The sequence below is a fragment of the Aeromonas sp. R7-4 genome, from assembly GCF_040908055.1.
GTDB classification, from domain to species: Bacteria; Pseudomonadota; Gammaproteobacteria; order Enterobacterales; family Aeromonadaceae; genus Aeromonas; species Aeromonas sanarellii.
In genome coordinates, this window is the sequence record NZ_JBFODA010000052.1 from 1 (window position 1) to 54,712 (window position 54,712).

51 protein-coding genes and 1 pseudogene are annotated in these 54,712 nt (G+C 63.6%); 27 read left to right on the forward strand and 25 right to left on the reverse strand.

Features of this window, described 5'->3' with window-relative positions; genetic code table 11:
- The 6 genes and pseudogenes from AB5Y72_RS13860 to AB5Y72_RS13885 form a co-directional block, all read right to left on the reverse strand.
- A partial coding sequence (locus AB5Y72_RS13860; RefSeq protein WP_176235144.1) for a transposase occupies positions 1–278 on the reverse strand: 278 nt, incomplete at its 3' end.
- A gap of 68 nt (positions 279–346) precedes the next feature.
- Positions 347–781 (reverse strand): protease, encoded by a 435-nt coding sequence (locus AB5Y72_RS13865; protein WP_219142183.1) that lies wholly within the window; start codon positions 779–781, stop codon positions 347–349.
- A gap of 47 nt (positions 782–828) precedes the next feature.
- Positions 829–1,853: pseudogene (locus AB5Y72_RS13870) on the reverse strand (M35 family metallo-endopeptidase).
- Between the two features lie 265 nt (positions 1,854–2,118).
- Positions 2,119–2,757, reverse strand: coding sequence for a DUF2913 family protein (locus AB5Y72_RS13875; RefSeq protein WP_209792866.1), 639 nt, complete (start codon positions 2,755–2,757; stop codon positions 2,119–2,121).
- 77 nt (positions 2,758–2,834) lie between these two features.
- Complete coding sequence (locus AB5Y72_RS13880; protein ID WP_209792868.1) at positions 2,835–4,130, reverse strand: DEAD/DEAH box helicase; 1,296 nt, start codon at positions 4,128–4,130, stop codon at positions 2,835–2,837.
- A 242-nt stretch (positions 4,131–4,372) separates the two neighbouring features.
- A complete protein-coding gene (locus tag AB5Y72_RS13885; RefSeq protein ID WP_368199092.1) occupies positions 4,373–5,023 on the reverse strand; it encodes a DedA family protein in 651 nt (216 codons plus the stop codon).
- Positions 5,024–5,387: 364 nt separating this feature from the next.
- Between AB5Y72_RS13885 and AB5Y72_RS13890 the strand changes: the two genes are divergently transcribed.
- The 3 genes from AB5Y72_RS13890 to AB5Y72_RS13900 all read left to right on the forward strand — a co-directional run bounded on the left by AB5Y72_RS13890 (position 5,388) and on the right by AB5Y72_RS13900 (position 7,957).
- On the forward strand, positions 5,388–6,308 hold the full coding sequence (locus tag AB5Y72_RS13890) for an autotransporter domain-containing protein (RefSeq protein ID WP_245195937.1): 921 nt from the start codon (positions 5,388–5,390) through the stop codon (positions 6,306–6,308).
- Positions 6,309–6,410: 102 nt separating this feature from the next.
- The gene (locus AB5Y72_RS13895; protein ID WP_368199093.1) at positions 6,411–6,965 is read left to right on the forward strand and encodes a DUF4256 domain-containing protein; all 555 of its coding nucleotides are present in this window, start codon (positions 6,411–6,413) and stop codon (positions 6,963–6,965) included.
- 125 nt (positions 6,966–7,090) lie between these two features.
- A complete protein-coding gene (locus tag AB5Y72_RS13900) occupies positions 7,091–7,957 on the forward strand; it encodes an NERD domain-containing protein (RefSeq protein WP_368199094.1) in 867 nt (288 codons plus the stop codon).
- Between the two features lie 51 nt (positions 7,958–8,008).
- On the opposite strand, the gene AB5Y72_RS13905 is transcribed toward AB5Y72_RS13900, so the two are convergent.
- The gene (locus AB5Y72_RS13905; RefSeq protein ID WP_325783113.1) at positions 8,009–9,121 is read right to left on the reverse strand and encodes a DUF1615 domain-containing protein; all 1,113 of its coding nucleotides are present in this window, start codon (positions 9,119–9,121) and stop codon (positions 8,009–8,011) included.
- 368 nt (positions 9,122–9,489) lie between these two features.
- Between AB5Y72_RS13905 and AB5Y72_RS13910 the strand changes: the two genes are divergently transcribed.
- A complete protein-coding gene (locus tag AB5Y72_RS13910) occupies positions 9,490–10,539 on the forward strand; it encodes a sterol desaturase family protein (RefSeq protein WP_368199095.1) in 1,050 nt (349 codons plus the stop codon).
- Positions 10,540–10,571: 32 nt separating this feature from the next.
- Here AB5Y72_RS13910 and leuA read toward each other — a convergent pair whose 3' ends face one another.
- The 4 genes from leuA to dapB form a co-directional block, all read right to left on the reverse strand.
- Positions 10,572–12,230 (reverse strand): 2-isopropylmalate synthase, encoded by a 1,659-nt coding sequence (gene leuA, locus AB5Y72_RS13915; RefSeq protein ID WP_368199096.1) that lies wholly within the window; start codon positions 12,228–12,230, stop codon positions 10,572–10,574.
- 503 nt (positions 12,231–12,733) lie between these two features.
- On the reverse strand, positions 12,734–15,958 hold the full coding sequence (gene carB / locus AB5Y72_RS13920) for a carbamoyl-phosphate synthase large subunit (protein WP_042078155.1): 3,225 nt from the start codon (positions 15,956–15,958) through the stop codon (positions 12,734–12,736).
- Between the two features lie 16 nt (positions 15,959–15,974).
- Complete coding sequence (gene carA, locus AB5Y72_RS13925) at positions 15,975–17,111, reverse strand: glutamine-hydrolyzing carbamoyl-phosphate synthase small subunit (protein ID WP_042078154.1); 1,137 nt, start codon at positions 17,109–17,111, stop codon at positions 15,975–15,977.
- 657 nt (positions 17,112–17,768) lie between these two features.
- Positions 17,769–18,581 carry a 4-hydroxy-tetrahydrodipicolinate reductase gene (gene dapB, locus AB5Y72_RS13930; RefSeq protein ID WP_216990533.1) on the reverse strand — a complete coding sequence of 271 codons (813 nt, stop codon included), beginning with the start codon at positions 18,579–18,581 and terminating at the stop codon, positions 17,769–17,771.
- A gap of 320 nt (positions 18,582–18,901) precedes the next feature.
- Between dapB and AB5Y72_RS13935 the strand changes: the two genes are divergently transcribed.
- The 4 genes from AB5Y72_RS13935 to serA all read left to right on the forward strand — a co-directional run bounded on the left by AB5Y72_RS13935 (position 18,902) and on the right by serA (position 23,300).
- Positions 18,902–20,248: a Na+/H+ antiporter NhaC family protein gene (locus AB5Y72_RS13935; protein WP_325783030.1), complete on the forward strand. Its 1,347-nt coding sequence runs from the start codon at positions 18,902–18,904 to the stop codon at positions 20,246–20,248.
- Between the two features lie 149 nt (positions 20,249–20,397).
- Positions 20,398–21,006, forward strand: a complete 609-nt coding sequence (locus tag AB5Y72_RS13940; RefSeq protein ID WP_042078151.1) for a 5-formyltetrahydrofolate cyclo-ligase — start codon at positions 20,398–20,400, stop codon at positions 21,004–21,006.
- Positions 21,007–21,158: 152 nt separating this feature from the next.
- Positions 21,159–21,818 carry a ribose-5-phosphate isomerase RpiA gene (gene rpiA, locus AB5Y72_RS13945; protein WP_325783031.1) on the forward strand — a complete coding sequence of 220 codons (660 nt, stop codon included), beginning with the start codon at positions 21,159–21,161 and terminating at the stop codon, positions 21,816–21,818.
- Between the two features lie 249 nt (positions 21,819–22,067).
- Positions 22,068–23,300: a phosphoglycerate dehydrogenase gene (serA, locus tag AB5Y72_RS13950; RefSeq protein WP_042078149.1), complete on the forward strand. Its 1,233-nt coding sequence runs from the start codon at positions 22,068–22,070 to the stop codon at positions 23,298–23,300.
- Between the two features lie 78 nt (positions 23,301–23,378).
- On the opposite strand, the gene AB5Y72_RS13955 is transcribed toward serA, so the two are convergent.
- A complete protein-coding gene (locus AB5Y72_RS13955; protein WP_325783032.1) occupies positions 23,379–23,759 on the reverse strand; it encodes a diacylglycerol kinase in 381 nt (126 codons plus the stop codon).
- Between the two features lie 141 nt (positions 23,760–23,900).
- Here AB5Y72_RS13955 and AB5Y72_RS13960 point away from each other — a divergent pair, with 141 nt between their 5' ends.
- Positions 23,901–24,968, forward strand: coding sequence for a 3-deoxy-7-phosphoheptulonate synthase (locus AB5Y72_RS13960; RefSeq protein WP_325783033.1), 1,068 nt, complete (start codon positions 23,901–23,903; stop codon positions 24,966–24,968).
- 11 nt (positions 24,969–24,979) lie between these two features.
- Here AB5Y72_RS13960 and AB5Y72_RS13965 read toward each other — a convergent pair whose 3' ends face one another.
- The 4 genes from AB5Y72_RS13965 to AB5Y72_RS13980 form a co-directional block, all read right to left on the reverse strand.
- Positions 24,980–25,108, reverse strand: a complete 129-nt coding sequence (locus AB5Y72_RS13965; protein ID WP_325783034.1) for a hypothetical protein — start codon at positions 25,106–25,108, stop codon at positions 24,980–24,982.
- A gap of 228 nt (positions 25,109–25,336) precedes the next feature.
- Complete coding sequence (locus tag AB5Y72_RS13970; protein WP_325783035.1) at positions 25,337–26,122, reverse strand: ATP-binding cassette domain-containing protein; 786 nt, start codon at positions 26,120–26,122, stop codon at positions 25,337–25,339.
- The gene (gene btuC, locus AB5Y72_RS13975) at positions 26,109–27,116 is read right to left on the reverse strand and encodes a vitamin B12 ABC transporter permease BtuC (RefSeq protein ID WP_219142206.1); all 1,008 of its coding nucleotides are present in this window, start codon (positions 27,114–27,116) and stop codon (positions 26,109–26,111) included. The genes AB5Y72_RS13970 and btuC overlap by 14 nt, the downstream gene beginning before the upstream one ends.
- Positions 27,117–27,200: 84 nt before the next feature.
- Positions 27,201–27,950 (reverse strand): ABC transporter substrate-binding protein, encoded by a 750-nt coding sequence (locus AB5Y72_RS13980; RefSeq protein ID WP_134696467.1) that lies wholly within the window; start codon positions 27,948–27,950, stop codon positions 27,201–27,203.
- Positions 27,951–28,058: 108 nt separating this feature from the next.
- Here AB5Y72_RS13980 and AB5Y72_RS13985 point away from each other — a divergent pair, with 108 nt between their 5' ends.
- The 3 genes from AB5Y72_RS13985 (at position 28,059) to glgC (ending at position 31,116) form a co-directional block, all read left to right on the forward strand.
- On the forward strand, positions 28,059–28,415 hold the full coding sequence (locus AB5Y72_RS13985) for a DMT family protein (RefSeq protein WP_025327402.1): 357 nt from the start codon (positions 28,059–28,061) through the stop codon (positions 28,413–28,415).
- 54 nt (positions 28,416–28,469) lie between these two features.
- Entirely contained in the window at positions 28,470–29,606 is a 1,137-nt protein-coding gene (gene tapW, locus AB5Y72_RS13990) for a type IVa pilus ATPase TapW (RefSeq protein ID WP_219142208.1), read from the forward strand.
- Positions 29,607–29,841: 235 nt separating this feature from the next.
- Positions 29,842–31,116 carry a glucose-1-phosphate adenylyltransferase gene (gene glgC / locus AB5Y72_RS13995; RefSeq protein ID WP_209792898.1) on the forward strand — a complete coding sequence of 425 codons (1,275 nt, stop codon included), beginning with the start codon at positions 29,842–29,844 and terminating at the stop codon, positions 31,114–31,116.
- Positions 31,117–31,227: 111 nt separating this feature from the next.
- Here glgC and AB5Y72_RS14000 read toward each other — a convergent pair whose 3' ends face one another.
- The 3 genes from AB5Y72_RS14000 to AB5Y72_RS14010 form a co-directional block, all read right to left on the reverse strand.
- Positions 31,228–31,470 (reverse strand): FeoC-like transcriptional regulator, encoded by a 243-nt coding sequence (locus tag AB5Y72_RS14000; protein WP_042078141.1) that lies wholly within the window; start codon positions 31,468–31,470, stop codon positions 31,228–31,230.
- Positions 31,467–33,737 (reverse strand): Fe(2+) transporter permease subunit FeoB, encoded by a 2,271-nt coding sequence (gene feoB, locus AB5Y72_RS14005; RefSeq protein ID WP_325783036.1) that lies wholly within the window; start codon positions 33,735–33,737, stop codon positions 31,467–31,469. The genes AB5Y72_RS14000 and feoB overlap by 4 nt, the downstream gene beginning before the upstream one ends.
- Before the next feature lie 103 nt (positions 33,738–33,840).
- Positions 33,841–34,068 carry a FeoA family protein gene (locus AB5Y72_RS14010; RefSeq protein WP_041213109.1) on the reverse strand — a complete coding sequence of 76 codons (228 nt, stop codon included), beginning with the start codon at positions 34,066–34,068 and terminating at the stop codon, positions 33,841–33,843.
- Between the two features lie 119 nt (positions 34,069–34,187).
- Here AB5Y72_RS14010 and AB5Y72_RS14015 point away from each other — a divergent pair, with 119 nt between their 5' ends.
- The 6 genes from AB5Y72_RS14015 (at position 34,188) to AB5Y72_RS14040 (ending at position 38,954) form a co-directional block, all read left to right on the forward strand.
- The gene (locus tag AB5Y72_RS14015) at positions 34,188–34,517 is read left to right on the forward strand and encodes a stress response translation initiation inhibitor YciH (RefSeq protein WP_325783037.1); all 330 of its coding nucleotides are present in this window, start codon (positions 34,188–34,190) and stop codon (positions 34,515–34,517) included.
- Between the two features lie 244 nt (positions 34,518–34,761).
- Positions 34,762–35,319 (forward strand): TMEM165/GDT1 family protein, encoded by a 558-nt coding sequence (locus tag AB5Y72_RS14020; RefSeq protein ID WP_041213111.1) that lies wholly within the window; start codon positions 34,762–34,764, stop codon positions 35,317–35,319.
- 202 nt (positions 35,320–35,521) lie between these two features.
- Positions 35,522–36,460 carry a DUF2157 domain-containing protein gene (locus AB5Y72_RS14025; RefSeq protein WP_325783038.1) on the forward strand — a complete coding sequence of 313 codons (939 nt, stop codon included), beginning with the start codon at positions 35,522–35,524 and terminating at the stop codon, positions 36,458–36,460.
- Positions 36,453–37,460 carry a DUF4401 domain-containing protein gene (locus tag AB5Y72_RS14030; RefSeq protein WP_325783039.1) on the forward strand — a complete coding sequence of 336 codons (1,008 nt, stop codon included), beginning with the start codon at positions 36,453–36,455 and terminating at the stop codon, positions 37,458–37,460. The genes AB5Y72_RS14025 and AB5Y72_RS14030 overlap by 8 nt, the downstream gene beginning before the upstream one ends.
- A 106-nt stretch (positions 37,461–37,566) precedes the next feature.
- A complete protein-coding gene (locus tag AB5Y72_RS14035; RefSeq protein ID WP_325783040.1) occupies positions 37,567–38,061 on the forward strand; it encodes a GDYXXLXY domain-containing protein in 495 nt (164 codons plus the stop codon).
- Between the two features lie 167 nt (positions 38,062–38,228).
- Positions 38,229–38,954, forward strand: a complete 726-nt coding sequence (locus AB5Y72_RS14040) for a transporter substrate-binding domain-containing protein (RefSeq protein ID WP_325783114.1) — start codon at positions 38,229–38,231, stop codon at positions 38,952–38,954.
- A 14-nt stretch (positions 38,955–38,968) separates the two neighbouring features.
- On the opposite strand, the gene AB5Y72_RS14045 is transcribed toward AB5Y72_RS14040, so the two are convergent.
- The 3 genes from AB5Y72_RS14045 to cysS all read right to left on the reverse strand — a co-directional run bounded on the left by AB5Y72_RS14045 (position 38,969) and on the right by cysS (position 42,561).
- Positions 38,969–39,256, reverse strand: a complete 288-nt coding sequence (locus AB5Y72_RS14045; RefSeq protein ID WP_325783041.1) for a hypothetical protein — start codon at positions 39,254–39,256, stop codon at positions 38,969–38,971.
- A 104-nt stretch (positions 39,257–39,360) separates the two neighbouring features.
- Positions 39,361–40,401, reverse strand: coding sequence for a sensor domain-containing diguanylate cyclase (locus AB5Y72_RS14050; protein ID WP_325783042.1), 1,041 nt, complete (start codon positions 40,399–40,401; stop codon positions 39,361–39,363).
- 783 nt (positions 40,402–41,184) lie between these two features.
- Positions 41,185–42,561: a cysteine--tRNA ligase gene (cysS, locus tag AB5Y72_RS14055; RefSeq protein ID WP_325783043.1), complete on the reverse strand. Its 1,377-nt coding sequence runs from the start codon at positions 42,559–42,561 to the stop codon at positions 41,185–41,187.
- A 190-nt stretch (positions 42,562–42,751) separates the two neighbouring features.
- Here cysS and AB5Y72_RS14060 point away from each other — a divergent pair, with 190 nt between their 5' ends.
- From AB5Y72_RS14060 to AB5Y72_RS14085, 6 genes are all read left to right on the forward strand, one after another.
- Positions 42,752–43,249, forward strand: a complete 498-nt coding sequence (locus AB5Y72_RS14060) for a peptidylprolyl isomerase (protein ID WP_010675220.1) — start codon at positions 42,752–42,754, stop codon at positions 43,247–43,249.
- Positions 43,239–43,931 carry a DUF4269 domain-containing protein gene (locus tag AB5Y72_RS14065; protein WP_275873160.1) on the forward strand — a complete coding sequence of 231 codons (693 nt, stop codon included), beginning with the start codon at positions 43,239–43,241 and terminating at the stop codon, positions 43,929–43,931. Before AB5Y72_RS14060 ends, AB5Y72_RS14065 begins: the two co-directional genes overlap by 11 nt.
- A complete protein-coding gene (gene lpxH, locus AB5Y72_RS14070; RefSeq protein ID WP_325783044.1) occupies positions 43,928–44,653 on the forward strand; it encodes a UDP-2,3-diacylglucosamine diphosphatase in 726 nt (241 codons plus the stop codon). The genes AB5Y72_RS14065 and lpxH overlap by 4 nt, the downstream gene beginning before the upstream one ends.
- A gap of 128 nt (positions 44,654–44,781) precedes the next feature.
- The gene (locus AB5Y72_RS14075; protein ID WP_010675223.1) at positions 44,782–45,030 is read left to right on the forward strand and encodes a GlsB/YeaQ/YmgE family stress response membrane protein; all 249 of its coding nucleotides are present in this window, start codon (positions 44,782–44,784) and stop codon (positions 45,028–45,030) included.
- 156 nt (positions 45,031–45,186) lie between these two features.
- Positions 45,187–45,822: a TetR/AcrR family transcriptional regulator gene (locus tag AB5Y72_RS14080; protein ID WP_318161613.1), complete on the forward strand. Its 636-nt coding sequence runs from the start codon at positions 45,187–45,189 to the stop codon at positions 45,820–45,822.
- A 52-nt stretch (positions 45,823–45,874) separates the two neighbouring features.
- Positions 45,875–46,858 (forward strand): MDR family oxidoreductase, encoded by a 984-nt coding sequence (locus AB5Y72_RS14085; protein ID WP_368199097.1) that lies wholly within the window; start codon positions 45,875–45,877, stop codon positions 46,856–46,858.
- A gap of 101 nt (positions 46,859–46,959) precedes the next feature.
- Here AB5Y72_RS14085 and AB5Y72_RS14090 read toward each other — a convergent pair whose 3' ends face one another.
- The 3 genes from AB5Y72_RS14090 to AB5Y72_RS14100 all read right to left on the reverse strand — a co-directional run bounded on the left by AB5Y72_RS14090 (position 46,960) and on the right by AB5Y72_RS14100 (position 49,947).
- Positions 46,960–47,370 (reverse strand): DMT family transporter, encoded by a 411-nt coding sequence (locus tag AB5Y72_RS14090; RefSeq protein ID WP_325783115.1) that lies wholly within the window; start codon positions 47,368–47,370, stop codon positions 46,960–46,962.
- Between the two features lie 113 nt (positions 47,371–47,483).
- Positions 47,484–48,374, reverse strand: a complete 891-nt coding sequence (locus tag AB5Y72_RS14095) for a hypothetical protein (RefSeq protein WP_052447040.1) — start codon at positions 48,372–48,374, stop codon at positions 47,484–47,486.
- 79 nt (positions 48,375–48,453) lie between these two features.
- Positions 48,454–49,947, reverse strand: a complete 1,494-nt coding sequence (locus AB5Y72_RS14100) for a hypothetical protein (protein ID WP_325783046.1) — start codon at positions 49,945–49,947, stop codon at positions 48,454–48,456.
- Positions 49,948–50,552: 605 nt separating this feature from the next.
- Between AB5Y72_RS14100 and AB5Y72_RS14105 the strand changes: the two genes are divergently transcribed.
- From AB5Y72_RS14105 to istB, 3 genes are all read left to right on the forward strand, one after another.
- Positions 50,553–51,572: a Fic family protein gene (locus AB5Y72_RS14105; RefSeq protein ID WP_368199098.1), complete on the forward strand. Its 1,020-nt coding sequence runs from the start codon at positions 50,553–50,555 to the stop codon at positions 51,570–51,572.
- A gap of 747 nt (positions 51,573–52,319) precedes the next feature.
- The gene (gene istA / locus AB5Y72_RS14110; RefSeq protein ID WP_113069990.1) at positions 52,320–53,861 is read left to right on the forward strand and encodes an IS21-like element ISAs29 family transposase; all 1,542 of its coding nucleotides are present in this window, start codon (positions 52,320–52,322) and stop codon (positions 53,859–53,861) included.
- A 14-nt stretch (positions 53,862–53,875) separates the two neighbouring features.
- Entirely contained in the window at positions 53,876–54,631 is a 756-nt protein-coding gene (gene istB / locus AB5Y72_RS14115) for an IS21-like element ISAs29 family helper ATPase IstB (RefSeq protein WP_113069991.1), read from the forward strand.
- Positions 54,632–54,712 lie beyond the last annotated feature (81 nt).

The window sequence follows — 54,712 nt, forward strand, 5'->3', positions numbered from 1 at the left end:
AACCGGGCAAACAGACGCATGGAGGCGATTTCGTACAGAGCATCTTCCATCGCGCCATCGCTCAGGTTGTACCAATGCTGCATGCAGTGAATGCGTAACATGGTTTCCAGCGGATAAGGTCGCCGGCCATTACCAGCCTTGGGGTAAAACGGCTCGATGACTTCCACCATGTTTTGCCATGGCAGAATCTGCTCCATGCGGGACAAGAAAATCTCTTTTCTGGTCTGACGGCGCTTACTGCTGAATTCACTGTCGGCGAAGGTAAGTTGATGACTCATGATGAACCCTGTTCCATGGCTCCAGATGACAAACATGATCTCATATCAGGGACTTGTTCGCACCTTCCCTAGGGCGCCGCCACCCGGGTAAAGTCGATGGCGGGGCAGCTTGGCACCACGCCCCGGGTCAGTGCCAGGGGCTGGGCACGATAGCTGAGCCGGTAGCTGCCCGGCTGCGACAGATCGTAGGCCTGCGCCAGATCCGCATCGGCCTGGCTCTGCTCTCCCGGCGCCAGCAGGAGGAAGTCGCCATCTCCGGGTTCGCCACGCTTGGCCAGCGGCCCCCGGTAGACCAGCGGCCGGCCGTCGCGGGTGAGGTCGATGGCATCGGCAAACCACCCCTCGAAGGGGGTGAACCAGGTCAATACCTCAAGGGGGGTCTCCCCCCGGTTGGTCAGGGTCATCACCAGGGGCAGGGGCTCGTTCACCCCGCTCTCGGCGTTGACCGACAGTTCGCACTGCAGGGGGGTCAGCGCCAGGGTGGTGAGCAAGAGAGTCATCATGGGTGCTCCTTCAACAACGGGAAGGGGCCTCGCGGCCCCTTCACGGATTAATTTTCGCTCGGGGTATTCTCGGCGAAGTACTCGTGGTTGTCGGCGTTGTTCAGCGCCTTCTGGGGATCCGTGCTCGCCAGATTGCGGGCATTGGCCTGACCGTATCCCAGATCGTCGGTGCCCGCCACCACGTTGAAGTGGCTCAGCTCGTGGACTATGGTGCCGGCGCGGGAATCGGTCCCGGTGACGGGTGCCGTCCAGAAGCTCTTGCACAGATAGACCTTGTAGGGCTGGTCCGGATAGACGTAGGCGAAGTAGCTCTGCTTGCAACCACAGTCGAAGGTGAGCGGCTTGTTGTCGATGGCATCCTTGATCTTGCTGAAGTTCGTCTCGGCCTGGTTCCAGCGGGCGGCGTCATAGGCGCCGAACCAGCTGCGATAGCGCTGGCCATCGGGCTTGTCCACCGCCAGATAGCTGCTGGAGTTGTTGGTGATGCCGCTGGCGGCATCGAGCGCGGCCAGGATGTCGCTCTTCTGGGTGTTGGTGCAGCGGCCGATGAAGCTGACCGAGGCGGTCACCGCCTGGGGTTCGGGCAGGGCCGCCTTGGCCAGCACCCTATCGTCGGCCACCCCTTCCACCCACAGGGTCACGGCATTGGATTCGCTCCCCCGGGCCTGCCTGGCCTTGGCGGTTTTCCCCTCCTGCGCCACGGTCGGCAGCAGGTAGCGGATGCTGTACTGCCCCTGGACGCTCATGTCGTAGAGACCGGAGACCTCCGCCTGCACCGTCAGGCTCTGAGATGGAAGTCCTTGTCGGTCGGGGCCGCCCGCTTGATCAGGGCCCCCTCGTAGCCAACCGGCTGACCATCACGCTCCACCAGGAACAGGGGGGCATCCTCGCTGCCAGGCAGCTGCCACTTGAGCAGACGCACCGGCTTGTCCCCCGTGTTGGTCAGGGTCAGGTTGACCCGCACGTCGTCGGTGCCGCCCTCCACCAGGGTGAGCCTGGCATCGAGCCCGGCGGCGCAGAGCGGAGAGATCAGGGAGCCTGCCAGCAGCAGGGCGATGGGAGTCGCTTTCATCGTGTTTCCTCATTCATTGAGTGGCGCCATCAGGCGGTTTGCTTCCATGTGGCCCTCTTTGGGGCTCATCCACCCTAGAGCAGAAGCTCGGCGCCCCCATCCCTCCATATGGGGGACGCCCCCCATCGGAGGGGGCCCTCGCCGGCTGCGACAAAGGCTGCCCCCTTGGCGCCGCATCAAGGCCCCCTCCCCTCCCGCCACCGGCAAGCATCCACAAAAAACCCGGCACGGGGCCGGGTGGGGGGATGCGCAGCTTGCGCCCGGATCAGGGGCCGATCAGCAGCGCCAGGGCCGGTTGTGCGTTGCCGGGCACCAGCCGGTAGGCCTTGTGGTGCTTGACCAGGGTCGTTTTCTTGTTGCCCTGGCTCAGCAGCAGGCCGTGGGAAAAAGCCGCCTGTGCCAATCTGGCCTCGTCCCCGCGCACATAGAGGGTAAGGGACCTGGCCAGCTCACCCGCTTCGATATGGCCCTGATACTCGCTGGCGCTGATGATGAGGCTCGGCTGGCCGCCCGATTGCAGGCGCAGCTTGGCGTTCACTTCGCTACTCGTCAGCACCAGCCAGCCCGCCGCCTCCAGCTCGGCCAGCAGGGCGGCAAGCCGGCCGCCCAGCCCGGTCGGCTCTGCCATGGCGCGCTCGTACTGGCGGATGATCCGCTCAAGCAAGCCCTTGAGATCGGCGCCGGCCCCCAGGGTGCGGCCCAGTTGCACCCAGGCCTTGAGATCCTCCATCACCAGGCGGGAGAAGCGCTTCTCCTTGAGCGAGTCCGCCATCCAGGTGCAGAGAAAGTGGCTCTCCTGGGCCGGGGTGCGCTTGCCCGCCTTCTGCGCACCGGTGCGGGCCAGCTCGGCCAGGCTCTGGCTGGCCATCTCAAGGAGGGCCTGGTTGTAGGTGGGAGGGGTCATCGTGGATCCTCGGATTGAGCGCTGAGATGGCAAAGGCGCCGGTGGCGCCTTTGCAGTTCAATGGGATGGCCCGCCGCTTACTTCGGCTGGCGCGGCTTCCTGGCGGCCGCCAGGCGCTTGAGGCGCTGGCCCTGCAGCTTCGCCTCGGCCATGGCCTGGGCGGCGGCGTTGTCTTCCCGCTGCGGGCGCTTGCCGAAGCGGCGGCGCTCCTGCAACTGCTTGATGAGGTCGTCGCGACTGCTCACCTCGTAGCCGGGCACCATGATGCGGCGGATCTTCTGGCCGATGAGCGCCTCGATCTCCAGCAGGGTGCGCTCCTCCTCGCGGCTGACGAAGGAGATGGCCATGCCGCTCTTGCCGGCGCGGCCGGTACGGCCGATGCGGTGCACGTAGTCTTCCGCCAGGAACGGCAGATCGTAGTTGACCACGTATTCCAGGCTCGGGATGTCCAGGCCGCGGGCGGCTACCTCGGTGGCCACCAGCACCCGCAGCTTGCCTTCGGTGAATTCGCGCAGGGCGCGGCGACGGCTGCCCTGGGCCTTGTCACCGTGCACCACGGCGGACTTGATGCCGTCGAGGTTCAGCTCCTCCACCAGCTCGTCGCAGCTCTCGCGGGTGCTGGCAAACACCAGCACCTGCTGCCAGTTCTGCTTGCCGATGAGCTCGGAGAGCAGCTCGCGCTTGCGCTTCTGCTCCACCGGATAGACGGTGTGGCTGACGGTGTCGGCGGTGGAGTTCTGCTTGTTGACGCTCACCACCTGGGGCTTGTCCAGCATCAGGTTCGCGAGCTTTTTCACCGACTCGGAGAAGGTGGCGGAGAAGAGCAGGTTCTGGCGGGCCTTGTTGACCGCCTGCAGGATCTGCTGCACGTCGGCGCTGAAGCCCATGTCGAGGATGCGATCCGCTTCGTCCAGCACCAGGGTCTCGACCCCGGAGAGGCTGAGGTTGCAGGCGGTGAGGTGCTCCAGCAGCCGGCCCGGAGTCGCCACTATGATGTGAGCCCCCGCTTTCAGCTTCTTGGCCTGCACGTCCTGCTTGCCACCGCCATAGATGGTCAGGGTGGTGATGTCGAGATACCTGGCGAAGTCGTTGATGTTGCTCGCCACCTGGGCCGCCAGCTCGCGGGTCGGGGTCAGGATCAGCACCCGGGCATTGGAGGGCTGTACCGGCGCCGGGTTGTCCACCAGGCGTTGCAGTATGGGCAGCGCGAAGGCGGCGGTCTTGCCGGTGCCGGTCTGGGCGCTGGCCAGCACGTCGCGGCCACGGCGGATGGCCGGAATGGCCTGGCTCTGTACAGGGGTCATCTCCTGATAACCGCAATCTGAGATGGCGCGCAAAATCTCGGGGGCAAAATCGAACGATTCAAATCTCATCTTGGGTTCCTGTGTTCCAGCTGGGCTGTAGTTGGCGTGAGTGGCCTGAACCGGCTGTGGCCCGGTGTCGGCGCGGCTTTTGGCCAAGGACGGCTGGGTCTGACATCACGTCAGAGAGTGAGCCGGAAAATGGCGGGCGCGAAGTGTAACAGATAGGCGGCGGGAATGCCGCCTCAAATGGCTTGAATTTTTGCCCGGAGGCGCCCTGCCCCATCCGGGAAGGCGCCGCCAGAGCGGCCGGCTCAGCGCACCCGCTTGGCCGGCCGCTTGAGCAGCCGCATGCCGATGGCGGCCACGGCGATGACGAAGAGGCCGAAGGAGGTGATCAGCAGGCACTTGGTCAACAACTCGTGGTAATTGGCCAGGACCGGGGTCGCCATCATGACTTTGCCGACCATGCTGAGCACCAGGGACCAGAGGAAGGCGCTGGCGAAGCTGGCCATGGCCACCCGCACCAGGTTGAGGCGGGAGACCCCCATCAGCATGGGGGTCAGCACCCTGACGAAGGGGATGAAGCGGGAGACGAACATGGCCCAGAAGCCGTAGCGATCGAGCAGTCTCGAGGCCCGGGGCAGGCTCCCCTCCGGGATCATCCGCTCCACATGGTCCATGAAACGGGTGCCGTGCAGCGCCTGGCCCTGCCAGTAGGCGATCACGCTGCCAAGCCCGGCCGCGAGCGGCAGATAGAGCAGCGTCACCTCGGGCCCCAGCACGCCCATGCCCACCAGGCCCCCGGCCAGCAGCACCAGGCTGTCGCCCGGCAACGGCAGAAACACGAAACTCGACTCGAGAAAGAGGATCACCACCAGACAGGTGACGAGCAGGCCGACTGCCTGCATGTGTATAAGCTGATCAAAATCCTGATGCCATATGGCAAGCAGCATGTCCTGCATCTGGTATGACTCCCATCAACGTAATGCGCATCCGTCATGACGACCCTAAGGCCCCGTCTGGTAATCCGTCCCTGATACCACCCCAATGTTCGTATGGGATGCCCCTTATACACCCGGGGAACTGAACAATAAATTAATGTTTGCCATTTATGCCGCCGGGCTGACGCCGGACACCCTTGGCAGGCGGGCCAGAAAGACGTCCCCGGGGGAGCGGACGCCGGTCGGAGATTATGGCCAGATGGCACCATGCAGAGCTGCCAACGGAGGCGAAAAACGTTACAGTATAAGGACTCCCCAGTGGACGGGGAGACTCATGGAGCTAGGTATGGCGCAGATCCCCTCTTCTCATGCAACCCCGATTCTGATGGCCGGACTCTGGCTGCTTTGCCATGGCGCCCAGGCCAGCGACGAGAGCCTGGTGCAGCAACGCGCCAATGCGGTGGTCTCCCTGATGAGCTACACAGTGGTGCCCGACATCACCGCCAGCAACCTGGATATCGGCGGAGGGACCAACGAGAGCTCGGCACTGACCATCACCCAGCTTGGCGGTGGCGCCACCATGAGCGAGGGCTTTCCCATCTATCTGGAGGGCACCCTGGGCTACAGCCGCTACGATCCCCAGTTCGTGTTCACCGACGGCAACGAGACCCGCACTATTCCCACCAGGTGGAACAGCCTGAGCGCTACCGGCGGCATCGGCTGGGACTTCAGCCTGTACCGCGACCGCTGGGGCGGCAACCTGGTGCTGCGCCCCATCGCCAACGTCACCCTGGGCACGGTGGCGAGCGATCTGCGCATCGGCGCCGCCCTGATCGAGTACAAGACCGGCAAGAACCTCGACTTCCTGGATGGCGGCAACCTCAACGTCTACGGCCTGGGGGGCGCCCTCATGCTCGACTACGAGCTGTTCTCCAAGCCCCAGGACATCGACGTCGAGCTGCGCTACTCCTATCAGCACCTGCAGAGCTTCACCGGCACCGCCGACAGCATCACGGGCCAGGCCGAGGCGGAGAACCTCGGTCTCTACCTGCGCCGCCGCGCCCCCATGTGGGACTGGACCCTGCTGGACAGACCCCTGCGCTACGTGCTGGAGGGCGCCAGAACCGAGTACCTGGGAGAGCAGCGGGGCCTGCTCGGCTTCAACAGCCTCAACTCCCTGGGCCTTGGCCTCGAACTCGACAGCAGCAAGTACGACATCTTTATCACCCGTACCCGGCTGGTGGCCCGCTATATGTTCAGCCACAACACCAGCGGTTACTCCATCGGGCTGGCGATGAGTTTTTAAGGGCGTGAGGCTCTCATTACCGGTCCCGGCACCACACCGGCGGTTGTACCATCGGGCTGGCGATGAGTTTCTAATGGCGCAGGATCCCGCGAAGGAGAGAGCATGATGAACCTGACCCGGGAGCAGATTGACGACCTGCTCGCCACCTTGCAGGCCCGCTTTGAGCGGCACCCGCAGCGTCACGCGGGGATCCCCTGGTCACAGGTGCGCGCCAGGCTGGACGCCAACCCGCAGTCGTTGCCCTCGCTCCACGAGATGGAGCACAGCGGCGGTGAACCCGATGTCATCGGCCAGGACCCGCAGACCGGGCAGCTCATCTTCTGTGACTGCAGCGCCGAGAGCCCAACCGGGCGCCGAAGCCTCTGCTATGACAGGGCCGCGCTGGAATCCAGGAAGGAGAACAGGCCGGCGGGCTCTGCGACCGAGATGGCCCAGCAGATGGGCATCACGCTGCTGACGGAGGCCGAGTATAGATCGCTGCAGACGCTCGGCTGCTTCGATGCCAAGACATCGAGCTGGATAGAGACCCCAGCGGCGATCAGGGGGCTCGGCGGCGCCCTGTTCTGCGATCGCCGCTACGACAGCGTCTTCCTGTACCACAACGGCGCCCAGTCCTACTATGCCGCCAGGGGCTTTCGCGGCCGCCTGCGAGTCTAGGTAAAGGCCGCGAGCGGCCCCGAATACCCCGAGAGTCGCAGCCTGCTCCCAATCGAGGCTTGACCCTGAAGCAAGATCCCATGGAGGCTCGGTGACATGGACTTCCCCCCCCCGTTTTCGCTCTTTTGCTGTCGCAGCTCGGCTATCTGCTCCCGCTGCTGCTGATCGCCACTCTGATCAAAACCCCCTGGTTCAAGGGCATGATCGGGGAGTGGTTTATCAACCTCAGCATCCGGCTCTTTCTCGACCAGCGGGAGTATCACCTGCTCAAGGACGTGACCCTGCCCATCCCTCAGGGCAGCACCCAGATAGACCATGTGATCGTCTCCCGCTTCGGGGTCTTCGTGATCGAGACCAAGAACATGAGGGGGTGGATATTCGGCAATCCGGCCCATAAAAGCTGGACCCAGCAGATCTATCGCCGCAGGCACAGTTTTCAAAACCCCTTGCGCCAGAACCACCTGCATATGATGACCCTCAAATCCCTGCTGGGGCTGGCGGACCACCAGCTTCACTCTGTCATCTACTTTATCGGCGACTGCACCTTCAAGACCCCCATGCCGGAAAACGTGATGAACCGCGGGCTGATCCGCCATATCAAGGGCAAAACCACCCAGGTATTGACCCTGGCCGACGTCCATGGAGCGATCGAGATCATCCAGCAAGAGCGACTTGCCCCCAACTGGCAGACCCACAGACAGCATGTGGCCCGGCTAAAGGCGCGTCATGGTGCCGCCCCCATCAGATCGTTGCCGACTGACGCTCCGCCCCCTCAGCGTCCGATATCGTCCACCGCCACTCATCCGGTGAGCCACCGACAGCACCCGAGCTGCCTCAGGTGCGGCAATACCATGGTGCTGCGCACCGCCAGCCGAGGAGAAAACAGGGGCAACCAGTTTTGGGGATGCAGCGGATATCCGAGATGCAGGGAGATAGTGCAGCTCGCGCATGTCCATGAGGGAGTGGCAAAGGATGAGGTCAATCCCCGATAGTCCGAGATGAAACCAGGGCGGCCACTTGGCCGCCCTGGTTGTCTCTGGCTGTCAGCGAATCGCTGCCATCTTCCTGACGCAGGCCTGCTCCCTGTCATCCACCCGCTTGGCAAACCAGGCGGTGGTGAGGTTGCGGGTGATCTTGGGGCTTTTCAGCTGGATGCCGGGCAGCACGGCGCGAGGCTGCCGCTTGCCCGCCTGCTTGTCGGCCAGGGTAAAGACCCTGTGATAGAGGTCGGTCTGGGCAAAGTCGGCGCTATCTCCCTTGAGCAGGCTCTGGTGGATGGCCTGCTTGCTCATGTTGACCCGGCTGGCGATGCTGTGGACCGCGAGCTCGGTCTTGCCGGGCAGGTCCGAGTCGTAGCGAACCAGATCCCCGTCCAGGGCCAGGGGCTTGCCGCTCACCCGGCTGACCGCCGCCTGGAAGGCCGCATTGCGGCTCGCGTACCAGCCCGCATTGAAGTCGGCAAAGCGATAGAGGGTATCCGGGTAGTCGGCCGGATAGCCGAAGATGTGTCTGGTGCCAAACCAGATGCCCCCGCGGCGGGTGAAGACTTCGTGGCGGATGGACTCCTTCACGGGATAGGGGTAGCCGCGGGCGTTGGCCTCGGCGAAGGCGATGCTGACCTGCATGGGGCCGCCGGTGCGCACCGGGTTGAGGTTTCCAAAGAGCTGCCTGCCCATGGGCACCGAACCTATCATGTCCTCGAAGATCTCGCTCATCTCCCGCTCGGTACGAAGGGCATCGATGCGCGCGGCATAGGACTTGCCGGTGGGGGACTTGATGGAGAGCGCCGTGCGCACCATGAACTCGGGGATGAGCAGCTTGGCCGCCCGGGCGTTGATCTCCTTCCAGGCAATCTTGCCAAGGCCGGGCACCACGGGATCGGCCTGGTAGGTGGCCTCCTGCTCCGCCACCGCCAGCACGCTGCAGACGTTGTGATCGCTCACCGTCAGCCCCTGGCTCGAGAGCGCCGTCACCACGTCGTTGGCCCAGCCCGGCTTGTCGGGTACCTGGCGCGGCAGGAAGCGCACGATGCGGCTCTTCATGTCCGCCGGCTTGCGCGGCTGCATGGCCTTGGGCTGCTTGGCGATGGCGGCCGCCGCCTCCACGGGCGGAGGCGGCTCGCTGGCACACCCCGCCAGCAGTGCGGCTATCAGCAGCGGCAGGGTGCGCAGGGGCCGGGCAGGAGAGGCCTCACGGGGCGCAGAGGCAACTGAAGTGACGACAGGGGAAGAAGAGATCATGAAGGCTTCCGGTAGACAGAGGGGCCCCTCCATCTCAGATAAGGGGCCCCGAACGCAAACAGAGAGCCATTGTAGAGGATCGACGCGCCTGGCTAAAGCCTCGGGCCCGCTCCTGGGGCCGTCCAGGGGGCAAACGCCCATCGCCGTGACGGCGGGTGGCGCAGCCCAGCGCACTCGCCCACTCCACAGTGCACCGACCATTTCCCTATCCGCGAACAATGGCTTTTATTGAGAGTCATTTCTATTTAGAATGCCGCCGAATGACACGCCCCGGCACGGAGCCCATGGACAAGCTGACCCCCCTCTTCGACCCCCTGCAGCGCTTGCTGATCACCCCGCTCTGGCAATGTCTGTCCGGGCTGTTCGATCTCAACGGACGCCTGGGCGTCGTCTTCCTGCTGATCTCAGGCACCGTCGCCTACCTGCTCTGCCTGCACCGTCGCCGCCGGGGGGACCCCGGGGCCCGCAGCTTTCGCCGCTTCCTGGGGGGCCGGGCCGTCTGGTTGCACCCCTCGGCCCTGCTCGATTACCAGTACTACCTGGTGCGCGCCCTGCTGCATGTGGCGGTGATCCTGCCAATAATGGCGTGGCTCCACCCCTGGCTGCTGCAGGCCGAGGATGTGCAATCCGCGCTGACCCGGCTCTGGGGGGAACGCCCGAGGCTCGCCGAGGCAAGCTGGCTGATGATGCTCTATGGCCTGGGGGTCTTCCTCATCAGCGACTTCGTCCACTACTGGCTGCACCGCGCCTTCCACAGCCGCTGGCTGTGGGAGTTTCACAAGGTGCACCACAGCGCGACCGTGATGGTGCCGCCAACCGCCAGCCGCATCCACCTGGTGGAGAAGCTGTGCGAGATGCTGGTCAAGGGGAGCTGTCTCGCCCTCTACGGCGGCCTCTTCCATTGGCTCTGTGGTGGCACTGTGCGCCCCTACACCCTGTTCGGCATCAGCTACCTGGTGCTCATCTTCAACTCCCTGGCCGCCAACCTGCGCCACACCCATGTCTGGCTCTCCTTCGGCCCGAGGTTCGAACACCTTCTCAACAGCCCGGCCCAGCACCAGATCCACCACAGCCGGGATCCCCGCCACTTCAACCACAACTTCGGCACCAACCTCTCGATCTGGGACTGGTGGTTCGGCACCCTCTACGTGACCAGCAGCCAGCCCGAGCCACTCTCCTTCGGGGTGGGCCCGAAGGACAACGAACGCTACAGCCGTCTGAGCGTGCTCATCCTGCGCCCCTTCTGGGTGACGGCGCACAAGATCTGGCGCGCCCTGCCCCGCCCCGCAAGCCTCTGGCACAGTGAGCCCCATAAACAACAACGCCACCCCTAGGGTGGCGTTGTTGTTTACAGATGAGCCGGGGCTCAGGCGCTCTGGCGCAGGGCCTGCTGCTGGGCCGCACCGTTGATCACCGCCTGCAGGGAGGCACTGACCACGTCGCGACCGATGGCGACCCCGCACAGGCGGGCGCCATCCACGCTCAGCAGCACGTAGGCGGCGGCGCGGGACTCGGTGCCGGCGGTGAGGGCATGCTCGGAGTAGTCGAGCACATCGATGTGCATCCCGGTCTGGCGCTGCCAGCCGTTGACCAGCGCCGTGATGGCCCCCTCCCCCTCACCGCACAGTTGCAGCGACCCGTCCGGGGTCTGCAGCTCGAGGCGCAGGCTCTCCTGACCGTCGCGGCCGAGCTGGAAGCGACCGATGCGATAGCCGTGGGCGGGCTCGAGATAGTGGCGCTCGAACAGGGCGCGGATCTGCTCCGGGCTGATTTCGCTGCTGCAGGCCTCCGCCTCGGCCTGAACCCGGCGGCTGAAGTCGATCTGCAGCCAACGCGGCAGTTGCAGGCCGAGGTCGCGCTCCAGCAGGTAGGTGACGCCCCCCTTGCCGGACTGGCTGTTGATGCGGATCACCGCCTCGTAGCTGCGCCCGAGATCGGCGGGGTCGATGGGCAGGTAGGCCACGTCCCAGTAGTGATCCGGCTTCTCCGCCGCCAGGGATTTGCGAATGGCGTCCTGGTGGCTGCCGGAAAACGCCGTGTAGACCAGCTCGCCGGCATAGGGGTGGCGCGGGTGCAGGGCAATCTGGGTGCAGGCCCCCACGGTGGCGACGATGGCGTCCATGTCCGACAGGTCCAGCTCGGGGTCGATCCCCTGGCTGTAGAGGTTCATGGCCATAGTGACGATGTCCATGTTGCCGGTGCGCTCGCCGTTGCCGAGCAGGGTACCCTCGATGCGATCCGCCCCCGCCAGCACCGCCAGCTCGGCGGCGGCCACCCCGCAGCCCCGATCGTTGTGGGTATGGATGGAGATGCTCACCTCCGGGCGCGCCTTCAGGTGTCGGCAGAACCACTCTACCTGATCCGCGAACACGTTGGGGGTGCTCACCTCCACGGTGGCGGGCAGGTTCAGGATCATGGGTCGGGCAGCGGCGCGCCACTCGTCGATGACGGCGTCGCACACCTCGACGGCAAACTCCACCTCTGTGCTGCTGAAGCTCTCCGGCGAGTACTGGAAGCTCCACTCGGTGCCTGGATTGCGGGCCGCGTACTCCCGTACCCAGCGCGCCCCCTGCACGGCGATGGCCTTGACCCCCTCCCTTCCTGAGTTGAACACATAGTTGCGCTGGGTCGGGTTGACCGAGTTGTAGACGTGGACGATGGCCCGCCTCGCCCCCTTGAGGGCCTCGAAGGTACGGGCAATCAGATCTTCGCGCGCCTGCACCAGCACCTGAATGGTGACATCGTCCGGAATGAGGTTGCGATCGATAAGCTCGCGCACGAAGTCGAAATCCGGCTGAGAGGCCGCCGGAAACCCCACCTCGATGTGCTTGAAGCCGATGTGCACCATCAGCGCCCACATCTGCATCTTCTGGGCCACCGTCATGGGCTCGACCAGCGCCTGGTTGCCATCGCGCAGGTCCACGGCGCACCAGAGCGGCGCCCGCTCTAGCACCCGGTTGGGCCACTGGCGATCCGCCAGACTGATGACGGGGGAGCGGCGGTATTTGCGATGATCGAAGCTCATATTCAGATTCCCTTGACGGATGGGCGAGGCGCCGGACGACCGGGCCGACAGGCGGGTGGGGCAAAGGAGGGGAAGCGGGCTGGCGCGGTAACGCCGGCCCTGACGAGTCGCGCGGCGGTAACCCCGCGACCGGTTTTCCTGCGGCCCCCGTCGGTCACCGGGGCCGGCCACGGCAGCCGGATCGGGCTGCGGGCGCTGATCCTCTCGCACGCCACCTTTTGGTGTGTCGGCGCAGACGACCTTGTTTGATGAGAATCCAGTATAAAGAGGCAAGCGGGGCGAGAGATTGCGAAGATTGCATCCAATCATGCCAATTAAGCAATATTGATGTAGTGAATATCCAATAATGGGGTGAGTATCACCCGTCGTGATGAATTATTCGCCATCTCCCCCATCTTCCTTATGGGCGCTCCCCCGGAAGTGGCTGGGCGCAGGCAATAAAAAACCCCGCCATCGCTGGCGGGGTTTGCGTGCATCGGACGGGCAGCGTGCTGCCGGCACGCTTAGCGGTTGTTCACCTTCTCGTGCAGCTCCTGCACAGAGCTCACGTTGGCGGTGGCATCGACGCTGATGGCCATGCAGGTGGCGAAGGCCGCGTGCAGCGTGGTGGTGTAGGCCACCTTGTGCTGCAGGGCGCCGCGACGCAACTGCTTGGAGTCCTCGATGGCCTGGCGGCCCTCGGCAGTGTTGACGATGTAGGTGTACTCGCCGTTCTTGATGCGATCCAGAATGTGCGGACGACCTTCGTGCACCTTGTTCACCAGGCGCGGGTTGATGCTCGCCTCCCCCAGGGTCACGGCGGTGCCGTGGGTGGCGTCGAGGTCATAGCCCAGCTCCAGCAGCTTGGCGGCCAGGTTGACCACCCGCTCCTTGTCGCCGTGGCGCACGGAGAGCAGGGCGCGCCCTTCGCGCGGTACCTGGTGACCGGCACCCAGCTGCGCCTTGGCATAGGCCTCGGCAAAGCTGCTGCCCACGCCCATCACTTCACCAGTGGAGCGCATCTCCGGCCCCAGCAGCGGGTCGACACCCGGGAACTTGGCGAACGGGAGAACCACCTCTTTCACCGAGTAGTAGGGCGGGATGATCTCCTGGGTAAAGCCCTGCTCCTTCAGGCTCTGACCGGCCATGACGCGGGCGGCGATCTTCGCCAGCGGCGCGCCGGTGGCCTTGGAGACGAAGGGCACGGTCCGGGCGGCACGGGGGTTCACCTCGATGAGGTAGATCTCGTTGTCTTTCACCGCGAACTGCACGTTCATCAGGCCGACCACACCGAGTTCCAGCGCCAGTTTGCGCACCTGCTCGCGCATCTCGTCCTGAATGGCCTTGGACAAGGTGTAGGGCGGCAGGGAGCAGGCGGAGTCACCGGAGTGGATGCCGGCCTGTTCGATGTGCTCCATGATGCCGCCGATGACCACATCCACGCCGTCGCAGATGGCGTCCACGTCCACCTCGGTGGCGTCGTCCAGGAAGCGGTCCAGCAGCACAGGCGACTCGTTGGAGACGCTCACCGCCTCGGCGAAGTAGCGGCGCAGATCCTGCTCGTCATAGACGATCTCCATGGCGCGGCCACCCAGCACATAGGAGGGGCGCACCACCAGCGGGTAGGTGATGCGCTCGGCGGTCAGCACGGCCTGCTCCAGGGCGGTGACGGTGCCGTTTTCCGGCTGCTTGAGGCCGAGGCGCTCCACGGCGGACTGGAAGCGCTCGCGATCTTCCGCGCGGTCGATGGCATCCGGGCTGGTCCCGATGACCGGCACGCCGTTCGCTTCCAATGCCCGCGCCAGCTTCAGCGGAGTCTGGCCGCCGTACTGGACGATGACGCCCTTGGGCTGCTCGACCCGCACGATTTCCAGCACGTCTTCCAGAGTCACCGGCTCGAAGTAGAGACGGTCCGAGGTGTCGTAGTCGGTGGAGACGGTTTCCGGGTTGCAGTTGACCATGATGGTCTCGTAACCGTCTTCGCGCAGGGCCAGGGCCGCGTGCACGCAGCAGTAGTCGAACTCGATGCCCTGACCGATACGGTTCGGGCCGCCACCGATAACCATGATCTTGTCGCGGTTGGTGGGGTTGGCCTCGCACTCCTCGTCGTAGCTGGAGTACATGTAGGCGGTGTTGGTGGCGAACTCGGCGGCGCAGGTATCGACCCGCTTGTAGACCGGGAAGATGTTGTGACGGGCGCGCAGCTTGCGCACTTCCCCTTCGGCCACGCCGAGGATCTTGGCCAGACGCGCGTCGGCGAAGCCCTTGCGTTTGAGGCTGCGCAGGAAGTCGGCATCCAGGCCGGCCATGCCGCGCTCCTTCACCTGCTCTTCCAGCTTGACCAGCTCTTCAATCTGCACCAGGAACCAGGGGTCAATCTTGGTCAGCTTGAACACGCCGTCCATGGAGAGACCGGCACGGAAGGCGTCGGCGATGTAGAAGATGCGCTCGGCACCGGCATCCTGCAGCTCGTGGCGAATGCGGGTCAGGGAGTCGGGGGCATTGAGGTCCACCATGGGGTCGAAGCCGGTCTTGCCGGTCTCTAGACCGCGCAGCGCCTTGTGCAGGGACTCCTGGAAGTTGCGGCCGATGGCCATCACTTCGCCCACGGACTTCATCTGGGTGGTCAGACGGTCGTTGGCGCCGGCGAACTTCTCGAAGTTGAAGCGCGGTACCTTGGTGACCACGTAGTCGATGGCCGGCTCGAAGGAGGCCGGGGTGCGACCGCCGGTGATGTCGTTCATCAGCTCGTCCAGGGTGTAACCGATGGCGAGCTTGGCGGCGATCTTGGCGATGGGGAAACCGGTCGCCTTGGAAGCCAGCGCAGAGGAGCGGGACACCCGCGGGTTCATCTCGATGATGACCATGCGACCGTCTTTGGGGTTGATGCCGAACTGGACGTTGGAGCCGCCGGTCTCGACACCGATCTCGCGCAGCACCGCCATGGAGGCGTTGCGCATGATCTGGTACTCCTTGTCGGTCAGCGTCTGGGCCGGCGCGACCGTGATGGAGTCACCGGTGTGGATGCCCATGGGGTCGAAGTTCTCGATGGCGCAGACGATGATGCAGTTGTCGTTGCGATCCCGCACCACCTCCATCTCGTACTCTTTCCAGCCGATCAGCGACTCGTCGATGAGCAGCTCCTTGGTCGGCGACAGATCCAGACCGCGCTCGCAGATCTCCACGAACTCTTCCGGGTTGTAAGCGATGCCGCCGCCGGAGCCGCCCATGGTGAAGGAGGGGCGGATGATGCAGGGGAAGCCCACTTCGGCCTGGACCTTCCAGGCCTCTTCCATGTTGTGGGCGATGCCGGCGCGCGGGCACTCCAGGCCGATGCTGCGCATGGCCTTGTCAAAGCGGGAGCGGTCTTCGGCCTTGTCGATGGCGTCGGCGGTGGCGCCGATCATCTCCACACCGAACTCCGCCAGCACGCCGTGCTGCTCCAGCGCCAGGGCGCAGTTGAGGGCAGTCTGGCCGCCCATGGTGGGCAGGATGGCGTCCGGGCGCTCTTTCTTGATGATCTCGCGCACCACTTCCCAGGTGATGGGCTCGATGTAGGTGGCGTCGGCCATCTCCGGGTCGGTCATGATGGTGGCCGGGTTGGAGTTCACCAGGATGACGCGATAGCCCTCTTCTTTCAGGGCCTTGCAGGCCTGGGCACCGGAGTAGTCGAATTCGCAGGCCTGACCGATGACGATGGGGCCGGCGCCGAGGATCAGGATGCTCTGTAGGTCGTTACGTTTTGGCATGGCTTCTCTTTTCCTCTTAAGCGCGATACTGCTTGATCAATTCAATAAAGTGGTCGAACAGACCGGCACAGTCGTGCGGGCCCGGGCTCGCCTCCGGGTGACCCTGGAAGCTGAAGGCCGGACGGTCGGTGCGATGGATGCCTTGCAGGGAGCCATCGAACAGGGAGACGTGAGTCGCGCGCAGGCAATCCGGCAGGCTGTTCTCGTCCACCGCGAAGCCGTGGTTCTGGGCGGTGATCATCACGGTGTTGTCGTCCAGGCTCTTCACCGGGTGGTTGGCACCGTGGTGGCCGAACTTCATCTTGACGGTCTTGGCGCCGGAGGCCAGACCCAGCAACTGGTGGCCCAGGCAGATGCCGAACACCGGGGTGTTGGTGGCCAGGAAGGCCTTGATGGCGTCGATGGCGTAGTCGCACGGCTCGGGGTCACCGGGGCCGTTGGAGAGGAAGATGCCATCCGGGTTCATCGCCAGCACCTCGGCGGCCGGGGTCTTGGCCGGCACCACGGTCAGGCGGCAGCCGCGGTCCACCAGCATGCGCAGTATGTTGCGCTTGACGCCGAAATCGTAGGCCACCACGTGGTACTTGAAGTCGCCCTCTGCCGGGGTGACGTGCCCCTTGCCGAGCTGCCAGCTACCTTCGGTCCAGCTGTAGGATTCGCTCACGGTCACTTCTTTCGCGAGATCCATCCCCTTGAGGCCGGGGAAGGCGCGGGCCTGTTCGAGGGCATGGGCTTCATCGAGCTGCTTGCCGGCCAGGATGCAGCCGGCCTGGGCGCCTTTCTCGCGCAGGATGCGGGTCAGCTTGCGGGTATCGATGTCGGCGATGCCAACGATGTTGTGAGACTTGAGGTAATCGGAGAGGGATTGCTGATTGCGGAAGTTGGAGGCCAGTATCGGAAGGTCCCGGATGATGAGGCCCTGAGCATGGACCTGACTGGACTCTTCATCTTCGCTGTTGGTGCCGGTGTTGCCTATATGGGGGTAAGTGAGAGTAACGATCTGACGGGAATAAGAGGGATCTGTGAGGATTTCCTGATAGCCCGTCATCGACGTATTGAAAACCACTTCACCAACGGAACATCCCTCGGCGCCTATCGACACGCCTTTGAACACAGTTCCATCTTCCAGCACTAGCAATGCAGTGTGATTCAAGACAACCTCCAGTTATTTAGCTTTAAATTCAGCAATTTACCTGGGTGTTGCGGGTCCGGACGCTGTTTGAAACAGGGTTCAAACCCGGCAGATTTCTGGCAAATTGGGCGCATTCTACTTAAAAACGATCTCATTTCAACGTCTTTTCGCGTTCGAAATGCATCTAAATTCAATAAACAAGCAACATTACCCATTATCTATGCACTTTAAGGCTTTGCAACCCCCTCACTAAAAAGAAAAGCAAAAACCCCGAACAAAACTACCACCCCACGCCACACAAAACACAAAAATTGATTTTTAATCATTAAAAAACATAAACATGTGAAACTGAAAAACAAAAAACACAATAAAAAAAGTGTCGTTTGGCGATAGAAAAATGATGGCGGAGAATGGAAAACGTTTTTCTTGATTTGAATTTTTAGTCTCTTTCTGGAAGAGGAAAAGAGAGCGCTGACGGGGAACATTGAGACCCACTGCCGTTACCCTTTAATGACATTTATGTCGCGGGAGTTTGGCCAGATTGTAAGAATGGAGGGATTTAGGCTGGTTCACTTAAAAAGTGATGCTTAAGGGTTATTTCTACAAAAAAGAGAAGAAAAACCCCGGCGAACCGGGGTCTGGCAACCAGGACGGGGCGGCGCGTCCGCCCGGCACGGCCTATTTGAGGCCGAGCACGTCCTGCATGTCGTAGAGGCCGGCGCCCTGCTGGCCGAGCCACTTGCCGGCCCGCACCGCACCGTTGGCAAAGGTCAGACGGCTGGAGGCCTTGTGGCTGATCTCCACCCGCTCGCCGATGTCGGCGAACATGACGGTATGCTCCCCCACCAGATCCCCGGCGCGGATGGTGGCGAAGCCGATGGTGTTGCGGTCCCGCTCGCCGGTGATCCCCTCGCGGCCATAGACGGCGCACTCTTTCAAGTCACGTCCAAGCGTCCTGGCCACCACCTCCCCCATGGAGAGGGCGGTGCCAGAGGGCGCATCCACCTTGTGTCTGTGGTGCCCCTCGATGATCTCGATGTCGGTGTAGTCCCCCATCACCCTGGCGGCCTGCTCCAGCAGCTTGAACACCAGGTTGACCCCCACCGAGTAGTTGGACGCAAAGACGATGCCAATCTCCTTGCCCGCCTCGCGAAGGGCCGCCTTGCCCGCGTCGTCGAAACCTGTGGTGCCGATCACCATCCGCTTGCCATGGGCCAGGGCGAAGGCCAGGTTCGCCAGGGTCACCTCGGGACGGGTGAAGTCGATGATGAGATCGAAATCGTCCTTCACCTTCTCCAGGCTGTCGCTGATGGCGACCCCCAGCCGGCCCAGCCCGTTGAGTTCACCCGCATCCAGACCCATCACGGCAGAGCCGGGTCGTTCCAGCGCCGCGCCCACCACCACGCCCTCGGCGTTGGCGATGGCCTCCAGCAGCACCTTGCCCATACGACCATTACAGCCCATCACGGCCACACGGATCGGATTGTCCATCTCCACCCTCTCATCTCTTTATTATGGAAAGAGACCGTTTTACCAGCCCGCGCCCCCTTTGAAAAGCCCGCCGTGGCCGCCGATCCAACCCCGACAAATAAACAGACAAACACATTAAAAACAGAATATTCGACAGATTTAATCCATATGACGGAATCATCAGAGAAAAAGAGTTGTCCATCCGGACGTCTATCTTGACCGAACCGCCCCGACTCACTACTGTGGCGCCCCATAACGGCAGGATGCCCGCCCTGTGCCCGAACCCGCCCGGTTCCACACAGGCCGCGACAGGAGGTCATTGTTCAAGCTTCGAGGAACACATGATCCAGACTCCCCCCAGTGCCAGAGCCCTGCTGCCCCTTCTGGTCTTTCTTGCTCTCTTCATCGGTACCGGTACCTGGCTGACCCTGCAGGGGGTCAAGTTCGCCTTCTACCAGCTGCCCGCCCCCGTCGCCGCCCTGCCCGCCGTCATGCTGGCCCTGGTGCTGGGGCGCGAGGGGTTCAACAAGAACCTGGAAACCTTCTTCAAGGGGGTTGGCGAGAGCAACATCATGGCCATGTGCCTCATCTATCTGCTGGCGGGGGCCTTCGCCACCGTGGCCAAGGCCACCGGCGGGGTGGATGCCACGGTCGCGCTCGGCCTCTCCCTCATCCCGGGCTGGTGCCTGCTGCCGGGGCTCTTCCTCATCTCCGCCTTCGTGGCCACCGCCATGGGCACCTCCATGGGCACCATAGGCGCCGTGGCACCGGTGGCGCTGGGCGTCGCCCAGGCGGCCGGCATCGATCCGATGCTGATGGCGGGCACCATCCTCTCCGGCGCCATGTTCGGGGACAACCTCTCCATCATCTCCGACACCACCATAGCCGCCACCCGCAGCCAGGGCTGCGAGATGAAGGACAAGTTCCGCGAGAACGTCAAGATTGCCGCCCCCGCCGCCGTGCTGGTGATCCTGCTCTATCTGCTGCTGGGCTCCACCGGCGCGGCACCGGCGCCCGCCGCCGAGGCGGACCTGCTCAAGGTGGCCCCCTATCTGCTCATCCTGGTGCTGGCGCTGTCGGGCATGAACGTCTTCATGGTGCTGGGGCTCGGCATCATCGCCGCCGGTGGCGTGGGGATGATGGGCGGCTATCCCCTCGGCCAGTTCAGCAAGGACATCTATCAGGGCTTCACCAGCATGCAGGAGATCTTCCTGCTCTCCATGCTGATCGGCGGCCTCGGCGCCCTGATGGAGCGCCAGGGGGGGCTGGCCTGGATAAGCGAACGAATCGCCGCCCTGATTGCCCGCTTCACCCGTCATCATGATGGCGAGCAGAACGAGAAGGCGGCCGAGCTCGGCATCGCCGGGGTGGTGAGCCTCACCAACCTCTGCACCGCCAACAATACCGTGGCCATCATAGTGGCGAGCAAGGTGGCGCGGGATCTCGCGGATCACCACGGCGTCACCCCGCGCCGCGCCGCCTCCATGCTGGACATCTTCTCCTGCGTGGTACAGGGGCTCATCCCCTGGGGTGCCCAGGCGCTGCTGCTGGGCTCCATATTTGCCCTCTCGCCGCTGCTGGTCGTGAGCATGAGTTTCTACCCCATGGCCCTGGGACTGGCCGCCCTCATCGCGGTCTTTATCAAGCACCAGGTACGCGCCGGCGCCGATAACCGCCAAGTCGCCTGAGTCTTCGCCGTTCCCCCCTCGGGCGCCGCCATCAGGCCGCGCCCTGTTTCGTCTGTCATCCCGCCGAGACAGGGAAGCCCCTGCGCTTTTCATCCCCCGGCGCCCTTGTTAAGGTAAGCCTGCCTTTTCGCACCACCACAGGAGCCCCCATGCCTGACCTTCAGCCCGAGCACCCCGATATGCGCCACTCCCTGCGCCAGCTTGTCCGAGAGCGCAGAAGGCGCCTGAGCCAGGCAGACCAGCAGGCGGCGGCCCAGCAACTGGTCAGCCGTTTCCAGGAAGATCCCGGGATCCTCGCGGCCAGACGCATCGCCCTCTATCTGGCCAACGACGGCGAGCTCGATCCCCTGCCCGCCATTCACTGGCTCTGGGCCCAGCAAAAGGAGGTCTATCTGCCGGTGCTGCACCCCTTCACCCCGGGCCACCTGCTCTTCCTGCGCTACACCGCCACCAGCCCCATGACCCGCAACCGCTTCGGTATCGCCGAGCCCGAGCTCGATGTGCTGCAGGTGGTGCCCCACAGCATGCTGGATCTTATCTGCACCCCCCTGGTGGCCTTCGATGAGGCGGGCAACCGGCTCGGCATGGGGGGCGGCTACTACGATCGCACCCTGGCCTGCTGGCACGAGCACGGACTGGGCCCAAGACCGCTCGGCCTTGCCCACGACTGTCAGCAGGTGGAGGCCGTGCCCCGGGAGGAGTGGGACGTGCCGCTGCCCCAGATCATCACCCCCAGCCGCAGCTGGCTCTTCCCGTGACGGCGCGGGATCACCCCTTCCCCGCCCCTCGGCTTAATAAACCGGCAAACGATTTACATCTTGGGGATTTTTACCCCGGAACGTGAGCGCCATGGTCGCCCCGGGGAGGCGGCTTGGATATAATGCGCCCGCTTTTTCCATAAGGATCCATCATGACTCAAGATGAAATGAAGAAGGCGGCCGGTTGGGCTGCGCTCAAATACGTGGTACCCGGCTCCATCGTCGGTGTGGGCACCGGCTCTACCGTCAACCACTTCATCGATGCGCTGGCAACCATGAAGGACGAGATCAAGGGCGCGGTATCGAGCTCCGTCGCCTCCACCGAGCGCCTCAAGGGCTTTGGCATCCTGGTGTTTGACCTCAACGACGTCGATACCCTCTCCGTCTATGTGGATGGCGCCGACGAGATCAACGCCACCCGCGACATGATCAAGGGGGGCGGCGCCGCCCTGACCCGCGAGAAGATCGTCGCCGCCGTGGCCGACCAGTTCATCTGCATCATCGACAACACCAAGACGGTGGACGTGCTCGGCACCTTCCCGCTGCCGGTGGAAGTGATCCCCATGGCCCGCGAATACGTGGCCCGCGAGATCCGGGCGCTCGGCGGCAACCCGGTCTGGCGTGAAGGGGTGATCACCGACAACGGCAACATCATCCTGGACGTCAAGGGCATGGCCATCACCGACGCCAAACAACTGGAAACCCAGCTCAACAGCATAGTGGGCGTGGTCACCAACGGCCTGTTCGCCCACCGTGGCGCCGACGTGGTGCTGATCGGCACGCCGGATGGCGTCGTGACCCAGCAAGGGTGACGGCGGGAGGGCGATCGGGGTCATCAGCTCCCTCTTCTTTGCTCCCGTGATATGACAACGGCGCCTGATGGCGCCGTTTCTATTTATCCCTCAATGGCTTGTAGCAGCACTGCTGCAAAAAACGTTGATAACTTCAAAGAATTTGACTTTCGTCACAAATATTCCCTCTCCCAAACGTTTTTGCTACTTTACGGTTTTCTTCACACTGCAAGCCTGAGCGCATTTTTCAAAAACAATAGAGGGAACGTCATGACAGCCAAGTTTTCGCTGGACAAGGATAAGATCAAGGTACTGCTGCTGGAGGGAGTCCATCCCAACACGGTGGAGACCTTTCGGGCCGCCGGTTACACCAATGTGGAATATCTGAAGACGTCCCTGTCGGAAGAGGAACTGATCGAGCGCATTCGTGACGTGCATTTCGTGGGCCTGCGCTCGCGCACCCAGATCACCGAGAAGGTGCTGGATGCCGCCACCAGGCTGGTGGCCATCGGCTGCTTCTGCATCGGCACCAACCAGGTCGCCCTGGACGCCGCCCACGTGCGCGGCATCCCCGTCTTCAACGCCCCCTTCTCCAACACCCGCTCCGTGGCCGAACTGGTGCTGGGTGAAATCCTGCTGCTGCTGCGCGGCATCCCGGAGAAGAACGCCAAGTGCCATCGCGGCGTCTGGGAGAAGCTCGCCAACCGCAGCGTCGAAGCCCGCGGCAAGAAGCTCGGCATCATAGGCTACGGCCACATCGGCACCCAGCTTGGCATCATCGCCGAGATGATCGGCATGAAGGTCTACTACTACGACATCGAGAACAAGCTCTCCCTGGGCAACGCCATCCAGGTGCCTAACCTGGTGGAGCTGCTCAACATGTCCGACGTCATCAGCCTGCACGTGCCGGAGACCGCCTCCACCAAGGATCTCATCGGCGCCGAGCAGCTGCGCATGATGAAGCCGGGCGCCATCTTCATCAACGCCTCCCGCGGTACAGTGGTGGACATCGACGCCCTGGCCGACGCCATCAAGAGCGGTCACCTCTCGGGCGCCGCCATCGACGTCTTCCCGGTGGAGCCCAAGTCCAACGACGAGGAGTTCCTCACCCCGTTGCGCGGCCTGGACAACGTGATCCTGACCCCGCACATCGGTGGCTCGACCCAGGAAGCCCAGGAGAACATCGGTCTGGAAGTGGCCAACAAGCTGGTCAAGTACTCCGACAACGGCTCCACCCTCTCCGCGGTCAACTTCCCGGAAGTCTCCCTGCCGGGTCACAAGGGCTCCAGCCGCCTGCTGCACATTCACCGCAACCAGCCCGGCGTCATGAACCAGATCAACCAGATCTTCGCCGACGAGGGGATCAACATCGCCGGTCAATACCTGCAGACCAGCAGCGAGATCGGCTACGTGGTGATCGACGTGGAAACCGAGCACAGCGAGAAGGCGCTCTCCCGTCTCAAGGAGATAGGCGGCACCATCCGTGCCCGTATCCTGCACTGATAAGCCCTTATCTGCGCAGCAAAAAGCCCGTCGTGATGACGGGCTTTTTTATGTCAGAAGAAAGGTTGCTCTCGCAACCTACCACCATCCCAACAGATTGCGGCCCACCAGGGCCCCCCATACCAGGGCGTTCAGGGCCAGCGCGATAAAGACGGCGGCGGAGCCCAGATCCTTGGCGCGGCCCGAGAGTTCGTGATGCTCGGAGCCGATGCGATCCACCACCGCCTCGATGGCAGAGTTGAGCACCTCGACGATCACCACCAGCCAGCTGATGCAGGCGAGCAGCAGGATCTCGTTGAGGGAGTCACCAATCCAGAACGCCAGCGGCATCAGCAGCAGGATCAGCACCAGCTCCTGACGGAAGGCGGCCTCGTTGATCCAGGCCGACTTGAGACCCTTCATGCTGTAACCGGTTGCGTTGATGATGCGGGTGATCCCGGTCGCGCCTGGCTTTGCCACGATAACTACCTCATTTGAAATGGCTTTTGGGCTCACATCCTATCAGAGCCGCCCGAGGTTTCCATCGGGGGCGTTTTGCTTTATTTTATTCCCTTGCATTTTGGCGTCCCGCCCCTCTTATCCACTCGAGAATTGAGTCGTATGTCCATTCACACCGATGAATTGCGCACCCGTCGCCTGGAGTCCCTGATCACGCCCAGCGAGCTGGCGCACGCCTTCCCGTTAACCGACACCGTCGCCCAGAACCTGCTGGATGCCCGCCACGATGTAGAAGCCATTCTGGCCGGTGACGATCAGCGCCTGCTGGTCATCGTCGGCCCCTGCTCCATCCACGATCCCGCCGCCGCCCGCGAATACGCCCAGCGCCTCAATGCCCTGCGCGAGCAGTACAAGGAGAGCCTGTGCATCGTGATGCGCACCTACTTCGAGAAGCCGCGCACCATAGTCGGCTGGAAGGGGCTCATCAACGATCCGCGCCTGGACGGCAGCTTCGACGTGAATGAAGGGTTGAAGCTGGCCCGCCAGCTGCTGGTGGACATCAACAAGATGGGCATGCCCACCGCCACCGAATTCCTCGACATGGTGACCGGCCAGTACATCAGCGACCTCATCACCTGGGGCGCCATCGGGGCGCGCACCACCGAATCCCAGGTACACCGCGAGATGGCATCCGCCCTCTCCTGCCCGGTGGGGTTCAAGAACGGCACCGACGGCAACACCCGCATCGCCATCGATGCGGTGCGCGCCGCCCGCCACAGCCACATCTTCTACTCCCCGGACAAGGACGGCAAGATGACCATCTACCGTACCGCCGGCAATCCCTATGGCCACGTGATCCTGCGCGGCGGCCACAGGCCCAACTACGACACCGCCAGCATCGACGAAGCATGCGAGGCCCTGGCCCAGGTGGGCCTGCCCGAGCGCCTGGTGGTGGACTTCAGCCACGGCAACAGCATGAAGGATCACCGCCGCCAGCTGCTGGTGGCCCAGGATATCTGCGATCAGCTGCGCCGCGGCCGCACCGGCATCGCCGGCATCATGGCCGAGAGCTTCCTGGTGGAGGGGCGTCAGGACGTGGAGAACGGCTGCGCCGCCACCTTCGGCCAGAGCATCACCGACGCCTGCCTCTCCTGGGGCGACACCGAGACCCTGCTGGCCATGCTGGCCGAGGCCGCCAAAGTGCGTCTGGAAAAAATCCGCCAGGGTTAACGGCTGCGTCATCACCCTTCGGTCAGAGCATCACGGATGCCTGCCTCTCCTGGGGTGACACCGAGACCCTGCTGGCCATGCAGGCCGAGGCCGCCAAGGTGCGTCTGGAAAAAATCCGCCAGGGTTAACGGCTGCGTCATCACCCTTCGGTCAGAGCATCACCGACGCCTGCCTCTCCTGGGGCGACACCGAGACCCTGCTGGCCATGTTGGCCGAAGCGGCCAAGGTACGTCTGGACAAGCTGGGCTGAACAGCGAATAAAAGCAAAGGGGCCAGTATTCCTGATACTGGCCCCTTATTCTTGCAGGCGGCCGATTACGCTTCGCTAATCGACCCTACAAACGCTATCTCTCCTCTGCGCTCCGTTCTCAAAGACTCGGCATAAACCAGACCCGGCCCGCCGCCTCGATGCGCTCCGTCCTTATCTGGAACACCCGCTCCAGCAGCGCCGCGTCGATGACCTCGACGCCCCCCTCGCTCACCACCTTGCCCTGCTGCAGGCAGAGAATGCGATCCGCCCAGTCGATGGCCAGGTTGATGTCGTGGATGGCGACAACCACCAGCAGACCCTGTCCGGCCAGCCGCTTCAGCAACCGCAGCAGCGCCAGCTGATGGTGCAGATCCAGCCCCGCCAGGGGCTCGTCCAGCAGCAGGAGCCGCCCGGCCGGGTTCAGGCCCGGCCACAGCTGCAGCAAGGTGCGGGCGATCAGCACCCGTTGCTGCTCCCCGCCAGAGAGGCGGCTGAAGTCCCGCGCCAGCAGTCCCTCCAGCTCCAGGGCCCCGCAGATTTCTTCCACGGCCCGGTTCTGCGCCTGCGCCTCCCCTTCTTCCCCCAGCCCCAGGCTCAGCACCTGGAACACCGGGATGTGGAACAGCTGGGGCTGGCGCTGGGGCAGCATGGCCCGCCGCTTTGCAAGCTCGGGCCAGCTCAGGGCCGTGAGGGCCTCCCCTCCCAGCAAGACGACGCCCTCGGCGGGCAGAATGCCGGCCAGGGCCCCCAGCAGGCTCGACTTGCCACTGCCGTTGGGGCCGAGCAGCGCCACCAGCTGGCCCCCGGTCCAGGCGAGATCCAGGGGGGCGAGACGGTGGGCGATGGCGAGGGCGCGGGCCTCCAGCACGGGGAGCCCTTCGCCCTTAGTGTCAGGAGCCGGCATGGGCATCTTGCCTCAGCAACAGATAGATGAAGAGTGGCGCCCCGACCGAGGCGGTGATGACGCCGATGGGCAGCTCCCCGGCGTGCAGCACGGAGCGGGCCACCAGATCGGCGCCGAGCAGCAGGGCCCCGCCGCCCAGCGCCGAGGCGGGCAGCAGGAAGCGCTGATCGCTGCCACCGCACAATCGCAGTAAATGGGGCACCACCAGGCCGACGAAGCCGATGACCCCGCACAGGGACACCGCCACGCCGGTGAGCAGGCAGACCGCCAGCACCAACCGCACCCGCATGCGCTCCACGTTCATGCCCATGAGGCGAGCCTGGGTCTCCCCCAGCAGCAGCTGTTGCAACGCCCGCCCCTGCAGGCAGAGCCAGCCGAGGGTCAGCGGCAGCACCAGCCACCACCAGGCGAACTGCTGGCTGCCGTAAGCGAGGCTGCCCATCATCCAGAACATGTATTCCCGCAGGGCGCCGTCATCGGCGAAGTACATCAGCCAGGTCATGGCGGCGTTGGTGAGGATGCCGATGGCCACCCCGAACAGCAGCAGCCGGGTATGGCCGAGCCGCGCCCGGCGGGCCAGCTGTATGAGCAACATGGTCACCACCAGGGCGCCGCCAAAGGCCGCGAAGGAGAGCCCCCATCCCGGCAGGTAGATGCCGAGGGCCTTGGCCACCGCCATGGCCACCATGGCGGCAAGGCCCGCACCGCTCGAAACCCCGAGCAGGCCGGGTTCGGCCACCGGGTTGTGCAGCATCACCTGGAGCACGGCCCCGCCACAGGCGAGCGCCGCCCCTGCCAGCAGGGCCAGCACGGCACGGGGCAGCCGCAGATCCAGCAGGATGCGCAGCTCCAGCTCCCCCAGGGGATGCCAGGGCAGCAGCACGAACTCCCCCCAGGCGAGGGAGAGCAGGAACAGGGCCAGGGTCAACAGCGCCAGGGCGAGCAGCCAGCGGCGCTGCCAGCGCTGCTGGCGATGGATGAGAGCGAGATACACGCGGGGTCCCCGAGATGAGACGGATGCCCGTCCCCGGGGGACAGGCAGGAAAGCTGCATGATAACAGCGTGTTACCACCCGAGGTCAAGGCTGGTAGGGCTTGGCCAGCGCCGCTATCTCGCCGCTCTCCACCATGGCTTGCAACGCCTGCGCCAGCCTGGGGCCGAGGGCGTGGTGGGGTGAGCGCTTGCTCATGCCCAGATAGAGCACCACGGGATGAGGGGGACGATAGGCCGCCTTCACGAGTTCGCCGGCATTGTGCTGGCTCAGTGCGTAGTCCACCTGGCAGTCGGTGCCGATCATCAGGGGCAGGTGCCCCCGCTCCACCATGCGCTGCAGCTGATCCTCGGTGGGCACGCCGTGCTTCTTGAGCCCGGTGTCCCCGTCGAAGGGGGAGAAATAGGCGGAGTTGAGCACATAGCCTATCTCCCGGCCACGGAGATCCCCGTAGGTGTTCAGGGTCGCCACCGCCGCCGCCTTGCCATAGAAGGCCGGCTGGCACTGGTAATAGGCCGGTTGCAGGTAGTCGATGAAGGTCGCCCGCGCCTCTGTGTGGGCCAGCCCTATCATCAGATCCGCCTGACCGGTCTGCATCTGTTTGAGGGCGCGCCCCCAGGGCACCCGCTTGAGGGTCATCGCTATGCCGCTGCGCGCCTGCAACTGGCGCAGAATGTCGATGTCCAGACCATGGAACTCATCATTCTGCGTGATCATGCGAAATGGCGGCCACACATCGGTGACCACTGTCAGGGTTGGCGCTCCGTTTGCCAAAGCCATCACGGGCGCCCAGCTGGCAAACAGCAGACCAAGCACACCCCGGCTTGTCTTGCCCATCCCGTTCAACCTTATTTTGACATCCTGTGGGTTAAAAATACCCTCTGACGCCCCTTATGGAAACCCAGGGAGTCGAGATAAAATGCATTGATTTTAAAGGAGAACCTAATGAACCCTATCGTGACCAGTATCGGTCTGCTCATCTGCAGCAACGTCTTCATGACCTTTGCCTGGTATGCCCACCTCAAGAGCATGAACCACAAACCCTGGATCATCGCCGCCCTGGTCAGCTGGGGCATCGCCCTGTTTGAATACCTGTTGCAGGTGCCCGCCAACCGCATCGGCCACACCGTGCTGTCGGTCGGCCAGCTCAAGATCCTGCAGGAGGTGATCACCCTTACCGTGTTCGTGCCCTTCTCCATCTTCTACCTCAAAGAGGATCTGAAATGGGACTACCTCTGGGCCGGCCTGTGCATCCTGGGCGCGGTGTTTTTTGTGTTCCGTGAAAAACTGACCGGTGCCTGAGGCTGTACACTCAAGCACGGCGCTCCCCTATCCCTTTGATTGACGAGGCAACACATGGAATTGAGAGACATGCTACAGATCCTGGCCAAACAGGATGGCTCCGACCTCTATCTCTCGACCGGCGCCCCCCCCTGCGCCAAGTTCAACGGCGCCCTGCGTCCCCTCAGCCAGGCCCTGCTCGAACCCGGTGAAGTAGCCCGCATCGCCGACGGCATCATGGATGCCGAGCAGAAGCAGCAGTTCGAGAAGGAGCTGGAGATGAACCTCGCCATCTCCCTGCCCCAGATAGGCCGCTTTCGGGTCAATATCTTCAAGCAGCGCAACGAAGTCTCCCTGGTGGCGCGCAACATCAAGACCGAGATCCCCCGCTTCGAGGATCTGAAGCTCCCCCCCGTGCTGCTCGATACCATCATGGAGAAGCGCGGCCTGGTGCTCTTCGTCGGTGGCACCGGCTCGGGCAAGTCCACGTCGCTCGCGGCCCTCATCGATCACCGCAACCGCAACAGCGGCGGCCACATCATCACCATCGAGGATCCGGTGGAGTTCGTCCATCGCCACCACAAGTGCATCATCAACCAGCGGGAGGTGGGGGTGGACACCCGCAGCTTCCACGCGGCGCTGAAGAACACCCTGCGCCAGGCGCCGGACGTCATCCTCATCGGCGAAATCCGCGACCGGGAGACCATGGAGCATGCCCTCGCCTTCTCCGAGACCGGGCACCTGGCCATCTCCACCCTGCACGCCAACAACGCCAACCAGGCGCTGGACCGCATCATCAACTTCTTCCCCGAGGAGCGCCGCCCCCAGCTGCTCAACGATCTGGGCAACAACCTCAAGGCCTTCGTCTCCCAGCGTCTGGTGAAGACCACGGACGGCGGACGGCGGGCGGCGGTGGAGGTGATGCTCGGCACCCACACGGTGCGCGACCTCATCAAGCGCGGCGAGTTTGGCGGCCTCAAGGAGATCATGGAGAAATCCAGGGCCCTTGGCATGGTCACCTTCGACAGCACCCTGTTCGATCTCGTGGTGGAGGGGGTCATCGACGAGGAGGAGGCGGTGAAGAACGCGGACTCCCAGAACAACCTGCGCCTCAAGATCAAACTCTGGCGCGAGAAGGGGCAGATAGGCAACAGCGCGGCGGCCAGCGGCTGGAGCCTGGAACCCACCAAGGACGAAGGGGATCTCATCTAGCCCCCTGCCCCGACCCCCGTTGCACCCGGCCCCGCCCTCGCGGGGCTTTTTTTCACCTCCCTCCCCTGCCCGGCCGCAACCTCGGCCAGCCCCTCCCACCACGACAACTCTCGTCACTCAGGATGACGACAGGGCGGGTCTCCCGTCCCCAGCCGGGCAAAAAGAGCTGAAAACCCTTTCGCACAGGCCTCAAAGGAGGCACTATTGAGGCGACATATCAATAAAGAGGTATTCCATGTCGTTACAACCAGCCAACACCGCGAAGGCCAGACAGTTGCTGAACGAGACCATGGCCCTGGTGCTCGCAGGAGGGCGAGGCAGCCGCCTCAAGCAGTTGACGGACGATCGGGCGAAACCGGCCGTCCATTTTGGCGGCAAGTTCCGCATCATCGATTTCGTCCTCTCCAATTGCGTCAACTCCGGCATTCGCCGGATCGGTGTGGTCACCCAGTACAAGTCCCACAGCCTGCTGCGTCACCTGCAGTCGGGCTGGTCCTTCCTGCGCTACCAGATGAACGAGTTCATCGAGCTGCTGCCGGCCCAGCAGCGCGTGGACGAGGTCAGCTGGTATCGCGGCACCGCCGATGCGGTCTACCAGAATCTCGACATCATTCGCCAGCACGGCCCCAAGTACGTGATCGTGCTGGCGGGGGATCACATCTACAAGATGGACTACGCCGCCATGCTGCTCGATCACGTCAACCTGGGCAGCCGCATGACAGTGGCCTGCATCGAGGTGCCGCGCCAGGAGGCGAGCGCCTTCGGCGTGATGGCGGTAGACGGGGAGCGCAAGATCAACGCCTTCGTCGAGAAGCCCGCCGACCCGCCGTCCATACCGGGGCGCCCCGACACCGCGCTCGCCTCCATGGGGATCTACATCTTCGAGGCCGCCTATCTCTACCAGCTGCTGGAAGAGGATCTGGCCGACGAGCAGTCCCATCACGACTTCGGCATGGACGTGATCCCGCGGGTGGTCAGGGAGGGCACCGCCTATGCCCACCCCTTCAGCATGTCCTGCGTCGGCTGCGGGGAGCAGCAGCGCCCCTACTGGCGCGACGTGGGCACGGTGGACTCCTTCTGGGAGGCCAACATGGATCTCGCCTCGGTGACGCCCGAGCTCGACATCTACGATCAGCACTGGCCCATCTGGACCAGCCAGAACATGACGGCCCCCGCCAAGTTCGTGCAGGATCAGAATGGCCAGCACGGCATGAGCATCAACTCCATGTTCGCCGGCGGCACCATCGTCAGCGGCTCCTTCATCATGAGCTCGCTGCTGTTCAACAACGTGCGGGTCGACTCCTTCTGCACCCTGGATCAGGCGGTGATCTTCCCCGGGGTCGAGATCGGGGCCGGCTGCCGGCTGCGCCGGGTGGTGATCGACAAGGGCTGCAAGCTGCCGGAAGGCACTGTGATAGGTGAAAATGCCGACGAGGATGCCCGCCGCTTCCACCGCTCGGAGCAGGGCATAGTGCTGGTCACCAGGGAGATGCTGGCCAGGCTGGCATGACGGCGAAGAGGGCGCCCAGCCGCTGACCCCGGGCAAGCACCAGGGTGCCGTTTCTGCCCGCTGCCCACAAGAAAGGGAACCCTGGGGTTCCCTTTTTCATCTCAGGTGGCGTCAGCCTTTTTGCACCAGCCCTATCCGGCCGGGCTCGCACCACTCGAACGTCACCTCCTCGCTGCTGCCGCAGCAACTGCCGCCGCACAGCCTGGTCGCCCGCTTGACGACGCGCCCCTTGCGCATCCAGACGCCGAGCATGGCCTCCACCGCATCCTCCGAGGTGTGGAAGTGGCGGGCCAGCTCCCGCCGGCTCGCCCGCTTGCTCTTCGCAAGGTAATCCCCCAGCTCGCGCAGTATCACAGGGTCACCACCCTGCGGGCGATAAGATCGCCGTGGCGCCGGCCCAGCCACCACAGCAGCCCCAGGGAGAGCAGATAGCTCAGGGTCCAGATCAGGCTCTGCTCCGGGTGGGCGGCGAAGGTCGCCAGTTGATAGAAGAGGGTGGCGCACAGGAAGGCCACGTAGTTGCACCAGGCGGCGGTGAACAGGGCCCACTGGCGACCGGTCTCCCGCACCAGGGCGCCCATGGCGGCGGCGCAGGGCATGTAGAGCAGCACGAACAGCAGGTAGGCGAAGGCGCCGGCCACCCCGTCGAAGTGGGTCTGCATGTTGCCGTAGGTGGAGGTGTCCACCTCCTGGGCCTCGGCCGCCGCCTGCTTGTCCGCCAGCTCCCCCACCTTGAGCCCCATGGGATCGGCGGGATCGATGTCCGCCAGGTTGGCGGGAATGGTGGCCAGCGCCTCCTTCAGGCTGCCGAGCAGGGAGTACTCGCTCCGCTCCTCGTCACCGGCGCCGCCGGCGTAGAGGCTGTTGAGGGTGGCGACCACCGCCTCCTTGGCGAAGATGCCGGTGAGGATGCCGACCGTGGCTTGCCAGTTGTCGTCCCGCACGCCTATGGGATGCAGCACCGGGGTCACCGACTGGCTCAGCTTGCTCAGCACCGAGTTCTCCTGATCCTGGTTGCCGAAGCTGCCGTCGGTGCCGAGCGAATTGAGCACGCTCAGCACCGCCACCATCAGTACTATGGTCTTGCCGGCGCCGAAGATGAAGCCCTTGAGCTTCTGCCAGGTGCGCAGCCCCACGTCCACCGGACGGGGCCACTCGTAATCGGGCATCTCCATCACCATGGAGTCGCTCTTGCCCGGCAGCAGGGTGCTGCGCAGGAAGAGGCCGGTGAGCACCGCCACCAGGATGCCGAACAGATAGAGACCGAACACCAGGTTCTGCCCCGACTCGGGGAAGAAGGCCACCGCGAACAGGGCGTAGACCGGCAGGCGGGCGCCGCAGGACATGAAGGGGGCCATGGCCGAGGTCATCAGCCGCTCGCGCTCCGACCCCAGGGTGCGGGTCGCCATTACGGCGGGCACTGTACAGCCAAAGCCCATCAGCATGGGAACGAACGCCTTGCCGGGCAGGCCGAGGCGGCGCATCAGGGCATCCACCACGAAGGCGGCGCGGGCCAGATAGCCCGAGCTCTCCAGCACCGCGAGGAACAGGAAGAGGCAGCCCACCACGGGGATGAAGGTCGCCACCGTCTGCAGACCGGCGCCTATGCCGTCCGCGAGCACGGCCCCCAGCCAGTCGGGGGCCGACACCAGCCCCAGCAGGTGGTGCACCCCGTCCACGAAGAGGGCCCCCCCCAGGATGTCGAAGAAGTCGATGAAGGCGCTGCCCACCTTGATGGCGAACATGAACATCAGGTACATCACCAGCAGGAAGAAGGGGATGCCCACCCAGCGATTGAGCAGCACCCTGTCCAGCCGCTCGCTCTGGGCGACGGTGAGTCTGCCCTTCTGCTGGCACGCCTGCTGGCACCAGTGGTGGATGTGGCCGTAGCGCAAATCAGCGAGTTGCAGGTCGATGTCCTGGGCGTGGTGGGCGCGGCCCACCAGGTTGGCGGCGGCGGCCTGCTGGCCCGCCGCCAGGGTCGCCTGCATGGCGACGTCCTCCTCCAGCAGGCGCAGGGCGCGACCGCGGGTACTCAGGTGGTGGTGGGCGAGCAGGGTCTCCAGCTCGGCGATGTCCGCCTCCAGGGGCTGGCCGTAGTCGAGCACCAGGGCGGGCTGGGACTGGCCAATGAACTGGTGGATACGGGCCTTGAAGGCCGCCACCTGCTGGCGGTTGTGGGCGGACAAGGAGACCACGGGGCAGCCCAGCGCCTTCGCGAGCAGCGCCTCGTCGATGGCGATGCGGCGCTTCTCCAGCAGATCCATCTTGTTGAGCACCACCACCATGGGCAGGCCCAGCTCCCGCAGTTGCAGGGTGAGGTAGAGGGAGCGCTCCAGGTTCGCGGCGTCGATGACGTTGAGCAGCAGATCCGGCTGCTGGCTCTGGACGAAGCGGCTGGCGATCTGCTCGTCCAGGCTCGCCTCCTGGTTCGCCAGGGCGTAGATGCCGGGCAGGTCCACCAGGCTGTAGTCCTGCCCCTCGGCAGAGAAGGTTCCCATCTTCTTGTCGACGGTGACCCCGCTCCAGTTGCCCACCTGCTGGCGGGAGCCGGTCAGGGCGTTGAACAGGGAGGTCTTGCCGCTGTTGGGATTGCCGACCGTGACCAGGTTGTAGCTCATACCGGCTCCACCTCGATTCGATGATTCAGGCTCTTCTGCTGTGAGTGGCTCATGGCGCTTCCACATTGGTAAGTTGAGCCAGGCTCTTCTGCTGCAAGGAAACTCATACCGGCTCCACCTCGATTTGCTGGGCCAGGCTCCGCTGCATGGAGAGGCAGATGCCCTGGCACTGGATCTGGAGCGGGTCCCCCAGGGGGGCGGCCCGCAGATAGAGGACTTCGGTCTGGGGCAGCAGCCCCATCACCATCAGCTTGCGTCGCAATGGACGCGTCAACTGGTTCATGTTCTTGATGCGAGCACTCTGTCCCGGCGACAGCTGTGTGAGTACCATGACGGGCCCCTGAAGTTAAACAAGAATAATTCGCTTTTAGTGGGAGGATTATAAGCTGTGCCCCCAACATTTATTTGCGTAAAATCAAACTCCGCTTCGCTAACCGACAAAGTATTGCCATGAGTCACGACAACAACAGCCGCCTGGTCTACAGCACGGACGGCGGCATGATCAAGGAATCCGCCCCCGCCCAGAACGCCTCCCCCTTCCCCGCCGACGGGGTCGTGCGCATCCGGCGCGAGACCAAGGGGCGCAAGGGCGCCGGGGTCATCAGCATCCACGGCGTGCCCGCCGATCAGCAGAAGGCCCTCGCCACCCTGCTCAAGAAGAAGTGCGGCACCGGCGGCGGCCTCAAGGAGGGGATCATCGAGATCCAGGGGGACAAACGGGACCTGATCAAGGCCGAACTGGAGAGGGCGGGCTTTCAGGTCAAGCTGGTGGGCGGTTGATCTGCTTGTCTCTCCCGCGCTTTTTCCCTAGAATGCCGGCTCCCATCGAGGGGGAGTAGTCTCGCCACGGGTGCCAACCCGGTGCGCGATCCTGATCAACATACTTGGTGCCAACTCACCATGGTCAGGGTGATCCGGGCAATGCCGGATTTGACAAGACCTTTGACGGGCCAGTGCCAGAACCGGGGACGGATGGCGCAGGCTTGTCTTTGGTTTATAACAATTCCGTCCCCCGGTCATCTTTATGGAAGCCTTGTTAACCTCCACCATCAGCGTTGCCATCGCCGAGATCGGCGACAAGACACAGCTGCTGGCGTTGCTGCTCATCTGTCGTTTTCGCAAACCCTGGCCCATCATCGCCGGCATGCTGGCCGCCACCCTGCTCAACCATGCGGGCGCCGCCTGGATAGGGGAGTTCATCAGTCGCTGGATGGACCCCAGGGTGATGACCTGGCTGGTCGCCGGCGCCTTCATCGCCATGGCCGCCTGGATCCTGGTGCCGGACAAGATGGACGACGAGGAGAGCTCGCTGGACAAGTACGGCCCCTTCATGGCCACCTTCGTGCTCTTCTTCATCGCCGAGATCGGTGACAAGACCCAGATAGCCACGGTACTGCTGGCGGCCAAGTACGACTCCCTCGTCCAGGTCATCACGGGCACCACCCTCGGCATGATGCTGGCCAACGTCCCCGTGGTGCTGCTCGGCAAACTCGGCGCCGACAGGCTGCCTCTCAAGGGGATCCGCATCGCCTGCGCCGCGCTGTTCGTGGGCCTGGGCGTCAGCACCCTGATCTTCGTCTGACACCCAGGGGACAAGGGGGTGGGATCAGCGTGAGCACTGATCGACACCGCCGCCCCGGCCGTCATTCCGGCCCCCTCCTCCCGGCGGGGGCTTTTTTGTGCCCGGTGTCGATGTCGCATCCCCACCGCGGATGCTGCCCCGGAGCGCGGCGCCGTGCCATAATGCCTTATCTTTCAGGCACGACGGCTTCAGGAGCCTCGCCATGCACCTCACCTCAAGACAGACCCTGCTCGACTGGGTCAGACGCGGCCGCCTCCCCCGGGAGTCCCTGTCCGCCGCTCTCGCCCTGTGCGATCTGCCCCCGGGCCCCGCCCGCTGGCGCTGGCTGTTCGACCGCCTGCTGCTCTGGCTCGGCTGTCTCTGCCTCGGTGCCGGCCTGGTGTTCTTCGTCGCCTTCAACTGGCAGGCCCTGGGCCGCCTCTCGCGCCTCGCCCTGCTGGAGCTGCCCCTGCTCGCCATGCTGCTGGTACTCTGGCGCAAGCCCCTGGCCGACACCCCGCGCCAGGCCCTGCTGCTGACCCTGGCCCTCAACCTCGGCGCCCTGCTGGCCCTGGTCGGCCAGACCTACCAGACCGGTGCCGATCCCTGGCAACTGTTCGCCACCTGGGCCCTGTTGCTGCTGCCGCTGGCGGCGCTCGGCAGGAGCCCGCTGCTCTGGACGCTCGCCTGGCTGCTCGGCCAGCTCGCCCTGGTGCTCTACTGGCGGCTCGGCCTCATCGATCTCTTCTTCTCCTTCGACGAGGAGGCCCTCGGCTGGTGCCTGACCCTGCTCAACGCCGCCCTCTGGGGGCTGATCATGCTGGCCCCCGCCCGCTACGCCCTGATGCCCTCCTGGCTGGCGGGGCTGGCCGCCGGGCTCGGGGTCACCCTGCTGGCCCTGCTGGCCCTGTTCGATGCCGCCTCCCCCTGGGTCTGGCCCGCCTGGCTAGGTTGGCTCGCCGTCGCCTACCTGCGCTGGCACAACAGGTTCATCGCCGGGCTCGCCATGGGCTGCCTGAGCCTCATCGCCGTCATCCTGGCGGCGCTCGGCAAGTGGATGGAGCCCGACATGAACGGCTTCCTGCTGCTCTGTCTCATCGCCATCGGCCTGTCGGTGCTGGCCAGCCGCTGGCTGCAACAACAACGGAGGCCACATGTCTGATCCTGTGATCTGGGAGCGCCTGAGGGCCGCCCGTCTGGTGGAGGGGGAGTGCCCCAGGGACGAACAGCCCCACTGGTCGAGCCGCTTCCTGCTCGGCATGGTGGGCTGGATTGCCGCCCTCTTTCTGCTCTTCTTCCTGTTCATGGCGTTCGAGGAGTTGACCCGGGAGGCGGACCACGCCCTCGCCTTGGGCGCCGTCCTGATGATCGCCGCCCTCGGCCTCAATCGCACCGCCCGGCGCACCGATCTCTGGGATCAGTTCGTGCTGGCGCTGGCGCTCGCGGCCGATGCCTGGCTGCTCTACGGCCTGCTGGACAGGCTGGATCTGGACGCGGCCCCCCTCTGGTTCGGCCTCTGCACCCTCTCCCTCGGGATTGCCGCCCTGTTCGAGCACTGGCTGGTGCGCCTGTTCCACAGCTTCTCCGCCGCCATCCTGCTCACGCTTGGACTGGCTTGCCTCGGCCTGCACCTGCTGGCCCTGCCGCTGGTGATGGGGGCCGTCACCCTGTGCTGGCTGCAGGCCGAGCGGGATCCCGTTCGCCATCAGCTCTACGAGTCCCTGACCCTGGGACTGGCGCTCTCCCTGCTGGTGCTGGGACGGCTGCACCATCCGCTCTGGGACGGCGGCGCCAGCATGCTGGACGAGTTCAGCCCCTCCCGGCTGCCGCACTGGCTCAATCCCCTGCTCTGCACCGCCTTGCTGCTGGGGGTCATGGTGCGCCTCAGGCTGCCGCTGTTCGCCGGCCTGCCCCTGGTGCTGCTCAGCGCCTTCATCCCCGGCATGGGCGCCGGCGCCCTGGTGCTGGTGCTCGGCTTCTACGGCGGCAGCCTCGCGCTCATGACCCTGGCCGTCCTGCTGCTGCTCGGCTTCGGCTCCCTCTATTACTACGATCTGGGGCTGACCCTGATGACCAAGTCCTGGTTGCTGCTGGGCTCGGGCGCCCTGCTGCTCGGCACCCGCCATCTGCTGAAGACCCTCGGCAGGGAGATAGCCTCATGAGACGCCTCGTCTTCTTGCTGATCGGCCTCATCGCATTGCCGGGCTTCGGCGCCCTGTCGCTCGGCAACGCTCAAGGGCACATGCCCCTTCATGGGAGGAATACCGCATGAGACGCTTTGGTTTCTTGCTGACCGGCCTCGCCATCCTGGTGGGCATCAATGCCGGCGTCTGGCGCTTCGAGCGCGCCATGAGCGCCGGCGAGGTGGTGCTGCTCGAGCTCGCTCCGGTCGATCCCCGCTCCCTGATGCAGGGGGACTACATGCGGCTGAACTATGCCCTCGCCCGCCAGCTGGCGGGCCGTCAGGAGGCTGCCGGCGCCCATACCCTGGTCGTTCGCCTCGACGGGGATCAGGTGGCGCACTGGGTGGCGCAAGGCAACCCCGAGGCCCTGGCCCCGGGCGAGCGCCTGCTGAGGGTGCGCAACGTCCAGGGTCAATGGCGGATCGGGCCGGATGCCTTCTTCTTCGAGGAGGGGGCGGGGGCTCAGTATGAGCAGGCGCGCTACGGCGAATTCCGCCTGCAGGAAGATGGTGACACCCTGCTGGTGGGCCTGCGCGATGAGGCGTTCAAGCCCATCGGCCACAGCCGCCCGGCCTGGTGATGCCTCCTGAAAAGGGCGGCCCCCCCGCCCTCCCCTTCCCCCCTGGGTGGCGAAACCCCATGATTTGGCAACACTTGAAACTGGACACTCGGAGCAGGACGGTCAGGATGAGAACAGGGATGTCAGGGATCAGGGGCAGGCTCGCCACCCTCGCGGGCACCGCCCTCATGGCGATGCTCTGGGCTGGCCCGCTGCAGGCCAGCCCGGCGCTCGCCAAGCTGCACTACCTCACCGAGGAGTACAAACCCTACAACTTCGCCGGGGAAGGGGGCACCCCCAGCGGCTTCGCCATCGACCTGCTGCACCTGGTGTGGCAGAAGACAGGCACCCCGCCCCAGCCCGTCAGCATCCTGCCCTGGGCCAGGGGCTACTACCTGCTGACCCAGAAGCCCAATGTGGTGCTCTTCTCTACCGCCCGCACCGAGGCGCGCAACCCGCTGTTCAAGTGGGCCTGCCCCATCGGCTATGCCGAGATAGTGCTGATGGGCCTCGCCAGCCGCCCATTGACCCTCACCCGACCCGAGGATGCCCAGCAGTACACCATAGGTGCGGTGCGCGCCGACGTGGGGGAGCAACTGCTGCTCAACGGCGGCTTCGACGAGCAGAAGATCATGACCACGAACCGCCTCCCCCAGGCGCTCAAGATGCTCACCTCGGGCCGGGTCGACCTCATCTCCAGCAACAAGTCCACCCTGATGGACCTCATCAAGGCCCAGCAGCTGGATCCCGCCCGGTTCGCGGTGCGCTGGGTGCTGAGCTCGGAGCAGTTCTGCTTCGCCTTCAGCCACCCGGTGGACGATGCCCTGGTCAAGGAGTTCCAGCACGGCCTGACCCAGGTGCTGGCCAGCAGCGAGTTCCAGCAGATCCAGCACAAGTACTTCCCCGCCCCCTGAGCCCGGCGCCGTCCCTACTTCACCCGCATCAGGCGGTGCTGCTGCCCGCCCAGCTCGAGCTGGATCACCTGGGAGCGGGCCATGGCCTCGACCCGGGCCAGCATCTCGGCGCTGTAGCCCTTGCGGTGCATCCACTGCATGGGCTCCTCGAAGCTCCCCTCGTTGACGATGAAGGTGTCGGTATAGGCATCCTTGATGATGCTGACCACCCAGATGCGCTGCTGAAACTCCGAGAGCCCGGCGATCAGGGCGGTCGCCTGCGCCGCCAGGGCGCGCAGGGTGCGAATGAAGGGATTGGCCACGACTGGGCTCCGTCTTGGAAAGGGATGGGCATCCTAGCATCGGGGGAGCGGCCTCGCCATGCGCCGCATCAAACCGGCCCCAGGGCCCTCGCGGGCCGGGCCCGTCAATGGGTCGCAGGCGGGATGGGGCCGTCCCCTGCGCCGCGGCGCTGGCGCTTGACCGCATACATGCTCGCATCGGCCCGGCGCAGGGCCTCCTCGACGCTGACCCGTGCCGGATCGACCGCCACCGCGCCCACGCTGGCGCCGGGGTAGTGAAGCACCCGATCCCCCATCGGCAGCTGCAGCACGCTCTGCTCGAACAGGCGGCGCTGGAAGGTCTGCACCGCCGCCTCGACCGAGCAGGCCCCCGGGATGGGCCCCATGCCCACGGCGACAAACTCGTCGCCGCCGAAGCGCGCCAGCATGTCGCCGCTGCGCAGGGTCCCACTCAGCTGCCGCGCCATGGTGGTGAGCAGCCGATCCCCCGCGTCGTGGCCGTGGGTATCGTTGATGGCCTTGAAGCCGTCGAGATCGATAAAGGCGATGAAGACGGGGTGCCCGGCCCGATCCGACAGGGAGAACAGCCGGGTGAGCTCCAGCATCAGGGCCCGGCGATTGGGCAAGCCGGTCAGGGGATCGGACAGGGCCTGGCGTGACAGTTCCTCGTTGGCCCGCTGCAACTGTTGCAGCAGTTGCTCGCGCTCCACCTGCTCGGCGATGAGGCGCGCGAAGAAGGCGATCAGCTGCTCCGCCCCCTCCACCAGGGGTTTGCGCTCGGCGCTGGCGCCACACAGGGTGCCATAGAGGGAACCGGACGAGGTGCGCACCGGGCTGCTCAGATAGGTGCGGATGCCCAGGGCCTGCGCCGCCTGCGAATCCCCCCAGTGGGCGGCGACGTCGTCGGTATAGCGCCTCTCCTCGTCGATGGCCCGGCGGCACAGGGTATCGCTCCACTCCACCGCCGCCCCCTCCGGGATCTGCAGCCCGGCCACGTTGCGGGCATAGCGGATATGCTGGGTGCCCTGCTCGAGATCGATCTCGGTGAGGTAGGTCGACTCCAGCCCGGTCACCGTCTCCAGCATCTCCAGCAGCGGGCGGATCAGGCTCTCCAGATCCCGCGCCTCTGTAACCCGCTCCGACAGGGCCTGCAATATCTTGTCCATGCCTCTCTCCCAGCTTGCATGTCATGTCCGCACACCTTAGCCAACTCGGAGCACGCCAGACAAGTGCGAGAAAGGGGTAGACCGGGAAAACACCCACCCGCTCACGGCCTGGCGGGCGCGCCGCCACGCCCGGGGCCCCCCCGGCGGCCCGCCCCGGGCCATAACTTTGAACCAGCGCAAAAAACCCATCATTTCTGACACATCCCTCAGCAATAGCCGTGGATCGGGCCCCGTCGGCTCCGTAGGATGGTAACGGGTGCCCGTTGGCCCCTGTTTCGTCCCGTCGGGTCAGCGGCGCATTGTGGTAGCGAGAGCCAGGGGCGGTAGCAATTCTGGCGGATGCCAGCCCGGCATCCCGCGCCTGCGCCAAGGGGCGAGGGTTTCACCCTCGACGGGAGTGCCCGTCAGCCTCGAGGCTCCATCCTCTCCCCTGCGGGTAAGACGTTAGAAACCATTGGTAGAGTCGAGTAGGGTCGATTAGCGAAGCGTAATCGTCCGCGGTAACCATCCCCTCTCCCCTTGCGGGAGAGGGTCAGGGTGAGGCGTCACTCGTCTGATTGGCACGGCGCCACCATGTAGGGGCGATTAGCGAAGCGTAATCGTCCGCGGTAAACGTTCCCTCTCCCCTTGGGGGAGAGGGAATCAGAGCGCAGACCACCGAGGCTTAAACAGAGCGCCGAGGCTTAAGAGGTGTAGAGGGAAAAGGCACAAACAAAAACCGCAGCCCTGGGGCTGCGGTTTTTTTATTGGCTCAACCGGTTGGCGCGAGCAGCGCCACCGGCTTTATGCCCGGCGCCAGCTGGTCTTGCCGGCGCTGTCTTCCAGCACTATGCCCATCTCGGTGAGACGGGCTCTAGCGGCATCCGCCGCGGCCCAGTTCTTGTCGGCGCGGGCCTGGTTGCGCTCGGCAATCAGGCGCTCGATCTCGGCGACCTCTTCGTCCGCTTCGTTGCCCTTCAGGAAGGCATCCGGATCCTGCTGCAGGATGCCGAGCACGGCGCCCAGCTCCCGCAGACGGGCACCGAGGCCGGCGGCCACGGCCATGTCTTCACCCTTCTGGCGGTTGATCTCGCGCACCAGGTCGAACAGGGCGGAGTAGGCTTCCGGGGTGTTGAAGTCATCGTCCATGGCCTCCTTGAAGCGGGCCACCTGCTCCTCGCCACCGGCGGCGGCCGCCGCCGGCAGATCCCGCAGGGCGGTGTACATCCGCTCCAGGGCGGCGCGGGCCTGCTTCAGGTTGTCTTCCGAGTAGTTGAGCTGGCTGCGGTAGTGGCCGGACATCAGGAAGTAGCGCACGGTTTCGGCGTCATAGTGGGCCAGCACATCGCGAATGGTGAAGAAGTTGCCGAGGGACTTGGACATCTTCTCCTTGTCCACCATCACCATGCCGCTGTGCATCCAGGTGTTGACGTAGTCGCCGCCGTGGGCGCAGCAGGACTGGGCTATTTCGTTCTCGTGGTGGGGGAACTGCAGATCGGAGCCACCGCCGTGGATGTCGAAGTGGTTGCCAAGGTGCTTGGAGTTCATGGCGGAGCACTCGATGTGCCAGCCGGGGCGACCCGGGCCCCAAGGGCTGTCCCAGGTCGGCTCGCCGGGCTTGGACATCTTCCACAGCACGAAGTCCAGCGGGTTCCTCTTGGCATCCACCACGTCGACCCGGGCGCCGGCCTGCAGCTGCTCCAGATCCTGGCCGGAGAGCTTGCCGTAGTCGGCGTAGGAGTCGACGATGAACATGACGTCGCCGTTGTCCGCCACGTAGGCGTGCCCTTTTTCCAGCAGGGTTTCGACCAGGGCGATGATTTCATGGATGTGCTGGGTGGCGCGGGGTTCGATGTCAGGGCGCACCATGCCGAGGGCGTCGAAATCCTGGTGCATGTCGCCGATGAGGCGCTCGGTCAGATCGTCACAGGTCACGTGCGTTTCGGCGGCGCGCTTGATGATCTTGTCGTCCACGTCGGTGACGTTGCGCACATAGTTCAGCTCGTAGCCGCTGTAGCGCAGGTAGCGAGCGACGACGTCGAAGGCGACGAAGGTGCGACCGTGGCCGATATGACAGTGATCATAGATAGTGACGCCACACACATACATGCCCACCTTGCCCGGGTGGATAGGTTTGAATTCTTCTTTTTGACGAGTGAGTGTGTTGTATATCTTCAGCATCTTATGACCACTGCCTGTGAGTAAAATGGCCTGCCATTCTACCCGCATCCGGTATAGAAAACGAGGCGCAAAAGCCGACTCCCCCCCCTGCCATCTATGCCGCAGGGCCCTGATGGGCTAGAATTGCCACCACTTTATGCCATACACCTGCGAGCACCTTGCCGCTCGCGTCAAAATGAAAGGACAACTCATGGTCACTCTGCACACCAACCACGGCGACATCACCCTCACCCTGAACGCGGAAAAAGCCCCGGAAACCGTGGCCAACTTCCTGCAATACTGCCGTGACGGTCACTACGACAACACCATCTTCCACCGCGTCATCGACGGCTTCATGATCCAGGGCGGCGGCTATGCCCCTGGCTTCGAAGAGAAAGAGACCCGCGCCCCCATCAAGAACGAGGCGGCCAACGGCCTGTCCAACAAGGTCGGCACCATCGCCATGGCCCGCACCATGGAGCCGCACTCCGCCAGCGCCCAGTTCTTCATCAACGTGAACAACAACGACTTCCTGGACTTCAAGTCCGCCACCACCCAGGGCTTCGGCTACTGCGTGTTCGGTGAAGTGACCGCCGGCATGGACGTGGTCAACAAGATCAAGGGCGTGAAGACCGGCAACTACGGCCGCATGCACCAGGACGTCCCGACCGAAGACGTGGTGATCACCAAGGTGACCCTTGCCGAGTAATCCCTGCCGGCCAGGCTCTGATACCACTGCGGCCCCGGCCGCAGTTTTTCCATCTGCCGCCCCGAACTGGCGCCGCCTCGACTATCTGGCCCGTGGCAACGCACGCCAGCGCTCGGCCCATGCCCTGCTGAGTGCCGGCCTGTGGGATGAGCTTGGCCGCCTGTGCGACGATATGGCCCTGGTGAGCACGGTCGCCATCGGGCTCGACCGGCCCGGCAGCGATCTCGATATCCTCTGCCAGCACCCGGACCCGGCCTCTCTGGCCGCGACGCTGGCAACCCAAGGCTGGCAGGTGCGAAGCAAGGGCGAGCAGGTCTGGATCGCCGAGCAGAGCCGTCGCGGGCCCGATGACCAGTGCTGGTCCCTTGAGCTCTATATCACCCCAGATCCCCTCGAGCACCTCAACGGCTGGCGCCACCTCAGCCTGATGGCCGCCCTGCTGGCGCACTTCGGCGCCCCCTTCCATGCCGAGGTAGTGCGTCTTCGCTTTGATGAAGGGCTCAAGGGGGAAGCGGCCATGTGCCGCCTGCTGGGCCTGTCCGGCGACCCCTACGAGGCGCTGCTGGCCCTGGAGGGACGCACTCTCGCGGGGCTTTGCTGGTCTCCCCTCATCCACCCGGCCAACGGCCCCTGCGATTCGCCTCGGCGGGACTCTCTTACCATGATGCCCAGGACCTCATGAGCACCCTCTTTATCAGTGACATTCACCTCAGCCAAGGCAGGCCCGACATGACCGCCGCCCTGGTGCGCTTTCTCGCCGAGGAGGCGCCAGGTGCCGACGCCCTCTATGTGCTGGGGGATCTGTTCGAATTCTGGATTGGCGACGACGACCCCAACCCGCTCCACCGCGAGGTGGCCGATGCCTTCCTCGCCCTGAGCAAGCAGAACGTGCCTGTCTACTTTATCCACGGCAACCGCGACTTCCTCTTGGGGCGCCAGTTTGCCAAACGGGCCGGCATGACCCTGCTCGGCGATCCCTGCGTCATCGAGCTGTACGGCGAGCGGGTGCTGCTGAGCCACGGAGATCTGCTCTGCACCCGGGACGAGGGCTACCAGAAGTTTCGCCGCATCACACAACAGAAGTGGCTGCGCTGGCTCTTCCTGCGCCTGCCGCTCTCGCGCCGCCAGGCCATCGCCCACAAGATGCGCGGCCAGAGCCAGATGGAGAATGCCCACAAGAGCCAGATCATCATGGACGTGACTCCGGAGGCGGTGGACGACATGCTGCGCCAGCACGGCTGCCGCCTGATGATCCACGGCCACACCCACAGACCCGCCATCCACGACTTCACCCTGGATGGGCGTGCGGCGCGGCGCATCGTGCTGGGAGACTGGTTCGAGCAGGGGTCGGTGCTGGTCTGCTCCGCCGCCGGGCAGCGCCTCGACACCCGCGCGCTTGGCTGAGGTCCTCTGCCTGCCATGGTCATGAGCGAGTCTCATAAGACCGTTTCTGACTCACGCCGTGCTGTGGCGGGATACAAGCTGGATCCCTGCATATACTCTGGTTCTCTGCACACAACGAGGAGATGACCATGGGATTTCTTACTTGGGTGGTACTGGGGCTGATCGTCGGCATCCTGGCCAAATGGATCATGCCGGGCAAGGATGGCGGCGGTTTCTTCATGACGGTGATCCTGGGGGTGGTCGGCGCCATGGTGGGGGGCTATGTCAGCACCCTGCTTGGGATGGGAACGGTCACCGGCTTCAACCTGCCGAGCATCATCATCGCCACCGTTGGCGCCCTGATCGTGCTGTTTGTCTACAACAAGCTGCGCAGCTGAGACCTAGCCACCCATCGATACGAGGGCGCCACTGGCGCCCTCGCTGTTTTCAGCCCCGCTGGCTCAAGCTTGTCTCAACTACCCGATCTCATCCACTCGTTTCGTCCGTTCGGTGCCACGCTTGCATTATTTCTAGTTGAGGCGTCTAATAACCCCATGCAACCCAATGACGCCCTGCCCCGCCGCCCCCGCGGCCGCCCTGCCCAGCACGGACACACCTATGCCGACACCCGGGATCTGCTGATCCGCCGGGGCATGGAGCTGCTGACCGAGCAGGGCATCGCCGCCACCTCCATCGAGCGGGTGTTGCAGTCGACCCGGATCCCCAAGGGCTCCTTCTATCACTACTTCGCCACCAAGCACGACTTCACCCTGGCGGTCATGGATGCCTATCACCACTACTTCTGCCGCAAGCTGACGCGCTATCTGGGGGATGCGAGCCTGCCCCCCCTGGCGCGCCTTGGCGCCTTCGTCGACAGCGCCTGCCTGGGCATGACCCGCTTCGCGTTCCAGCGTGGCTGCCTCGTGGGCAACCTGGGCCAGGAGGTGGTGCAACTCTCCCCCGAGCTGCGCCTTCGCCTCGAGCAGATCCTGCTCGACTGGGAGGCGCTGCTCGCCCAGTGCCTGAGGGAGGCGGTGACGACGGGGGATCTGCCTCACGACAGCGACTGCCCCGCCCTCGCCCATCAGTTCTGGATCGGCTGGGAAGGCGCCGTACTGCGCGCACGCCTGGTGGGCAATACCGAGCCGATGCTCTCTTTTCTCAATTTTTTCATGAAGTTAGCCAAGTGATTTTTTAACGCTCATTAATAGTCACGCAGTCCAATTAATGCGAGGAAGCAAGATGTTCAAGGGTATTCTGATCGAGAAAGACGAGGCGGGTTATCGCGCCAGCTACCAGAGCCTCCCCGAGGAGGTACTGCCTGCCGGGGATGTGACCGTGGCGGTGGAGTGGTCTTCCCTCAACTACAAGGACGGCCTGGCCCTCACCGGTGCCGCCCCCGTGGTGCGCCGCTTCCCCCTGATCCCCGGCATCGACCTTGCCGGCACAGTGCTGGAGAGCCAGCACCCCGACTGGCGCCCCGGCGACAAGGTTGTGCTCAACGGATGGGGCGTGGGTGAGACCCACAGCGGCGGGCTGGCGGAGCGGGCACGGGTCCAGGGCGACTGGCTGGTGCCTCTGCCCTCTGGCTTGAGCCCCCGGGATGCCATGGCCATCGGCACCGCAGGGTACACCGCCATGCTCTGCGTGATGGCGCTGGAGAAGCACGGCGTGGCCCCCGGGGACGGTGACATTCTGGTGACCGGCGCCAACGGCGGCGTGGGCAGCGTGGCGATCGCCCTCCTGGCCAAGCTGGGCTATCGGGTCGTGGCCGCCACCGGACGGCTGAACGAGGCGGATTATCTCCAGTCCCTCGGCGCCGCCGAGGTGATCGATCGCGCCGACCTGGCCGCGCCGGGGCGACCTCTGGGCAAGGAGCGCTGGGCCGGCGTCATCGACACCGTCGGCAGCCATACCCTGGCCAACGCCTGCGCCACTACCCGCTACGGCGGCGCCGTAGCCGCCTGCGGCCTGGCAGGGGGGATGGACTTCCCCTCCACCGTCATGCCCTTCATCCTGCGCGGCGTCACCCTCTATGGCATAGACAGCGTGATGGCGCCGCGTCCGCTGCGCCAGCAGGCCTGGGCCCGGCTGGCCGAGGACCTCGACCTGACCCGCCTCCATCTCCTCACCCGGGAAGTGCCCCTCTCTCAGGTCGTGGCCCTGGGGGATGCCTTCCTGGCAGGCCAGGTGCGCGGCCGGATCCTGGTCAATGTCCAGGGGTGATGACTGACGTGATATGAGCCGGATCGCCTGACCAGGTCAGGCGATCCTCTCTGTGGCCAGGCTTATTCAGGCCATGGCAACCGAGCCGGGATGCCATTTCGTCAGTGCAGAAAACGATCTGCTAGCCGATCACCGAACAGCATGACGACGAGCCCGGTCAGCATGACCAGCATACCCCCCAGCCTTATCACAGATACCGGCCGCTGGATGGTGCCCAGCAGACCAAAATGGTCGATGGCCTGTGATGACAGCAGCTGTCCGACGATGGCCAGCCCAAGCAGGGCCGAAAAACCGATTTTCGGTGCCAGCACGACATAGCTGAACAGGGCGCATGCACCGATCAGGCCGCCAGCCAGACTCCACAGAGGCTGTGACGGAATAGCCGCAAGGGAGGTGAATAATCCGCCGCGCAGCAGCGAGAAGATCCCAAGGCTGAATGCCCCGGCCGCGAAGGAGAACAAGGCGGCGGTGACCGAATCTCCCCCGAGTCCTCGTGCCAACTGGCTGTTCAGGGTCGTCTACAGAAAAATGCATCCTTGAGTCTCATCACAGGCGCGATCAAGACCCCAACAGCCTTTGGCAGACCGATTTTGAATACAGGCCCGTCAACCTGTCACGCAGCTTCTCAGCCGGCTAATCCCTCCTTCTTGAGTCTGGCGCTGAAAAACTTCAGCGCTGTCTGGGTCTTTGCTGACTGGTCCGCGCCGAGGGCGATCCCGTGGCTGGCCAGGTAAGCCTTGAAATCGGCCGCGACCTGGAAGGCCTCTTTCGGCAGGCTCTTGACGGACAGCTCCATGATGTGTGAGCCATCAGGATAGAGCCAGACCTCGGTGACGATGGGGCGATCGAACACCGTCGTTTTCGGCGTGTGCTTGGCCTTGAGCAGGAAGGCGGGTCCGAGGAGGACCAACTGGTCCATCGGGATATCCGCAGGAGCATGGGCATCATAGAAGGCACGTTGTTCCTTGGAGAACAGCTTACGCAAAGGCATCTCGCCCGAGGCCACGTCAAGCACCTCCTGACCGGTACAGACCCCTTTGAACGAAGCCGAGCAGACGAATCCACCCGGCATCGCATCCACCTCGATTTTGAACGCTGCCACGCGGCGCAGCTCAGCATCTATGGTGGAGGGATCTACCGGACGAAGCTTGATGACAGTGTCTCCATCCCCCCCCTGGATGCGCCGCGCCCGGACGACGATGCCGGCCTTATACAGGGCCAGATCGGGTGTATCGAAGAAGAAAGCCTGTCGCGGCTGGGCCTCGACCGGATCGAGCCCTATGCTCTTGATCGTCGCACGGGCGCTGGTGAGGGGAACCGACAACTTGAGTTCAACACTGGTAGACCCCTTCACGAGCCTGAACATTTCGATTATCTGCTCGCTCGTAAGGGGCTTGGCCAGTGCTGGCTTCACCGTCTTGTGGGGCACTGGTGCTTGCTGCTGGGGAGCGACGGCCTTGGTGGTACTTACAGGCTTCGCGCTCAGTGTGGGTGTTGTGGTCGCCTTGCTCATCATGATGACATCCCCTTCGCTGCATTCAGCAAACCATTCGGCTCGATCGCCAAAACCTTTCTCATTGCAAATAGAGCAACATTCAGTCTCCGAAACGCTCGGCCAGCACGCCGTGACGCAGACCGCGATCGCTGACGGTGAAACTGTCCTTGCCCAGTTTCTCCATTATCGTTCGCACCACGCAGGCTCCGGCGAGGATCACCTCCGCACGCTTCGGCTGCAGGCCGACGATGGCTCGACGGGCATCCGCATCCCTCGACCGGTAGAGCTCGATCTGACGGTCAAGCTCCCCACGATCGACGATGCTGCCCTGAACAACTACCGGGTCATAGGTCGCGAGACGATGCATCACGGCCGTGATATTGGTTACCGCACCGCCCATCCCGGCCAGCGCGTCCGGTACCAGGTGCCCGTCAAGGCGCGAGAGGTCGGCCGAAATGGCCGCCATGACCTCGCGCAGCACCTCAGGCGAGACGGCACGGTCGAGCCCGAAACGCTCGGTGTAACTCACCGCTCCGACGTTGACGCTGAAACGCGTGTCGACCACGGCATCGTGCCCAAAGGTGAACTGGGAACTGCCACCACCTGTGTCGAAGACGACCAGCGAACCCCGGTTCAGACCCAGGCCGGCCTTGGCAGCCAGATAGGCCATCCGGCTTTCCTCTTCACCCGAGATGACCTCGATATGAATGCCGGTACGCGCTCGAATGGCATCTACAACGTCACCTCCATTTGATGCAATTCTCAGCCCGGCGGTACCGACGGCGGCGATGGCCCGTACGCCATGCTGGTTGGCTTCGCCAACCATGCTTGCTATCGTTGCAATCGTCCGCTCGATGGCCGCTTCGATGATTCTGCCCCCTTGTGAAAGGCCTTCACCCAAGCGGGTCATCTCAGCCCGATCGACGACGGTCCGCCATTTTCCGTCGATGCTGCGCTCACCGACGTGAAACTTGATGGAGTTGGTGCCGGCGTCTATCACGGCGTAGCGTTCGTTAACATCGTCTATCAGGGCTGCCAGGCCCCGGGGATAGCTGGTGTTCGTGTAACCCTCCAGGCCAAGCCCCCGCACCGCCCGCATTACGCCGGCAGCGTCCTCCGATTCGACCGCAAGGGTTCGGGTCGACTTGCCGTCCGCCACCACCTCTGAGAGCTCTGCCATGCAGCCATCGACCGTATAACGAACTCGCCGCTTGTGCACCCTCACGGCTCGGACTGTCCCACCCGGCGCGGCAAACTGCCCAATGAATTCATCGAGCGTATAGCTCTCACGCACCAACGTCGGCACCGGCAGCCGGAGGGCCTCAAGTACTTTCACGGCCTCAACCCCAGGAAGCGGGAAACCGGCCTTCATGACGGGCGTCCACTGCTCCAGGCCATCGGCGTTAACCTCCCGCAACACCTTGATATCCATCAACGCATCTCGTACTTTCACGTTCTCGCCAGCGCCGGATAGCAGGTAGATCTCGTCGCTTTCCTGGACTCCGCTAGGAGCGAGCCGAGCCAGCCGCTCCTCTGCAGCCCCGAAGCGCCTTCCAAATGAACGCCACTCCCAGCGTGGTCTGATCTCAGTCATCACCGTCTCCTTCTTTCCAATCAGGTATCCTGCTCCGCGCGATTCCCATTGCGCACTGGCGAGTCTGATGGCACTTCCCGTCAACCATTGGAAGGCTGCACCTGGATTCCAAGTGTAGTGGCCTAACGGTGATTCCCACACTCTTAAGGTGGGATTGCCTCATCTCCCTAGCGATGTGGGGAAAGCGGGTGGGATCTGTGTCGCCAGTTGCAAGCTGTGTAGACAAGAAATGGACAAAAAAGGAAAAGTGAGAGAGGGGAAACGCTGGGGAGCAGAAACAAAAACGACGCCATGAGGCGTCGTATCTGTTTAATCTGTAAGAAATTTTTCTTTAATCTTAATGGTGCCCGAGGCCGGAATCGAACCGGCACGACGCGAACGTCGAGGGATTTTAAATCAAAGAGCCTCATTTGCATCTCATTGCATAAAATAGCAAGCAGATGGAGCGAGTAACACCGCAAGTTCGCAACAAATCGCACCCCGTCATAGAACATCGCATACCGCTTATCACAGAATTCGCAAAGATACGCCGCCGTGTTGGTCTTGCCCCCGATCTGATAATCTCTGAGCCTTCGCATTTGCAATCGTTTCAGTCGGAGTCCCCCATGGCAGCCTATTCCCCTCCCTTCACCCTGACCCACGCCATGCTGAGCCGGGTGGCGGAGATCGCAGAATTGGTGGGGCAATGGCGCTCGACGCAGAGCTCGCAAGTCCCCATGCTGCGCCGGGAAAACCGGATCCGTACCATCCAGGCCTCCCTGGCCATCGAGCACAACACCCTGAGCCTGGAGCAGGTCACGGCGGTGATCGACGGCAAACCTGTACTGGGATTGCCCCGTGAGATCCAGGAGGTGCGCAATGCGTTTGCCGCTTATGAAGCAATGTCGGCTTGGGCCCCTACCTCTTCTGCGGATTTGCTCAGGGCCCATGGACGTTTGATGCACGGGTTATGCGATGACGCAGGGCAATGGCGTAGCAGTGGGGTCGGCATCTATCGGGGTGAGCAATTAGTGCATATGGCTCCCCCCGCGACTCAGGTTCCGCGTCTGATGGAACAACTGATGCAATGGTTGGCAGAAACAGAGGCCCATCCCTTGATCGCCTCTTGTGCCTTGCACTACGAGTTGGAGTTTATACACCCCTTTTCCGATGGAAATGGCCGTATGGGACGCTTGTGGCAAACGGTGATCTTGAGCCGTTGGCAACCTGTGATGGCCTTCCTGCCGGTGGAAGCGATCATCAAAGAGCGCCAAGAGCACTACTACCACCAATTAAGTCAGGCCGACAGGCTTAGTGACTGCACCGATTTTATTCTGTTTCTGCTAGAGGCGCTTCGAGATGCGTTGGCCGAAGCGATTGCCGCACAGCCGACATCTCAGCCCACCTCGCCAGAAAAAGTGAGGGTAGAAACGCCGGTAGAAATGAAGGTAGAAATGCGGGCAAAAACACCGGATGCAGTGTTGGCGCTCTTGGCGAGCGAGCCTGCCCTGACCCTTAAACAATTAGCCGAGCGGATAGGCAGATCGACCAGCACGGTGGAGCGAGCGGCGGCGGCGTTGGTTAAGGCGGGACGATTACGTTTTGTTGGTCCGCGAAAGGGGGGGCATTGGGAAGTGTTGTCATAGGACGGCCACCGAGTGTGTTACTACCGCCGCCCAGCTTCCGGGTCGCATCAGTAAACATACAACCAGCCAAGTAAACCCAATCGCAACGAACCCCATTTGCGCACAAAGGGGGCGCAGTAACTCTCTGTTTTATCTCACTAACACCACAAGGTGTAAGATCTCCATTGGGGATAATCAGATACTGTGATACTTGCCCCACATCCCAATGGATAGACTCTTACAGGTCAGCTAACCTGACCTCACCCCCCCCCCAAAAAGACGCATGAAATGGAATTCTCGTCGCTCGCGGTATCTGTTCTGGCAACTACTGGCTTGTTCTTGTGCCCAATATTCTTATCTGTCGGGATCATCTTGTTAATAAGAAAAAGGCTTCGCTCACATAGGGTCAGCCCGTTGACCGCCGACCTGCTCAGGCCAGCGGGTCACACCCTGCAACAGCAAATCCAGGACCTGCAGATAGACCTCTTTTCCCAAATGCTATTCACGCCATTGACCATGATGATGATCGGGTTCTACCTCTTGTTACTGCATATTCCGGCTGATCATGAACACCGATTCCGGTTCAACGTGAACACCATTTCCGGACCAATGTGAACGCTCATTCCGGTTCAACCTGAACACTTTGCCCCTCCTTTCCGGAAACAGTGTTCAACATCCCGGAATCACTGTTCACACTCACCGGAATCATCCTTAACGCATTGATTTAAAAACCTTTGATACGCTCTCCCTTTTGCCAGGGAAGAGCCTATGTCTGCCAAGAGGATTGCAATGCGTAAAATTCGTGAAGTGCTGCGACTGCGGCTGGAGGCTGACCTCTCTGTTCGCCAGATAAGTTGCTGCACCAAGGTCAGCGTTGGCTCCATCCAGAAACTCCTCAAAAGTGCCCATTCGCTCGGCCTGACCTGGCCCTTGCCCACCGAGCTTGATGATGCCCGACTGGCTGCCCTGTTCTATCCGCAGGCCGATACCACCATCTCGGCCCGCCATGTCGTGCCTGATTGGCCCTCTGTCCATCAGGAGCTCAAGCGCAAGGGGGTCTCCAAACAACTGCTCTGGGAGGAGTACACCCAGCGCTATCCCAATAGCTGTTACAGCTACTCCCAGTTCTGCGACCGTTACAAGTCCTGGTGTCAGTTGCAAAAGCGCTCCATGCGCCAGATCCACAAGGCGGGAGAAAAGCTCTTTATCGACTACTGCGGGCCCACGGTGCCCATCGTCTCGCCCTCCACGGGTGAGGTCCGTCAGGCCCAGATCTTTGTCGCCGTGCTTGGTGCGTCCAACTACACCTTTGCCGAAGCCACCTGGTCACAGTCACTGCCGGACTGGCTGCAAAGCCATGCCCGTGCCTTTGAGTTTTTCGGCGGGACCCCGGCACTGCTGATCCCCGACAACCTCAAGAGCGGTGTCAGCAAGGCTTGCCGATACGATCCCGAGCTCAACCCCAGCTACCAGCAGTTGGCCGAGCACTATCAGGTGGCGGTGATACCAGCTCGCCCTTACAAGCCCAAGGACAAAGCCAAGGCTGAGGTGGGAGTGCAGATCGTCGAGCGCTGGATCCTAGCCCGCCTGCGCCATCAGACCTTCTTCTCGCTTGCCGAGCTCAACCAGTGCATCCGGGCCTTGCTGAACGAACTCAACGAGCGCCCGTTCAAGCAACTGCCCGGTAACCGGCGCGAGGCGTTTGAGCAGTTGGACCGCCCGGCACTGGGACCACTGCCGGTGCATCCCTATCGCTATGTCGCTATCAAAACGGTCAAGGTCAACATCGACTATCACGTCAGTTATGAGCAGCACCATTACTCGGTGCCACACCAGTATGTGGGCCAGCAACTGGAGCTCCATGCTGGCGACACCCTGCTTCAGGTCTATCACCAGCAACAGTTGGTCGCGAGCCATCCGCGTAAAACTATCCCGGGGATGAGCACGCTCCCGGAACACATGCCGGAACGCCACAGCAAGCAGCAACGCTGGACGCCAGGCCGTCTCAAGCAGTGGGCTGCTGATATCGGACCGGGCACCTTGTGCTGGGTTAGCGAACGGCTGGAAGAGAAAGCCCATGCCGAGCAGGCATACCGACTCTGCCTGGGGCTACTGAGTCTGAGCCGGGAGTATCCGCCATCACGGGTCGAGGCCTGTTGCCAGTTGGCTAATCGGGAAGGACTAGTGCGACTCAAGCAGCTCAAGTCGGTGCTGACAAGCGGCCGCGACCAACTGCCCGCAAGCCCGCTGAGCTATCCAGAGTTACCGCAAGAGCACGAGAACATCCGTGGCCCCCAGAGCTTCCACTGAAGAGGATACGCCCCATGACCCAACAAACCCTGACCCTCCTGAGAAGCCTGAAGCTGACCGGCATGGCGGATGCCGTGCAACAACAACTGGAACAGGCGAGTACCTACGAAGGGCTGCCCTTCATCGAGCGGCTAAGCCTGCTGGTCGAACACGAACAACTGAGCCGGGAGCAGCGTAAACAAGCTCGGCTGGTCAAGCAGGCAAGGCTCAAACTCCAGGCCACGGTGCAGGAGCTGGACTACCAGTCAGCACGCAACCTGGAGCGGTCACAGGTAGCAAACCTGGCCCAAGGAGAGTGGCTACGCCGAGGCCAGAACCTGCTCATCACCGGCCCCTGTGGCTGTGGAAAAACCTACCTGGCTTGTGCGCTGGGCTACCAAGCCTGTCAGCAAGGACATAGCACTCGTTACTACCGGCTGCCACGTCTGCTGCTTGAACTGAGCCAGGCCAAGGTAGATGGCAGTTACGCCAGACTGCTGGGTCAACTGGCAAGGATAGAGCTGCTGATCCTCGATGACTGGGGACTGGAAGCGGTGAATGCCGAGCAGCGCAACGCCCTGCTGGAGATCATGGATGATCGGTATGGAAAATACTCGACGGTAGTGGTCAGTCAACTACCAACGGAAGAGTGGTACGCGAGCTTGGGGGACAACACCCTGGCAGATGCGATCCTGGACCGGCTGATGCACAACGCTCACCGGCTGTCACTGAAGGGAGAATCGATGAGAAAGAGGAGAAGTGAGTTGACCCAATCTGAACAGTCGAGTTAGAAACGAGATGACATGAGCGCGTTAAGGATCAGGGTGTTCACGTTGGCCGGAATGGCTGTTCAACTTCGCCGGAATACGCAG

Bases quoted from the DNA above. Each gene is read 5' to 3' on its own strand.
- feoB (WP_325783036.1), bottom strand. From the start codon at position 33,737: ATGAGCTACAACCTGGTCACGGTCGGCAATCCCAACAGCGGCAAGACC.
- glgC (WP_209792898.1), top strand. From the start codon at position 29,842: ATGTCGTTACAACCAGCCAACACCGCGAAGGCCAGACAGTTGCTGAAC.
- AB5Y72_RS14075 (WP_010675223.1), top strand. From the start codon at position 44,782: ATGGGATTTCTTACTTGGGTGGTACTGGGGCTGATCGTCGGCATCCTG.
- AB5Y72_RS14060 (WP_010675220.1), top strand. From the start codon at position 42,752: ATGGTCACTCTGCACACCAACCACGGCGACATCACCCTCACCCTGAAC.
- AB5Y72_RS14050 (WP_325783042.1), bottom strand. From the start codon at position 40,401: ATGGACAAGATATTGCAGGCCCTGTCGGAGCGGGTTACAGAGGCGCGG.
- dapB (WP_216990533.1), bottom strand. From the start codon at position 18,581: ATGGACAATCCGATCCGTGTGGCCGTGATGGGCTGTAATGGTCGTATG.
- AB5Y72_RS13895 (WP_368199093.1), top strand. From the start codon at position 6,411: ATGATGAACCTGACCCGGGAGCAGATTGACGACCTGCTCGCCACCTTG.
- leuA (WP_368199096.1), bottom strand. From the start codon at position 12,230: ATGAGCTTCGATCATCGCAAATACCGCCGCTCCCCCGTCATCAGTCTG.
- istA (WP_113069990.1), top strand. From the start codon at position 52,320: ATGTCTGCCAAGAGGATTGCAATGCGTAAAATTCGTGAAGTGCTGCGA.
- AB5Y72_RS13940 (WP_042078151.1), top strand. From the start codon at position 20,398: ATGCCTGACCTTCAGCCCGAGCACCCCGATATGCGCCACTCCCTGCGC.
- istB (WP_113069991.1), top strand. From the start codon at position 53,876: ATGACCCAACAAACCCTGACCCTCCTGAGAAGCCTGAAGCTGACCGGC.
- AB5Y72_RS13880 (WP_209792868.1), bottom strand. From the start codon at position 4,130: ATGAGATTTGAATCGTTCGATTTTGCCCCCGAGATTTTGCGCGCCATC.
- AB5Y72_RS14105 (WP_368199098.1), top strand. From the start codon at position 50,553: ATGGCAGCCTATTCCCCTCCCTTCACCCTGACCCACGCCATGCTGAGC.
- serA (WP_042078149.1), top strand. From the start codon at position 22,068: ATGACAGCCAAGTTTTCGCTGGACAAGGATAAGATCAAGGTACTGCTG.
- AB5Y72_RS14040 (WP_325783114.1), top strand. From the start codon at position 38,229: ATGGCGATGCTCTGGGCTGGCCCGCTGCAGGCCAGCCCGGCGCTCGCC.
- AB5Y72_RS13960 (WP_325783033.1), top strand. From the start codon at position 23,901: ATGTCCATTCACACCGATGAATTGCGCACCCGTCGCCTGGAGTCCCTG.
- AB5Y72_RS13965 (WP_325783034.1), bottom strand. From the start codon at position 25,108: ATGACGCAGCCGTTAACCCTGGCGGATTTTTTCCAGACGCACCTTGGC.
- AB5Y72_RS14095 (WP_052447040.1), bottom strand. From the start codon at position 48,374: ATGATGAGCAAGGCGACCACAACACCCACACTGAGCGCGAAGCCTGTA.
- rpiA (WP_325783031.1), top strand. From the start codon at position 21,159: ATGACTCAAGATGAAATGAAGAAGGCGGCCGGTTGGGCTGCGCTCAAA.
- AB5Y72_RS13910 (WP_368199095.1), top strand. From the start codon at position 9,490: ATGGACAAGCTGACCCCCCTCTTCGACCCCCTGCAGCGCTTGCTGATC.
- carB (WP_042078155.1), bottom strand. From the start codon at position 15,958: ATGCCAAAACGTAACGACCTACAGAGCATCCTGATCCTCGGCGCCGGC.
- AB5Y72_RS13935 (WP_325783030.1), top strand. From the start codon at position 18,902: ATGATCCAGACTCCCCCCAGTGCCAGAGCCCTGCTGCCCCTTCTGGTC.
- AB5Y72_RS13875 (WP_209792866.1), bottom strand. From the start codon at position 2,757: ATGACCCCTCCCACCTACAACCAGGCCCTCCTTGAGATGGCCAGCCAG.
- lpxH (WP_325783044.1), top strand. From the start codon at position 43,928: ATGAGCACCCTCTTTATCAGTGACATTCACCTCAGCCAAGGCAGGCCC.
- AB5Y72_RS14080 (WP_318161613.1), top strand. From the start codon at position 45,187: ATGCAACCCAATGACGCCCTGCCCCGCCGCCCCCGCGGCCGCCCTGCC.
- AB5Y72_RS13885 (WP_368199092.1), bottom strand. From the start codon at position 5,023: ATGCAGGACATGCTGCTTGCCATATGGCATCAGGATTTTGATCAGCTT.
- AB5Y72_RS14085 (WP_368199097.1), top strand. From the start codon at position 45,875: ATGTTCAAGGGTATTCTGATCGAGAAAGACGAGGCGGGTTATCGCGCC.
- tapW (WP_219142208.1), top strand. From the start codon at position 28,470: ATGGAATTGAGAGACATGCTACAGATCCTGGCCAAACAGGATGGCTCC.
- AB5Y72_RS13985 (WP_025327402.1), top strand. From the start codon at position 28,059: ATGAACCCTATCGTGACCAGTATCGGTCTGCTCATCTGCAGCAACGTC.
- AB5Y72_RS13890 (WP_245195937.1), top strand. From the start codon at position 5,388: ATGGCCGGACTCTGGCTGCTTTGCCATGGCGCCCAGGCCAGCGACGAG.
- cysS (WP_325783043.1), bottom strand. From the start codon at position 42,561: ATGCTGAAGATATACAACACACTCACTCGTCAAAAAGAAGAATTCAAA.
- AB5Y72_RS14015 (WP_325783037.1), top strand. From the start codon at position 34,188: ATGAGTCACGACAACAACAGCCGCCTGGTCTACAGCACGGACGGCGGC.
- AB5Y72_RS13970 (WP_325783035.1), bottom strand. From the start codon at position 26,122: ATGCCGGCTCCTGACACTAAGGGCGAAGGGCTCCCCGTGCTGGAGGCC.
- AB5Y72_RS14100 (WP_325783046.1), bottom strand. From the start codon at position 49,947: ATGACTGAGATCAGACCACGCTGGGAGTGGCGTTCATTTGGAAGGCGC.
- AB5Y72_RS14030 (WP_325783039.1), top strand. From the start codon at position 36,453: ATGTCTGATCCTGTGATCTGGGAGCGCCTGAGGGCCGCCCGTCTGGTG.
- AB5Y72_RS14025 (WP_325783038.1), top strand. From the start codon at position 35,522: ATGCACCTCACCTCAAGACAGACCCTGCTCGACTGGGTCAGACGCGGC.
- AB5Y72_RS14020 (WP_041213111.1), top strand. From the start codon at position 34,762: ATGGAAGCCTTGTTAACCTCCACCATCAGCGTTGCCATCGCCGAGATC.
- AB5Y72_RS13865 (WP_219142183.1), bottom strand. From the start codon at position 781: ATGATGACTCTCTTGCTCACCACCCTGGCGCTGACCCCCCTGCAGTGC.
- AB5Y72_RS14010 (WP_041213109.1), bottom strand. From the start codon at position 34,068: ATGGTACTCACACAGCTGTCGCCGGGACAGAGTGCTCGCATCAAGAAC.
- AB5Y72_RS13980 (WP_134696467.1), bottom strand. From the start codon at position 27,950: ATGGGCAAGACAAGCCGGGGTGTGCTTGGTCTGCTGTTTGCCAGCTGG.
- AB5Y72_RS14035 (WP_325783040.1), top strand. From the start codon at position 37,567: ATGAGACGCTTTGGTTTCTTGCTGACCGGCCTCGCCATCCTGGTGGGC.